General features: G+C 56.1%; 56 protein-coding genes and 1 other RNA gene (2 of these 57 only partly in view). 30 read left to right on the forward strand and 27 right to left on the reverse strand.

Going from position 1 to position 57,212, the window contains the following annotated elements; translation table 11 throughout:
• The 5 genes from EH206_RS16680 to EH206_RS16700 all read left to right on the forward strand — a co-directional run.
• Positions 1-1,740 carry the 3' portion of an efflux RND transporter permease subunit gene (locus EH206_RS16680; RefSeq protein WP_009113996.1) on the forward strand. The gene continues 1,410 nt to the left of window position 1, outside the view, so the window shows 1,740 of its 3,150 coding nt (coding positions 1,411-3,150); its start codon lies off the left edge, out of view; it ends in the stop codon at positions 1,738-1,740.
• A 180-nt stretch (positions 1,741-1,920) separates the two neighbouring features.
• Positions 1,921-2,169 carry a type B 50S ribosomal protein L31 gene (locus EH206_RS16685; protein WP_009113997.1) on the forward strand — a complete coding sequence of 83 codons (249 nt, stop codon included), beginning with the start codon at positions 1,921-1,923 and terminating at the stop codon, positions 2,167-2,169.
• A gap of 18 nt (positions 2,170-2,187) precedes the next feature.
• Entirely contained in the window at positions 2,188-2,331 is a 144-nt protein-coding gene (ykgO, locus tag EH206_RS16690; protein WP_009113998.1) for a type B 50S ribosomal protein L36, read from the forward strand.
• Between the two features lie 510 nt (positions 2,332-2,841).
• Positions 2,842-3,210 (forward strand): Hha toxicity modulator TomB, encoded by a 369-nt coding sequence (gene tomB / locus EH206_RS16695; RefSeq protein ID WP_009113999.1) that lies wholly within the window; start codon positions 2,842-2,844, stop codon positions 3,208-3,210.
• A 56-nt stretch (positions 3,211-3,266) separates the two neighbouring features.
• Positions 3,267-3,470, forward strand: a complete 204-nt coding sequence (locus EH206_RS16700) for an HHA domain-containing protein (protein ID WP_009114000.1) — start codon at positions 3,267-3,269, stop codon at positions 3,468-3,470.
• 275 nt (positions 3,471-3,745) lie between these two features.
• On the opposite strand, the gene ffs is transcribed toward EH206_RS16700, so the two are convergent.
• Positions 3,746-3,842, reverse strand: an RNA gene (gene ffs, locus EH206_RS16705) — signal recognition particle sRNA small type.
• Positions 3,843-4,009: 167 nt separating this feature from the next.
• Here ffs and EH206_RS16710 point away from each other — a divergent pair.
• Positions 4,010-4,330: an MGMT family protein gene (locus EH206_RS16710; protein ID WP_009114001.1), complete on the forward strand. Its 321-nt coding sequence runs from the start codon at positions 4,010-4,012 to the stop codon at positions 4,328-4,330.
• Positions 4,331-4,357: 27 nt separating this feature from the next.
• On the opposite strand, the gene EH206_RS16715 is transcribed toward EH206_RS16710, so the two are convergent.
• A complete protein-coding gene (locus tag EH206_RS16715; protein WP_009114002.1) occupies positions 4,358-4,909 on the reverse strand; it encodes a YbaY family lipoprotein in 552 nt (183 codons plus the stop codon).
• A gap of 317 nt (positions 4,910-5,226) precedes the next feature.
• Between EH206_RS16715 and tesB the strand changes: the two genes are divergently transcribed.
• Positions 5,227-6,096 (forward strand): acyl-CoA thioesterase II, encoded by an 870-nt coding sequence (gene tesB, locus EH206_RS16720; RefSeq protein ID WP_009114003.1) that lies wholly within the window; start codon positions 5,227-5,229, stop codon positions 6,094-6,096.
• Between the two features lie 217 nt (positions 6,097-6,313).
• On the opposite strand, the gene amtB is transcribed toward tesB, so the two are convergent.
• The 5 genes from amtB to EH206_RS16745 all read right to left on the reverse strand — a co-directional run bounded on the left by amtB (position 6,314) and on the right by EH206_RS16745 (position 12,396).
• Positions 6,314-7,600, reverse strand: a complete 1,287-nt coding sequence (gene amtB / locus EH206_RS16725) for an ammonium transporter AmtB (RefSeq protein ID WP_009114004.1) — start codon at positions 7,598-7,600, stop codon at positions 6,314-6,316.
• Positions 7,601-7,636: 36 nt separating this feature from the next.
• Positions 7,637-7,975, reverse strand: a complete 339-nt coding sequence (glnK, locus tag EH206_RS16730) for a P-II family nitrogen regulator (protein WP_009114005.1) — start codon at positions 7,973-7,975, stop codon at positions 7,637-7,639.
• 339 nt (positions 7,976-8,314) lie between these two features.
• Positions 8,315-10,096 (reverse strand): SmdB family multidrug efflux ABC transporter permease/ATP-binding protein, encoded by a 1,782-nt coding sequence (locus tag EH206_RS16735; RefSeq protein WP_009114006.1) that lies wholly within the window; start codon positions 10,094-10,096, stop codon positions 8,315-8,317.
• The gene (locus EH206_RS16740) at positions 10,089-11,858 is read right to left on the reverse strand and encodes a SmdA family multidrug ABC transporter permease/ATP-binding protein (RefSeq protein ID WP_009114007.1); all 1,770 of its coding nucleotides are present in this window, start codon (positions 11,856-11,858) and stop codon (positions 10,089-10,091) included. The genes EH206_RS16735 and EH206_RS16740 overlap by 8 nt, the downstream gene beginning before the upstream one ends.
• A gap of 76 nt (positions 11,859-11,934) precedes the next feature.
• Entirely contained in the window at positions 11,935-12,396 is a 462-nt protein-coding gene (locus tag EH206_RS16745) for an Lrp/AsnC family transcriptional regulator (protein WP_009114008.1), read from the reverse strand.
• 117 nt (positions 12,397-12,513) lie between these two features.
• On the opposite strand from EH206_RS16745, the gene EH206_RS16750 reads away from it, so the two are divergent.
• Positions 12,514-13,590, forward strand: a complete 1,077-nt coding sequence (locus EH206_RS16750; RefSeq protein ID WP_009114009.1) for a PLP-dependent cysteine synthase family protein — start codon at positions 12,514-12,516, stop codon at positions 13,588-13,590.
• 107 nt (positions 13,591-13,697) lie between these two features.
• Positions 13,698-14,393 (forward strand): 7-cyano-7-deazaguanine synthase QueC, encoded by a 696-nt coding sequence (gene queC / locus EH206_RS16755; protein ID WP_009114010.1) that lies wholly within the window; start codon positions 13,698-13,700, stop codon positions 14,391-14,393.
• 29 nt (positions 14,394-14,422) lie between these two features.
• Here queC and EH206_RS16760 read toward each other — a convergent pair whose 3' ends face one another.
• From EH206_RS16760 to bolA, 9 genes are all read right to left on the reverse strand, one after another.
• On the reverse strand, positions 14,423-14,824 hold the full coding sequence (locus EH206_RS16760) for an acyl-CoA thioesterase (RefSeq protein ID WP_009114011.1): 402 nt from the start codon (positions 14,822-14,824) through the stop codon (positions 14,423-14,425).
• 110 nt (positions 14,825-14,934) lie between these two features.
• The gene (locus tag EH206_RS16765; RefSeq protein ID WP_009114012.1) at positions 14,935-15,297 is read right to left on the reverse strand and encodes a ComEA family DNA-binding protein; all 363 of its coding nucleotides are present in this window, start codon (positions 15,295-15,297) and stop codon (positions 14,935-14,937) included.
• A gap of 138 nt (positions 15,298-15,435) precedes the next feature.
• Positions 15,436-17,319, reverse strand: coding sequence for a peptidylprolyl isomerase (gene ppiD, locus EH206_RS16770; protein WP_009114013.1), 1,884 nt, complete (start codon positions 17,317-17,319; stop codon positions 15,436-15,438).
• Between the two features lie 254 nt (positions 17,320-17,573).
• On the reverse strand, positions 17,574-17,846 hold the full coding sequence (hupB, locus tag EH206_RS16775) for a nucleoid-associated protein HU-beta (protein ID WP_005976031.1): 273 nt from the start codon (positions 17,844-17,846) through the stop codon (positions 17,574-17,576).
• Between the two features lie 198 nt (positions 17,847-18,044).
• Positions 18,045-20,411, reverse strand: coding sequence for an endopeptidase La (lon, locus tag EH206_RS16780; protein ID WP_009114014.1), 2,367 nt, complete (start codon positions 20,409-20,411; stop codon positions 18,045-18,047).
• Positions 20,412-20,602: 191 nt separating this feature from the next.
• On the reverse strand, positions 20,603-21,880 hold the full coding sequence (gene clpX, locus EH206_RS16785) for an ATP-dependent protease ATP-binding subunit ClpX (protein WP_009114015.1): 1,278 nt from the start codon (positions 21,878-21,880) through the stop codon (positions 20,603-20,605).
• A gap of 162 nt (positions 21,881-22,042) precedes the next feature.
• Positions 22,043-22,666: an ATP-dependent Clp endopeptidase proteolytic subunit ClpP gene (gene clpP / locus EH206_RS16790; protein WP_009114016.1), complete on the reverse strand. Its 624-nt coding sequence runs from the start codon at positions 22,664-22,666 to the stop codon at positions 22,043-22,045.
• A gap of 392 nt (positions 22,667-23,058) precedes the next feature.
• A complete protein-coding gene (tig, locus tag EH206_RS16795) occupies positions 23,059-24,369 on the reverse strand; it encodes a trigger factor (protein ID WP_009114017.1) in 1,311 nt (436 codons plus the stop codon).
• A gap of 301 nt (positions 24,370-24,670) precedes the next feature.
• Complete coding sequence (gene bolA / locus EH206_RS16805; RefSeq protein WP_009114018.1) at positions 24,671-24,985, reverse strand: transcriptional regulator BolA; 315 nt, start codon at positions 24,983-24,985, stop codon at positions 24,671-24,673.
• A 327-nt stretch (positions 24,986-25,312) separates the two neighbouring features.
• Between bolA and EH206_RS16810 the strand changes: the two genes are divergently transcribed.
• From EH206_RS16810 to EH206_RS16845, 8 genes are all read left to right on the forward strand, one after another.
• Positions 25,313-25,891, forward strand: coding sequence for a lipoprotein (locus EH206_RS16810; protein ID WP_009114019.1), 579 nt, complete (start codon positions 25,313-25,315; stop codon positions 25,889-25,891).
• Positions 25,892-25,941: 50 nt separating this feature from the next.
• Positions 25,942-27,417: a muropeptide MFS transporter AmpG gene (ampG, locus tag EH206_RS16815; RefSeq protein ID WP_009114020.1), complete on the forward strand. Its 1,476-nt coding sequence runs from the start codon at positions 25,942-25,944 to the stop codon at positions 27,415-27,417.
• Positions 27,418-27,834: 417 nt separating this feature from the next.
• Entirely contained in the window at positions 27,835-28,797 is a 963-nt protein-coding gene (gene cyoA / locus EH206_RS16820; protein ID WP_009114021.1) for a cytochrome o ubiquinol oxidase subunit II, read from the forward strand.
• A gap of 4 nt (positions 28,798-28,801) precedes the next feature.
• Positions 28,802-30,793, forward strand: a complete 1,992-nt coding sequence (cyoB, locus tag EH206_RS16825) for a cytochrome o ubiquinol oxidase subunit I (RefSeq protein ID WP_009114022.1) — start codon at positions 28,802-28,804, stop codon at positions 30,791-30,793.
• Complete coding sequence (locus tag EH206_RS16830) at positions 30,783-31,397, forward strand: cytochrome o ubiquinol oxidase subunit III (protein WP_009114023.1); 615 nt, start codon at positions 30,783-30,785, stop codon at positions 31,395-31,397. Before cyoB ends, EH206_RS16830 begins: the two co-directional genes overlap by 11 nt.
• On the forward strand, positions 31,397-31,729 hold the full coding sequence (locus EH206_RS16835; RefSeq protein WP_009114024.1) for a cytochrome o ubiquinol oxidase subunit IV: 333 nt from the start codon (positions 31,397-31,399) through the stop codon (positions 31,727-31,729). Before EH206_RS16830 ends, EH206_RS16835 begins: the two co-directional genes overlap by 1 nt.
• 14 nt (positions 31,730-31,743) lie before the next feature.
• Positions 31,744-32,631 carry a heme o synthase gene (gene cyoE / locus EH206_RS16840; protein WP_009114025.1) on the forward strand — a complete coding sequence of 296 codons (888 nt, stop codon included), beginning with the start codon at positions 31,744-31,746 and terminating at the stop codon, positions 32,629-32,631.
• A 198-nt stretch (positions 32,632-32,829) separates the two neighbouring features.
• Complete coding sequence (locus EH206_RS16845) at positions 32,830-34,194, forward strand: MFS transporter (RefSeq protein ID WP_009114026.1); 1,365 nt, start codon at positions 32,830-32,832, stop codon at positions 34,192-34,194.
• A 27-nt stretch (positions 34,195-34,221) separates the two neighbouring features.
• On the opposite strand, the gene EH206_RS16850 is transcribed toward EH206_RS16845, so the two are convergent.
• Complete coding sequence (locus tag EH206_RS16850) at positions 34,222-35,157, reverse strand: LysR substrate-binding domain-containing protein (protein WP_009114027.1); 936 nt, start codon at positions 35,155-35,157, stop codon at positions 34,222-34,224.
• A 168-nt stretch (positions 35,158-35,325) separates the two neighbouring features.
• Here EH206_RS16850 and EH206_RS16855 point away from each other — a divergent pair, with 168 nt between their 5' ends.
• The 7 genes from EH206_RS16855 to EH206_RS16885 are packed head-to-tail and all read left to right on the forward strand — an operon-like array spanning position 35,326 to position 41,825.
• Complete coding sequence (locus EH206_RS16855; protein WP_040344036.1) at positions 35,326-36,276, forward strand: branched-chain amino acid ABC transporter permease; 951 nt, start codon at positions 35,326-35,328, stop codon at positions 36,274-36,276.
• Positions 36,277-36,284: 8 nt separating this feature from the next.
• Positions 36,285-37,406 carry an ABC transporter permease subunit gene (locus tag EH206_RS16860; RefSeq protein WP_009114029.1) on the forward strand — a complete coding sequence of 374 codons (1,122 nt, stop codon included), beginning with the start codon at positions 36,285-36,287 and terminating at the stop codon, positions 37,404-37,406.
• Entirely contained in the window at positions 37,403-38,170 is a 768-nt protein-coding gene (locus EH206_RS16865; RefSeq protein WP_009114030.1) for an ABC transporter ATP-binding protein, read from the forward strand. Before EH206_RS16860 ends, EH206_RS16865 begins: the two co-directional genes overlap by 4 nt.
• Positions 38,163-38,882, forward strand: a complete 720-nt coding sequence (locus tag EH206_RS16870; RefSeq protein ID WP_009114031.1) for an ABC transporter ATP-binding protein — start codon at positions 38,163-38,165, stop codon at positions 38,880-38,882. Before EH206_RS16865 ends, EH206_RS16870 begins: the two co-directional genes overlap by 8 nt.
• Positions 38,883-38,914: 32 nt before the next feature.
• Complete coding sequence (locus EH206_RS16875) at positions 38,915-40,069, forward strand: branched-chain amino acid ABC transporter substrate-binding protein (RefSeq protein ID WP_009114032.1); 1,155 nt, start codon at positions 38,915-38,917, stop codon at positions 40,067-40,069.
• 35 nt (positions 40,070-40,104) lie between these two features.
• Positions 40,105-40,596, forward strand: coding sequence for an L-2-amino-thiazoline-4-carboxylic acid hydrolase (locus EH206_RS16880; protein ID WP_009114033.1), 492 nt, complete (start codon positions 40,105-40,107; stop codon positions 40,594-40,596).
• Positions 40,593-41,825, forward strand: coding sequence for a Zn-dependent hydrolase (locus EH206_RS16885; RefSeq protein ID WP_009114034.1), 1,233 nt, complete (start codon positions 40,593-40,595; stop codon positions 41,823-41,825). Before EH206_RS16880 ends, EH206_RS16885 begins: the two co-directional genes overlap by 4 nt.
• 80 nt (positions 41,826-41,905) lie before the next feature.
• On the opposite strand, the gene EH206_RS16890 is transcribed toward EH206_RS16885, so the two are convergent.
• Positions 41,906-42,397, reverse strand: coding sequence for a YajQ family cyclic di-GMP-binding protein (locus EH206_RS16890; protein ID WP_009114035.1), 492 nt, complete (start codon positions 42,395-42,397; stop codon positions 41,906-41,908).
• Between the two features lie 323 nt (positions 42,398-42,720).
• Between EH206_RS16890 and panE the strand changes: the two genes are divergently transcribed.
• Together panE and yajL are read left to right on the forward strand one after the other, a co-directional pair.
• On the forward strand, positions 42,721-43,632 hold the full coding sequence (panE, locus tag EH206_RS16895; RefSeq protein ID WP_009114036.1) for a 2-dehydropantoate 2-reductase: 912 nt from the start codon (positions 42,721-42,723) through the stop codon (positions 43,630-43,632).
• Positions 43,595-44,185, forward strand: coding sequence for a protein deglycase YajL (gene yajL, locus EH206_RS16900; RefSeq protein ID WP_009114037.1), 591 nt, complete (start codon positions 43,595-43,597; stop codon positions 44,183-44,185). Before panE ends, yajL begins: the two co-directional genes overlap by 38 nt.
• Here yajL and EH206_RS16905 read toward each other — a convergent pair.
• The 5 genes from EH206_RS16905 to EH206_RS16925 are packed head-to-tail and all read right to left on the reverse strand — an operon-like array spanning position 44,176 to position 49,330.
• Positions 44,176-45,312 (reverse strand): DmpA family aminopeptidase, encoded by a 1,137-nt coding sequence (locus EH206_RS16905; protein ID WP_009114038.1) that lies wholly within the window; start codon positions 45,310-45,312, stop codon positions 44,176-44,178. The genes yajL and EH206_RS16905 overlap by 10 nt on opposite strands.
• Before the next feature lie 12 nt (positions 45,313-45,324).
• Positions 45,325-46,167 carry an ABC transporter permease gene (locus EH206_RS16910; RefSeq protein ID WP_009114039.1) on the reverse strand — a complete coding sequence of 281 codons (843 nt, stop codon included), beginning with the start codon at positions 46,165-46,167 and terminating at the stop codon, positions 45,325-45,327.
• A gap of 8 nt (positions 46,168-46,175) precedes the next feature.
• Positions 46,176-47,084, reverse strand: coding sequence for an ABC transporter permease (locus tag EH206_RS16915; RefSeq protein ID WP_009114040.1), 909 nt, complete (start codon positions 47,082-47,084; stop codon positions 46,176-46,178).
• The gene (locus EH206_RS16920) at positions 47,078-48,223 is read right to left on the reverse strand and encodes an ABC transporter ATP-binding protein (protein ID WP_009114041.1); all 1,146 of its coding nucleotides are present in this window, start codon (positions 48,221-48,223) and stop codon (positions 47,078-47,080) included. The genes EH206_RS16915 and EH206_RS16920 overlap by 7 nt, the downstream gene beginning before the upstream one ends.
• A 54-nt stretch (positions 48,224-48,277) precedes the next feature.
• A complete protein-coding gene (locus EH206_RS16925; RefSeq protein ID WP_009114042.1) occupies positions 48,278-49,330 on the reverse strand; it encodes a polyamine ABC transporter substrate-binding protein in 1,053 nt (350 codons plus the stop codon).
• A 246-nt stretch (positions 49,331-49,576) separates the two neighbouring features.
• On the opposite strand from EH206_RS16925, the gene EH206_RS16930 reads away from it, so the two are divergent.
• On the forward strand, positions 49,577-50,410 hold the full coding sequence (locus EH206_RS16930) for a MurR/RpiR family transcriptional regulator (protein WP_040344042.1): 834 nt from the start codon (positions 49,577-49,579) through the stop codon (positions 50,408-50,410).
• 45 nt (positions 50,411-50,455) lie between these two features.
• On the opposite strand, the gene thiI is transcribed toward EH206_RS16930, so the two are convergent.
• A complete protein-coding gene (thiI, locus tag EH206_RS16935; protein WP_009114044.1) occupies positions 50,456-51,904 on the reverse strand; it encodes a tRNA uracil 4-sulfurtransferase ThiI in 1,449 nt (482 codons plus the stop codon).
• 294 nt (positions 51,905-52,198) lie between these two features.
• Between thiI and xseB the strand changes: the two genes are divergently transcribed.
• Genes xseB through dxs form a run of 3 tightly spaced genes read left to right on the forward strand, consistent with a single transcriptional unit; the run spans position 52,199 to position 55,241 of the window.
• Complete coding sequence (gene xseB / locus EH206_RS16940; RefSeq protein ID WP_009114045.1) at positions 52,199-52,441, forward strand: exodeoxyribonuclease VII small subunit; 243 nt, start codon at positions 52,199-52,201, stop codon at positions 52,439-52,441.
• Positions 52,442-52,443: 2 nt separating this feature from the next.
• The gene (gene ispA, locus EH206_RS16945; protein WP_009114046.1) at positions 52,444-53,355 is read left to right on the forward strand and encodes a (2E,6E)-farnesyl diphosphate synthase; all 912 of its coding nucleotides are present in this window, start codon (positions 52,444-52,446) and stop codon (positions 53,353-53,355) included.
• Positions 53,356-53,375: 20 nt separating this feature from the next.
• Positions 53,376-55,241: a 1-deoxy-D-xylulose-5-phosphate synthase gene (gene dxs, locus EH206_RS16950; RefSeq protein WP_009114047.1), complete on the forward strand. Its 1,866-nt coding sequence runs from the start codon at positions 53,376-53,378 to the stop codon at positions 55,239-55,241.
• Between the two features lie 49 nt (positions 55,242-55,290).
• On the opposite strand, the gene pgpA is transcribed toward dxs, so the two are convergent.
• The 3 genes in view from pgpA to nusB are tightly spaced (at most 60 nt apart) and all read right to left on the reverse strand, a layout consistent with a single transcriptional unit that may run on beyond the window.
• On the reverse strand, positions 55,291-55,809 hold the full coding sequence (pgpA, locus tag EH206_RS16955) for a phosphatidylglycerophosphatase A (protein ID WP_009114048.1): 519 nt from the start codon (positions 55,807-55,809) through the stop codon (positions 55,291-55,293).
• The gene (gene thiL, locus EH206_RS16960) at positions 55,790-56,764 is read right to left on the reverse strand and encodes a thiamine-phosphate kinase (protein ID WP_009114049.1); all 975 of its coding nucleotides are present in this window, start codon (positions 56,762-56,764) and stop codon (positions 55,790-55,792) included. The genes pgpA and thiL overlap by 20 nt, the downstream gene beginning before the upstream one ends.
• A gap of 60 nt (positions 56,765-56,824) precedes the next feature.
• Positions 56,825-57,212: the 3' portion of a transcription antitermination factor NusB gene (gene nusB, locus EH206_RS16965; RefSeq protein ID WP_009114050.1), read on the reverse strand. 32 nt of this gene lie beyond the right edge of the window; the window shows 388 of its 420 coding nt (coding positions 33-420); its start codon lies beyond the right edge, outside the window — the gene reads right to left on this strand; it ends in the stop codon at positions 56,825-56,827.

Consider the following 57,212-nt stretch of genomic DNA (forward strand, 5'->3'; position numbering starts at 1 on the left):
TCCATCACCATTGTTTCCGCGATGGTGCTGTCGGTGCTGGTGGCGTTGATTTTAACGCCGGCGCTCTGCGCCACGCTGCTAAAACCAATCGCCAAAGGCGATCACGGCGCCAAAACCGGATTCTTTGGCTGGTTTAACAACCTGTTCGAGAAAAGTACGCACCACTATACCGACAGCATCGGCAACATTCTGCGCAGTACCGGTCGCTATCTGTTGCTCTATCTGCTGATTGTCGTCGGCCTGGCGTTCCTGTTTATGCGTCTGCCCAGCTCCTTCCTGCCGGATGAAGATCAGGGCGTTTTGCTCAACATCGTGCAATTGCCGGCTGGAGGGACGCAGGAAAATACCCAGAAAGTGCTGGATAGGATAACCAGGCACTATCTGGATAATGAGAAAGAGACGGTTCAATCGGTGTTTTCCGTCAATGGCTTCGGTTTTGCCGGACGCGGTCAGAACTCTGGCCTGGCGTTCGTCAGTCTGAAAGATTGGGGCGAGCGTAGCGGCTCGGAGAATAAGGTTGCCGCTATTGCGGCCCGGGCCAACGCCGCCTTCAGCCAGATCAAGGAAAGTATCGTTATTGCCGCCAACATCCCGGCGATTGTCGAGCTGGGCACGGCGACAGGCTTTGACTTCCAGCTTATCGACCAGGCCAACCTGGGGCATGAAAAACTTACCGAGGCGCGTAACCAACTGCTGGGCATGGCCGCTCAGCGGCCGGATACGCTGGTGCAGGTACGTCCCAACGGCATGGAAGATACCCCGCAGTTCCGGCTCGATGTCGATAAGGAAAAAGCCGAGGCGCTTGGCGTTGCCCTGTCGGATATCAACGCTACGCTGGCGACGGCGCTGGGTGGTACCTATGTGAATGACTTTATCGACCGCGGCCGGGTGAAAAAAGTCTACGTACAGGGCGACGCGCCATTCCGTATGTTACCCGACGATATCAAAAACTGGTATGTACGCGGCAGCAACGGCCAGATGGTGCCGTTCTCCTCGTTCTCGCAAAGCCACTGGGAATACGGCTCGCCGCGTCTGGAACGCTATAACGGCCAGCCATCCATGCAGATTCAAGGGGAACCCACGCCGGGTAAAAGTACCGGTGAAGCCATGGCGCTGATGGAAGAGTTTGTCACCAAGCTGCCGCAGGGCATTGGCTATGAATGGACCGGCATGTCCTATCAGGAACGGCTGTCCGGTAACCAGGCTCCGGCGCTGTATACCATCTCGCTGATTGTGGTGTTCCTGTGTCTGGCCGCGCTGTATGAAAGCTGGTCGATTCCCTTCTCGGTCATGCTGGTCGTGCCGCTGGGGATTCTGGGCGCAGTGGTTGCCGCCTCCATGCGCGGGCTGGAAAACGACGTCTACTTTAAGGTGGGCATGCTGACAACCATTGGGTTATCGGCGAAGAACGCCATACTGATCGTCGAATTCGCCAAGGACCTGATGGAGAAAGAAGGAAAAGGCCTGATCGAGGCGACGCTGGATGCGGTGCGCATGCGTTTGCGTCCCATCCTGATGACCTCCCTGGCCTTTATCCTCGGGGTTGTGCCGCTGGTTATCAGCTCTGGCGCAGGTTCCGGCGCGCAGAACGCCGTTGGTACCGGCGTAATGGGCGGGATGATTACCGCAACCGTGCTGGCTATCTTCTTCGTTCCGGTATTCTTCGTGGTGGTCCGCCGCCGCTTCGGCAAGAAAAACGAAGATGCGGAACAACCTGATCAGCATATAGAGCATCGCTAATCCGTTCTCTATTTGAAAAGGCCGCAACCGCGGCCTTTTCCTCCCCTTCCCCCTATTGCATACCTCGCGCAGCCCATGCTCTGCCCCTCCCCCCCCCCCGATCCTATAAATATCATGGTTGATCTTCACAATAAAAAAGCGCAACATTAGGATATGTTATAACATAACAAATGAGGCGATATGAAAACAGGCATTCATCCTGACTACAGGAGCGTGGTATTTCATGATACCAGCGCCGATACCTATTACAGGATCGGTTCAACCATTAAAACCGAGCGCACGATCGAATTGGAAGGCGTGAGTTATCCCTACGTCACCATTGATGTTTCTTCTGCTTCCCATCCTTACTACACCGGGAAACAGAAAGAGTATGCTAAAGAGGGCAGCACCGCGCGCTTTCAGCAGCGTTTTGGCCATTTCTTCAAATAAACAAGCGAGGAGATTCAAATGCAGGTGCTTAGTTCGTTGCGCTCGGCGAAAAACCGCCATAAAGACTGCATCGTGGTACGTCGCCGCGGACGTATCTACGTAATATGTAAAACCAACCCGCGCTTTAACGCCGTACAGGGCAGGAAAAAGAAAAAAGGCTAATCCATTCGAGTTGCAGGACAAAACGTTATCGTTTTGAACAGCGCAGAGCGTTGGCCCTTTACGGGCGAGGCCCAGGGAGGGGCCGAGTAATGCAGCCAACGCACCTGCAGCTTGAAGTATGACGGGTATAATACAATATTACTCATTCACTATTCCCTTACCGAAAAGTTTTGTGATTTAATCATCACAAATAGCGCGAAAAACCTCCTCTAATGTTCGCGAACCTTAGCGGCTCTTTTGCTATAGTTATATACAGTGCGGCGTAACCTGCATCGGTGCGCCATGCCATAGGCGTTACTTGTTTTGATTAAAACCAAAAGATATTCTGTGATATCGGGAGGTGCAAAAACCATTGCAGGCTAAATTGTGGTTGTCGAAATCCCAGACGTTGAAATCTTGCTTGTAGACACCATGATTGTAGAAGCATGGTCAAGACTATTCTCTTATGAGTTTTGTCAGTCTGCCTGTCTGCCAGGCGTTACTGAATAACGGCTTAACGGAGGGATTGATATGGATGAGTACACACCCAAACATTATGATATTGCCCAACTCAGATTCTTATGTGAAAATCTATGCGATGAAAGCGTTGCAACGTTAGGCGATAGCAGTCACTGCTGGGTCAATGACCCAACATCTGCGATCAACCTCCAGTTAAATGAACTTATTGAGCATATAGCTACATTTATTCTCACATTTAAAATAAAGTATCCTAATGAAAGCGAGCTTTCTCAGCAGGTTGAACAGTATTTAGATGATACCTACGTACTATTTAGCAACTACGGTATCAATGATGCCGAGCTGCGCGGATGGCAGAAATCTAAAAAAAGATTATTCGGAATGTTCTCAGAAGGGAACATCTGTACGCCTGCTAAAACTTAAGCAATAATTTATCTTATATTTATTAACCACCAGGTACTGTTCGCATAAAGGCCAACATGAAAAAAATCGATTATTTGATGCGTTTGCGTAAATGCACAACCATTGACACGCTGGAACGCGTTATAGAGAAAAATAAGTATGAGCTCTCTAACGATGAACTGGAGATGTTCTATTCCGCAGCGGATCATCGTCTGGCAGAACTGACGATGAACAAACTTTATGATAAAGTCCCTACCGCTGTATGGAAATACGTCCGTTAATTTTTGACGTAAAGCACATAACCACTGGTATAAAAAATACATTGCGCCGATAACATTATCGGCCTTTGTTTTTATTGTCTTTTTAACGATTGAATAAAGCAAATTTGTAACAAACTGTATTTCTGATAAAAGAAATAATTAGAATACTGTTTTTTTATAAAGATTATTAAATCGATATATCTTATCCCCAATCAGCAATAAAACAGATATACCCCAAATAAATCGAGTTGCAGGAATGGCTTGCAGAGTGAATCGCGGGTAGAAATTGGTGGAGGCCCTGCCAGCTACATCCCGGCACACACGTCTCCTGCTGCGGCTGCTTCCTTCCGGACCTGACCGAGTCCACAGGGTAGTGTTGCGGGAGAACCGACAGGGCCCCCATTGACAGTGCCCCGCCAAACATTCGTTACAACGAAGCGACGGGCATTATGGGTGATGGACAGGCCAATTGCAAGCTAACGCCGTCTGAACGTTGTTTTCTTGCTCAGCCCGCTATGCCACTATAGGTTTTTACATCAATTGAATACAGGAATCCTTGGATGACAGGGGAAAATGACGCTTTTCGCCAACGCGTTTTTCAAATCGTGGCCGCTATTCCTTACGGGAAAGTGGCGACCTATGGCGATGTGGCGCTGCTGACCGGCTCTCCTCGGGCATCGAGACAGGTCGGCGGAGTACTAAAACGTTTGCCCGAGGACAGTAAACTCCCCTGGCACCGGGTGATAAACCGCAAAGGCGAGATATCGCTGGTCGGCGGCGACCATCAGCGCCAGAAATCAGCGTTACGGGCTGAAGGAGTGAGCTTTACCCGAGAGGGGAGAATCGATCTTGACAGGTTCCGTTGGCGGTACGCGCCGTAAAATCGCGGTGCGTACCGTTTGGATAAATCACCAGGAGGATTGAACCGGTTGTGATGGCGTTATCGACGGCGGTTCCGACGACAATGGCGCCGAGTTGTGCGCAGGTAAAGGCACGGAAGGTACCGGTACCAGGACCAGATCGGCATTATTCACGCCATTGGTGATAACCGGTAAAACATTCTCCGTCACCAGCACTACTCGGTTATCTATCGCCACGGCCGCGCTGAGTAAAATACGCGCTTTAGGTTGGATATCGGCCGGATTATACGGCAACACAAACTGGAAAGGCGCCTGTTTCCCCTCGGTACGAGTTACTCGCTGGGCAATCACTTTTGAAGGCGCATCCGCCAGCGACGCATCGGACACCGTCACCGTTACCACCGCATTAGCCGGTAAGGCGATGCGCTGACGAATATTCACCGTCCCGGTAACGGCCGGCTGAGATATGGTTGTATGCTGAGCGGAAGTGGAGGTTACCGGTGCGCCGGTATGAGGAGAAACGCCATAATCACTCTTCTCCGCACAGGCGGTCAACGCCATCGATACCATGATTCCACCTGCGATATGCCATAATTTCATGCGATCAGTCTCCTTTTATTATTGTCGGAATGCCGGTATCAAAGAAACCGACTTCGCTATACCCAATATACCCGTCATACTTCAGGGTGCGGGAAGACAGCAATCAAATACCCCCCCAGTGACCGGGAACACACCTGCAACCTGAAAAATAAAGGGTATAAGTAGTATGGGTTACTTAATAGAATAATGATGGTACAAAATTCTGATATTTTCCTGGTTTATGATTTAAATTACTTATATCAACCCGTTAGCCCCCATTTAAAATGCGTAATGGGTTTTCACTTTCTAAATAACGTGTAACCAATGAGGCCGACAGTATGAGCCAGGCATTAAAAAACCTTCTCGACCTCCTTAATCTGGAAAAAATCGAGGAAGGATTATTCCGGGGACAAAGCGATGATTTAGGACTGCGCCAGGTCTTTGGCGGACAAGTGGTGAGCCAGTCGCTGTCAGCGGCCAAACAGACCGTGCCGACGGAGCGCGGCATCCATTCATTTCACAGCTACTTTCTGTTACCGGGCGATAGCCGCAAACCCATTATTTATGATGTGGAAAATCTGCGCGACGGCAATAGTTTCAGCGCGCGCCGGGTCAACGCCATCCAGAATGGCAAGCCGATTTTCTATATGACGGCCTCATTCCAGAGCCATGAAGAGGGCTTAGAACATCAAAATGTGATGCCGGTGGTTACCCCGCCGGAAGAGCTCAGATCGGAGCAGGATATTGCTCAAAGCATGGCGCACCTGCTGCCGCCGCAGTTTCGTGATAAGTTCACCCAGCCGAGAGCCATTGAGATGCGCCCGGTAAAATTTCATAACCCGCTGCAAGGAAAAGTGGAAGAACCGATACGACATGTCTGGTGCCGCGCCAACGGCCCGTTGCCGGACGATGAACGCGTGCATCAATATCTGCTTGGCTATACATCCGACTGCAATTTTCTGTTAACCGCATTACAGCCGCACGGCATCGCCTTTCTCGAACCGGGTATTCAGGTTGCCACCATCGATCACTCGATGTGGTTTCATCGCCCATGCCGTCTCGATGACTGGCTGCTGTATAGCGTGGAAAGCACTTCCGCCTCGGGAGCCCGGGGGTTTGTGCGCGGACAGTTTTATACCCGTGAAGGCGTACTGGTCGCTTCCAGCGTACAGGAAGGCGTTATGCGCCGCCTCTCCGCGGGCAAATAGGACAGCCCGTCATAAAAAATCGCCGGGAGCGATTTTCAACGTCGTTTGCGACGGCCCGTAGGGTGACGGGCAGGACAGCCCGTCATAAAAAATCGCCGGGAGCGATTTTCAACGTCGTTTGCGACGGCCCGTAGGGTGACGGGCAGGACAGCCCGTCATAAAAAACAGGGCGCGGAGATTATCCTGCGCCCTGCCGATCAATATATATTCACACTACTTACTGGTTGTAAGCATTCTCGCCATGGCTGTTGACGTCCAGACCTTCGCGCTCCTGCTCTTCCGGTACGCGCAGTCCAACAACCAGATCGGCCACTTTGAAAGCGATGAAAGCCGCCACGCCGGACCATACGAAGCAGACAATAACGCTGAACAGCTGTACCCAAACCTGGTGAGCCATGGTCACGCCTTCCGCATACCCCGTCCCCCCCAGAGAAGCGGAGCTGAATACGCCGGTCAGAATACAACCTACGATACCGCAGACGCCGTGAACGCCGAACACATCGCAGGGGTCATCAACGCGCAGCCATCTTTTCAGTACGGTTACGCCCCACAGGCCGGCAAAACCACCGGCCAGGCCAATAATCAACGCCCCGCCGACGCCCACCGTCCCTGCGGCAGGAGTAATGGCGACCAGGCCGGCGATACAGCCCGAACAGGCACCCAGCAGCGAAGGCTTACCGCGAACCAGCCACTCGCCGGCAACCCATGCCAGGATCGCCGCGGCGGTCGCCACCACCGTATTCAGGAAAGCCAGACCGGCAATCTCATTTGCCGCACCGGCGGAACCGGCGTTAAAGCCGAACCAACCGATATACAGGATCGCCGTACCGATAAACACCATCGGCAGATTGTGCGGCTTCAGCGCTTCTTTACCGAAACCGGCACGTTTGCCCAACAGGTAGGCGCCGACCAGACCGGCAACCGCGGCGTTGATATGCACCACCGTACCGCCGGCGAAGTCCAGCGCGCCGTCAGCGGCCAGATAGCCGCCGCCCCACACCATATGGGTCATCGGCAGGTAAGAGAACGTCAGCCACAGCGCGACGAAGATCAGCACCGCGGAAAAACGGATACGCTCGGCGATGGCTCCCACAATCAGCGCCACGGTGATGCAGGCGAAAGAAGCCTGATAAGCCACATGCACGTACTGATAAAATGTACCGGTAATCGAATCAACGGCAATTCCCTTCAGCAGGAAGTTGGCAAAACCGCCGAAGAAAGCGTTACCTTCGCTAAAGGCCAGGCTATAGCCGTAGACGACCCATAAAATACACACCAGTGCAAAAGAAATTATTACCTGTGACAGCATGGAAAGGACGTTCTTGGCGCGAATCAAACCGCCATAAAACAGCGCGATTCCAGGTATAGTCATAAAAAGTACCAGCGCGGTACAAATCATAATAAAAGCATTATCCGCTTTATCGATCGTTGGTGCCGCGGCCATCGCCCAAGACGGGAGCAAAGCAGCCACACCAAGACCCAATGAGGAGACAAGTTTTTTCATTTTCATCCATCCCTATTTACGCATCTAAGCCAGGTGTTAAAGTGCGGCTTCGTCAGTTTCGCCAGTACGAATACGAATAACCCTTTGTAACTCAGCAACAAAAATCTTACCGTCACCAATTTTTCCGGTATAGGCCGCTTTGCTGATGACATCAATGACTTCGTCCAGTTGATCATCGGCAATCGCAATATCGATTTTCACTTTCGGCAAAAAATTAACGCTGTATTCCGCACCGCGATACAGCTCGGCATGCCCTTTCTGACGTCCAAACCCCTTCACTTCAGTGACGGTAAGTCCCTGAATGCCAATGGAAGACAAGGCCTCACGCACATCCTCCAGCTTGAATGGTTTTATCACCACAGTAACCAGTTTCATTCATCATCCCCCTAACCGTTAAGTTCAGGCTTTCGCCCGCCGCTATCTCGGATTACTCTCATTTCGGATTATCTTCACGCGCTAAATAAAGCAAAGGGTGTGCCATAAATGATTTATCCCATGGATATCAGCGCAAAGAACGCGGTTCAGGTCGGTTAACCGGGTGAAAAATCATCTATGGGGAAAAAAAACCAAAAAAGCGGGGCGCGCAACGCACCAATATAGTGCATTGCGCGTAATTTCAGTGCATGAAGACGAAAAACCGCATGAATATGCTTGGTGATGGTGCGAAGCAACCGGCTGCCTCTGCTTTTCGCTTGTGCTTATGAGTGCATCCGGTCACGGTACAACCACGGACTCATTAGTCAGCGTAACCGCCAGTTCTTCTCCCGCCAGCTGCAGCTGATACATCTGATAATAACGCCCCTGCCGACGCAGCAACTGCTCATGGGTGCCCCGTTCGACGATCTGTCCGTGGTGGAGCACCATAATGGCGTCGGCCTCAACGATCGTCGATAGCCGGTGAGCGATGACGATCAGCGTCGTTTGGTCGCGGATAATGCTCAGCGCTTTCTGCACCGCCTGTTCCGTACCGGAATCAATATTCGCCGTGGCTTCATCCAATATCAGGATCCTGGGGGTTTGCACCAGCACTCTGGCGATCGCCAGTAGCTGCTTCTGCCCGGCGGACAAAGTGTTTCCCTGCTCCCCAATGCGGGTATGCAGCCCCTCGGGGAACGAACGCACCAATTCGGATAGCTGCACAATATCAAGCACCCGCCATACTTCCTCTTCGCCGATATCGCGGCCCAGTGTGACGTTGGTATACATGGATTCGGCCAGCACCACCGGATCCTGCTGCACCATGGCGACATTCTGGCGCAATACCTGATGCGACAAGGTTTGCAGCGGACGTCCATCCAGACGAATTTCGCCTTTATCCGGCGAATAATACCCCATCAGCAGATTGGCCAGGGTGCTTTTGCCGCTGCCGGTATGCCCTACCAGCGCCACGAACCCCCGCGCGGGGATAGTCAGGGAAATATGTTGCAAGACGTTTTTGCCGCTACCATAAGAGAAGGAGACGTCGTCGATCTCCACGCCCCCCTGAGTAAGCATACGCCCATCGCCGCCGTAGCCTTGCTTCACGCCGTCCATCAGCTCAAAGATGCGCTCGCCGGCCACCACCGCCTGCTGCAGCATGGACTGCTGAGTGGTCAGTTCAATTAGCGGTTCATTTAGACGCCCCAGGTAATTGATAAACGCATACAGCACGCCGACGCCGACCGATCCCACGGCGCTAAAACCAAATTGCAGTAACAGACCGCATAGCACCATGGCGGAAAACAGGCTGAGCAACGGGCGTAACAGGAACCCGTCAAGGCGCAGCGTCTGCATGCGCGCCCGATAATGCTCCCGGCTGGCGCCGCCCAGCCGTTCGCCAAATCGGGCCTGCTGGCGAAATTGCTGAATCACGCCCATGCCGTTGATAACTTCATTGAAGCCGTCGTTGATATCCGCCAGATGGCTGCGTACCCGACGCACAATCGGCGTACTGTAACGCTGATAGATCAGCATAACGATCAGCACCGCCGGGAAAATAGTCAGGGCCACCAGCGCCATCCGCCAATCCAGGCTGAACATCGCCACCAGCATGGCGCTAATCAGCGCCGCGCTGCGCAAGGCCGTCGACACCACCATGACGTAAAGATCCTTCACCACCTCGGTGTCGTTGGTGACGCGCGATATCAGCTGACCTACCGGCTGGGTATCAAAAGTACTGAGCGGCTGACGCAACGCCGCATCCATAACGTCGATACGCAGCTGCTGCACCACCCCGACCGCCACCCGGTTAAACAATAGCCGCTGGAAATAGTGCAGCGCCGCCGCCAAAATCTGCAACAGCAGATAAGCCGAGGCCAGTCCCGCCGCCAACGCCAGCGGAAACTCCCCCTGCGCCACCAGATGGTCGATGAAGTAACTCACCAAAACCGGGCCGGAAACCTCGGCGGCGGCGGCCACCCAGAGCATCACGACGCCCTGCGCCAACGGCTTGCGCCACGGTGAGCCATAGGCCAGCAGCCGTTTTAACGTCGGCCAGAGCTTGCGCGGGCTATTCATCCTTTTCCCCTTCGGCCGGCGACGCGTCATCCAGCGCGGCTTCCAACTGTTGATAACGGTACATATCCCGATACCAGCCGGATTGCGCCACCAGCTCGCGATGGCCGCCGCGCTGGATGGCATGTCCGTGCTGCAGGACCAGGATCTCGTCCGCCTCCGTTAACGCGGAGAGCCGATGGGCGCTGATAATCAACGTTCGCTGTCCGCCCCACTGCTTAAGATTGCGCAGAATGCGATGCTCCGTTCGCCCGTCAACGGCGGACAAGGCGTCATCCAGAATCAGAATTTCCGCGTCAAGCAACAGCGCCCGGGCGATGGCGATACGCTGCTTCTGACCGCCGGACAGCATAACGCCGCGCTCCCCCACTTCGGTGTCATATCCCTGCGGCAAGCGCAGAATATCCTCGTGCACGCTGGCAAGCCGGGCGGCCTGCTCTATCTGCTGCCGGGTAGCGTCGGGCCGTCCCAGGGCGATATTGCGGGCGGCGGTATCGGAAAACAGGAAAGGGGTTTGCCCCACGACGGCAAAACGGTGACGCAGTTCATCCAGCTGAATGTGCGACAAGGGGAGGTTGTGATAGCGAATATCCCCCGACTCAATATCGAAGTGGCGAAGAATAAGCGCCAGCAGCGTACTTTTGCCGGAACCGGTAGGCCCGCACAGCCCCAGCACCTTCCCCGGCTTGAGCGTAAAGCGCAGATCTTTCAGTACCCCGCGCGGACTCTCAGGGTAATGAAACGCATCAATATTAACCTCTAGCGCGCCACGCTCGGCCGGCAAAGATTGCGTGCCGTCCCTCACGACTGGCTCCTCCGCCAACAGTTGGCGAATACGGCCATACGCGGCGCTTCCGCGCTCGACGATATTGAACATCCAGGCCAACGCCAGCATCGGCCATATCATCAACCCAAGGTACATAACAAAACTGGTCAATGTCCCCAACGTCAACGAACCGTTGATCACCATCCAACTGCCGCCGCCGATGGCCAGCATATGCGACAACCCGATGGCGATGTAAATGGTGGGGTCAAAACGCGCATCAACCCGGGCGACGTACATATTTTTGGCGCCCGCATCCGCCGCAACCTGCGCAAAACGCGCCGACTGATAGTCTTCCAGACCAAACGATTTAATCATTCGAATGCTGGTCAGTCCTTCCTGGGCCTGATCGTTCAGCGAGGAAAATGCCGCCTGAGCCAATCTAAAACGCTGGTGCAGCTGCGTACCATAATGTTTGATAATCAGCGCCATAACCGGCATCGGCAGCAGCGCCAGCAACGTCAGTTGCCAGCTTATCTGGGTACACATGACCACCAGCACGGCGCACCCCATCACCAGTGAATCGACCAGCGTCAGCACCCCTTCGCCGGCGGCGAACACCACGCGGTCCACATCATTGGTGGCGCGGGCCATCAAATCGCCGGTACGGTGGCGTAAATAGAAAGCGGGATGCTGACGGCTGAGCTGACGATAAAAATCTTCGCGCAGTTCGACCGCCAATTGATAGGCCGCGCCAAACAGCAACACCCGCCAGACGCACCGCAGCAGATAAACCATCACCGCGGTCAGCAGCATAACGCCGATCCACTGCATCATCTCGGCCGTGGGCATATTGCGTTGCGTGACGCCATCGACCACCACGCCAACCAGTCTGGGAGGGAGCAGTTGCAAAACAGCAATCACGATTAGCAATGCCACCGCGCCGATATAGCGCCGCCATTCACGACGAAAAAACCAGCCTAGTTGAGCAAACAGTCTCACGCAGTTTTGATTCCAATATTCAGAGGGGTGAATGAACCCGGAAAAATGATTATACAGAAAGCCGATGGTTGATGAATTACAATGATAACGGCAGCGCGGTGGTGTACTTGATGCGCTCCATGGCGAAGCTGGACGTCACGTCCACCAACCCGGGAATGCCGTTTACCAGCCGCTTATAAAAATCATCATAGCTTTTCATATCAGCGACCTGCACCTGCATCAGATAATCATACTCTCCGGCCATGCGATAGAAAGACAATACTTCGGGCATTTCCGACACCACGCTGGTAAAGGTTTGATACCAGACGCTGTTGTGCTGCTGAGTTTTCAGTAGCACAAAGGCGGTCAGCCCCAATCCCAGACGCTCGTTATCCAGCAGCGCCACCCGACCGCGGATATAGCCCTCTTCTTCCAGCCTCTTCAGCCTTTTCCAGCAGGGCGTCGAGGTCAGATTCACCGACTCGGCCAGCGTTTGCAGGGAAAGCGTACAGTCCTGTTGCAGTAACCCCAATAGCGTGCGATCTATTTTATCTATCATAGCGCCATACCATAGAAAACTTTTCTCCAATTTCCCCCATTTGGAGATAAAAAAGCAATCTTTTTTCCCGAAAAACTCGCTAAGCTAACCGTCATTATCGTCAAAACGGAACGAATCATGACCAACACCTGGGTAAAAAATGCTATCCGCGCCATAGAAGCCGATTTTCAACGTTCGGCCGATACGCACCTTATTCGGCTGACCTTGGCGGAGTATCCAGGGATTTACTGCTATTTAAAAGACGAAAGCACCCACCCCAGCGGCAGCCTGAAACACCGCCTGGCCCGCTCTCTATTCCTCTACGGCCTATGCAACGGCTGGATAAAAGAAGGGACGCCGATCGTCGAGGCTTCATCCGGCAGCACCGCGGTATCAGAGGCTTATTTCGCCCGCCTGCTGGGATTACCCTTTATCGCCGTTATGCCCGCCTGCACCGCCAGACGAAAAATAGAACAAATCGCTTTTTATGGCGGCAGTTGTCATTTCGTCGAACAGGCCGGGCAGATCTATGCGGCATCCGAGCAGTTGGCCAAGAAGCTTAACGGCCATTATATGGATCAGTTCACCTATGCCGAACGGGCAACCGACTGGCGCGGCAACAATAATATCGCCGACAGTATTTATCGCCAGATGTCGCGGGAACCCTATGCCGTTCCAGACTACATTGTGATGGGCGCGGGAACCGGCGGCACCTCCGCCACCCTGGGGCGCTATATCCGCTATCAGGGACTGAATACCCAACTGGTGGTGGTCGATCCGGAAAACTCCGTTTTCTACGACTGCTATCAACGGCGCGATCGCGCCATTACCGGCAAATGCGCCAGTCGTATTGAAGGTATCGGCCGCCCGCGGGCGGAACCCTCATTTATTCCCGACGTCATTGACGGCATGATGCGCGTTCCCGATGCGGCCAGCATCGCCACCCTCTACTGGCTGGAAGGCATTCTGGGTCGCAAAGTCGGCGCATCCACCGGCACCAACGTCTGGGGCATGCTGCAACTGGCGAAACAGATGAAGGCCCAGGGTAAACAGGGCGCCATTGTTACGCTGCTGTGCGACAGCGGCGAACGTTATCTGGATACTTATTACCACAGCGACTGGGTGGCAAATAACATCGGCGATCTCACCCCTTATCTGGACATTTTGCATAGCGGAGCAGCATGCCGTCCCGCCGCGCAATCCAGGACGGCGTGAGCGACATTACCCGCTGAACGGCGACGGTTTTTCAGGTAACATAGCGGCTTTACGCCTCGGGGCATCCTGTCCGCATTGAGGCCCGAATGCGTCAAGGTGAATGAAAAATGAAGCGTGCTGTCGTCGTTTTTAGCGGTGGACAAGACTCCACAACCTGCCTGATCCAGGCCCTGAAACAGTATGATGACGTTCACTGTATTACCTTCGATTACGGTCAACGTCACCGCGCGGAAATCGATATCGCCAGAGCGCTGGCGCGGCGACTTGGCGCCACCGCGCATAAGGTGCTGGACGCCGGCCTGCTGAATGAACTGGCCGCCAGCAGCCTGACGCGTGAAAACATTCCCGTCCCTGACTATGATAGCGAGTCGCAAGGGCTGCCCAGCACCTTTGTACCGGGGAGGAATATCCTGTTCCTGACGCTGGCCGCCATCTATGCCTATCAGGTTGGCGCGCAGGCGGTGATCACCGGCGTGTGCGAAACGGATTTTTCCGGCTACCCCGACTGTCGCGATGAATTTATCAAGGCATTGAATCATGCCGTGGTACTGGGCACTGCGCGCGATATCCGTTTCGTTACGCCGCTGATGTGGCTCAACAAGGCGGAAACCTGGGCGCTGGCGGACTATTACCAGCAGTTGGAAACCGTTCGCGACCACACGTTGACCTGCTACAACGGGATTAAAGGCGAGGGTTGCGGCCAGTGCGCCGCCTGTCGTCTGCGCGCCAACGGACTCGAACAGTACCGCCGCGATCCCGCGGGCGTTATGGCGGCGCTCAAACAGAAAAGCGGCCTGCAATAGCAGCACGCCACACCGCCAGACCACCCGGCCTACGCCTGACGGATAGCGTCCAGGTGCTCCAGCAGCGGCCCTTCCAGCGGCAAGGCCCGTTGACTGACAAGATCGATGCAGACAAACGTCAGCGTCGCATCCGCGATAATAGCGTTATCGGCGACGCGAGTAACGGTCTGGCTGATGGTCCCGCTTCTGGCGCCGATCTTCAGCAATATGCCGTCAATACGCAGTTCATCCCCCAACACCGCCGGTTGGCGATAGTTGATATTGATATTCACCACCACAAAAGCGATACGGTGGCTCGTCATCCAGTCGAAAAGCGCCGACTTCTGCAGCCATTGCCAACGCGCCTCTTCCAGAAACTCGAGATAACGAGCGTTATTAACGTGCTGGTAAACATCGATGTGGTAACCACGCACGGTGATGAAAGTCTGCATAAATCCCTACTCCTGCGACGGAAGACTCGAACAGCCTATAGGTTCTGAGATCCAGCCTAGCTGAAGGTTCGCAACCGGTAGCTTGTTTCACCACCCGGTTGCGAAAAGCATCACAATTTCAAGCGCGACAGATTACGCTCCAGTAAAGCCGCGCCAATCCCCGGCACTTCCTGCAACTGCTCTATCTGGGTGAAAGGACCGTTTTGTTGACGATAATTGACGATTGCCTCAGCTTTTTTAATGCCGACGCCGTTCATCGCCTCCGCCAACTCCTGCGCGGTCGCCAAATTAATGCTTACTTCATCTTCATCCGCCGCGGGAAGCAGCGCTTTTTCCGTCTTTTGCGCCACCGGCGCCGACTGCGCCGCTCCCCCGGCGTTTTCCGTTGGCGCAGCCGCCTGAACCAACGGCGACAGCCCGACCAGACTCAACCCAACGATCACGCAAAGCGCCTTCACTCCTGACTTTCTCATGCTGTTTCCTCCATGTGTTTGACAGCATGGCTACCTTGCCGCAGGCGGGACGGCATCGCAAATGGCTTTGGCGGAATGTGGAAAAGGCCGCGAAAGCGGCCTTTTCCCGTTGCAGCAATTTGCAAATTTATGCGTAACTCATTGCTGTTCCTGAGCCGCGCCGCCCATCTTGATTTTGGCTTCGCTACGCAAACTGCTTAGCAAGGCGTCAAACAGCGAACCAACGGAACTTTGCTGGATCTGATTGGCAAACTGCGTTTGCTGTTGCTCGGTCAGTTGATGCGGCGTAACGCTGTCCAGCGCCACCAAAACCACGTTGCCGACCTGGTCCTGAGAAATGCCGTAAGACGGCTTATCTTTGTCCTGGGGATGCGGCAGGGCGAAAATGGACTCCGCCATGGCATCGCCCTGAGATACGGATGAGAGGGTTTTTGGCTCGCCGAAGCTCAGATTGGCGGCTTTCAACGCCTCATCCTTACCTTGTTTCAGTGCAGCCAGAATCTTTTCCGCCTCTACCCGCGCCTGCTGTTCCGCTTTCTGACGTTTCACCGTCTCTATCACCTGGTCGCGTACCTGATCCAGCGGTCGGGTGCTTTCCGCCTTATGATCGGTGATGCGAATCACGAAAGCGCGATCGCCATCGACGTTGATCACATCGGAGTTACTTCCCGGCTCACCGTTCTCACCCGCCAATCCGCCATCAAAAATGGCCTGTGTGGCCGGCTGGAAATTCAATACCGCGGGAACCTGCTCACGGGTAAACCAGTCGGTCTGCGTTGCTTTCACACCGGCGGCCTCTTCGGCGGAAGCCAGAGACTCGTTGTCGTTGCTGGCGGCTTCGCTGACTTTTTGCTGCAGCGCGTAATAGTCGTCCTGCGCTTTTTCATGCTTCACTTTGGCGGCAATATCATCGCGGACTTCACTCAGCGGCTTAACCTGCTGCGGTTGAATATCGTCAAGGCGCACGATCAAATATCCCACGGAGGATTTTATCGCCGCGGATAGCTGCCCTTTTTCCGTCAGCCCGGCCTGCTTAAGCTCGTCAATGGTGGAATTTTCATCCATCCAGCCCAAATCACCGCCATTGCGGCGCGAGATGACATCCGTCGACTTTTCCTGCGCCAGCGCGGCAAAATCCGCGCCCTGTTTCAGGGCATCCAGCACCGACTGCGCATCGGCTTCGGTTTTCACCTGAATAACGCTGAATTTTTTGCGCTCGGGCTGAGTGTAATCATTTTTATTTTTTTCATAAAAATCGTCGATGTCCGCATCGGTGACGGTGACTTTATCCATTATGGCCGCCGCGTCGAGGGTGATATAGCTGACCTTGAACGCTTCCGGCGCCAGGAAACGCGCCTGATTCTGCTCGTAATAGCTGCGGACTTCGTCATCGGAAACGTTTTGCGCCCCGGCTCTGGCGGAAATATCAATCGTCGCCAGGCGGACGACCCGATCCTGCGCCGCCAGTTTCACCAGATTGTCGATCTCCTGCGGCAAAAGGAACTCGGTATTGCCAAACCCGCGAATAAGCTGCTGTGAGGTCAGTTGCTTGCGCAACAGCTGCGCGTACGCATCCGGCGTCAGCCCCAGGCGACGAACCTGAGCCAGGTATTTTTCATTATCGAAACGATTGTCGGTTTGAAATGCCGGGACGGCAAAAATCGCCTGCTTGACTTGCTCATCGCTGATATTCAGTCCCAGTTTGTCGGCATACTGATCCAGCAGGGCTTCATCAATCAGCTGCGCGAGAGACTGTCTGCGCAGCTGCTGCATATAGCCGTCATTGCTCGCCAGCAGAGAAAAATTCTCACCCAGCGCCTCCTGCTGGCGACTGCGCTCGTTCTGTACGGCCTGCTCAAGCTGAGCCCGGGTAATTTCCTGCCCGTTAACCTTTGCCGCATAGTCTCCGGAACCGCCGATAAGATAGTCGCCGACGCCGGTTAAAACGAATGATGCGATAATCAAGGCTAGAATAATTTTCAGCACGACGTTATTAGCGGCCGCGCGTAAATTGTCCATCATAATGTGACAACACTCCGCTGTAGAATGGGTGACACTCCCCGCGCCGGCCTAAGCCAAGCTTCCCTTGATTGTAAAGCCCACAAACAAGGTCAGGGCGCGTTTAAACTTGGTCTGACAATAGTAACCTGAATTGCCCCCGATAAAAAAAGGCACATCATAAAATGATGCGCCCCGTATCTTACCTTACCAATATCGTTGCGTCAGGTAATGTTTGGCAACACGGCGTGTTGCCCGCAAAACCGGTGACGGAATAATCAGTTAACGGCGTCTTTCAGTGTCTTACCAGCACGGAAACCGGGTACTTTAGCTGCCGGAATGCTGATTTCTTTACCCGTTTGCGGGTTGCGGCCGGTACGCGCAGCGCGTTCACGCACTGAGAAAGTACCAAAACCAACCAAAGCAACATCGTCCCCTTCTTTCAGAGACTCGGTAACGGAACCAATAATCGCATCTAACACACGCCCTGCCGCCGCTTTGGAAATGTCAGCATCTGCGGCAATTTTGTCGATCAATTGTGACTTGTTCACTCTCTCATCCCCTCTGGAATTCTACGGTCGCGCTGAAATTTCCCAAAACACGACACCCAACTTTATATCAATCCTGTCAGACCTTAGCAAATTACCGCTAAAACCAACAGTGCTCTAACTTAGCGGTACAAAAAAAGGCTGGCAAGCACGATTTAACTTACCAGCGCTGATTTTCTCAAGGGTTTATGCGATAGGTCACTATTTTGCCTTGGCGGTGGCGCTAACCACCTGCATGCCATAGGGCGCATTCACCAACGCTAACGCCAGAACTTCCTCAATGCGCTTCACCGGATGGATATCCAGATCGGCAATCACATTTTGCGGGATCTCTTCCAGATCGCGCTTGTTGTCATCCGGTATCAATACCGTTTTGATGCCGCCGCGATGCGCCGCCAGCAGCTTCTCTTTCAGGCCGCCGATGGGCAGCACCAACCCCCGCAAGGTGATTTCGCCTGTCATCGCCACGTCGGCGCGTACCGGATTCCCCGTCAAACAGGAGACCAGCGCGGTACACATCGCAATCCCCGCGCTGGGACCGTCTTTCGGCGTCGCCCCTTCAGGAACGTGAACGTGAATATCGCGTTTTTCATAGAAATCCGCATTGATACCCAGCTTCTCGGCTCTGGCGCGCACCACGGTAAGCGCCGCCTGAATCGATTCCTGCATCACTTCACCCAGCGAACCGGTGTAGGTCAGTTTGCCTTTACCCGGTACGCAGGCCGTTTCGATGGTCAGCAGGTCGCCGCCCACTTCCGTCCACGCCAGGCCGGTGACCTGGCCGACGCGGTTTTCTTCGTCCGCCCGGCCGTAGTCGAAACGCTGTACCCCAAGGAAATCCTTAAGGTTATCGCCCGTTATCCGGATGTGTTTGACGGATTTATCCATCAACAGCGTTTTTACCGCTTTGCGGCACAGCTTGGAGATTTCGCGCTCCAGATTACGCACCCCGGCTTCACGGGTGTAATAGCGGATAATGCCGACAATCGCGCTGTCCTCCACCGACAGCTCGCTTTTCTTCAACGCGTTGCGTTCAATCTGTTTCGGCAACAGGTGCTGCTTGGCGATGTTCAGCTTTTCGTCTTCGGTATAGCCGGAAAGACGGATCACCTCCATACGGTCGAGCAGCGGAGCCGGAATATTCATCGAGTTGGAGGTGGCGACAAACATCACGTCCGACAGGTCGTAATCCACTTCCAGATAGTGATCGTTAAACGCCACGTTCTGTTCCGGATCGAGCACCTCCAGCAACGCCGACGCGGGATCGCCGCGCATATCGGAGGACATCTTGTCGATTTCGTCCAACAGGAACAGCGGGTTTTTCACCCCGACCTTCGCCATCTTCTGGATCAGCTTGCCCGGCATGGAACCGATATAGGTGCGGCGGTGACCGCGGATTTCCGCCTCGTCGCGCACCCCGCCCAACGCCATACGCACGTACTGGCGTCCGGTGGCTTTGGCGATGGACTGCCCCAGCGAGGTTTTCCCCACCCCCGGCGGCCCCACCAGACACAGGATAGGCCCTTTGATCTTGCTGACCCGGCTCTGCACCGCCAGATACTCCAGAATGCGTTCCTTCACGCGCTCAAGGCCGTAATGATCGGTATCCAGCATTTCCTGCGCCTTGAGCAGGTCTTTCTTCACTTTGCTGCGGGCATTCCAGGGAACCTGCACCATCCAGTCAATATAGCTGCGCACCACGGTGGCCTCAGCGGACATCGGCGACATCATCTTCAGCTTTTGCAGTTCCGCTTCGGTTTTTTCGCGCGCTTCCTTGGGCATTTTTGCCGCTTCAATCTTGCGCTTCAGCGCTTCATGTTCATCCGGCGCATCATCCATTTCGCCGAGTTCTTTCTGAATCGCCTTCATTTGCTCATTCAGATAGTACTCGCGCTGGCTTTTTTCCATCTGCTTCTTGACGCGACCGCGGATCCGCTTCTCAACCTGCAACAGGTCAATTTCGGATTCCATCATCGCCATCAGATACTCTAACCGCTCGGTAATATCGGACATTTCGAGTACGGACTGCTTATCCGTCAATTTCAGCGGCATATGCGCGGCGATGGTATCCGCCAGGCGCGCGGCGTCTTCAATGCTGTTGAGCGACGTCAGGACTTCAGGCGGGATCTTTTTGTTCAGCTTGATATATCCCTCGAACTGATTGATCGCCGTGCGCATCAATACTTCCTGCTCACGCTCGTCAATGGCCGGGGAATCCAGATACTCCGCCTGCGCGGCGAAATGTTCGCCGCTGTCGGACAATGTGGTAATACGCGCGCGCTGCAAACCTTCGACCAGCACTTTCACCGTGCCGTCCGGCAGTTTCAGCATTTGAAGAATCGAGGCTACCGTCCCTACCGAGAAAAGATCGTTAATGCTTGGCTCATCCGTTGAGGCCTCTTTCTGCGCCACCAGCATGATCTTTTTATCATGATCCATCGCGGCTTCAAGGCACCGAATTGACTTCTCCCGACCAACAAACAACGGAATCACCATGTGCGGATAAACCACCACATCGCGCAGCGGCAATACGGGGATTTCAATGCGTTCGGAACGCTCAGGGTTCATAGAGCTCTCTCTTAGTTTCGTTTCCGCCAGGTTAAGGGAATCTCGTGAAACGCGATCTTCACGGGTTTCACCAAATAGGTATTCGAGTATATGGGGATAAATATCTTACATTCAACGACCAGTACCCGCGTAAAAGCGAATGGGGGATAAAATCCCCCATTTTTGTCTTGCATGACGGTTTGTTTGGCTAATTATTCGCCGGAGGCCTGCTGCGCTTCCGGCTTGCCGTAGATCAGCAGAGGCTCAGACTGGCCGGCAATCACCGACTCATCAATAACGACCTTATCAACGCTCTCCAGCGACGGCAGATCGTACATGGTTTCCAGCAATGCGGCTTCCACGATTGAGCGCAGACCGCGGGCGCCGGTTTTACGCGCCATCGCTTTTTTGGCGATAGCGGTCAGGGCCTCGTCACGAAACTCCAGATCGACGCCTTCCAGGTTGAACAACGCCTGATACTGCTTGGTCAGCGCGTTTTTCGGCTCGCGCAGAATCTGGATCAGCGCGTCTTCGCTCAGTTCCCTCAAGGTTGCCACCACCGGCAAACGACCGATAAATTCAGGGATCAGACCGAATTTAATCAGATCGCCCGGCTCAACCTGGCCCAGCAGCTCGCCTTCCGTCGCTTTTTCAGCGCTGCCTTTTACCGTCGCTCCAAAACCGATGCCGCGCCCGGTGTCGGTGCGCTGCTCGATGACCTTATCCAGACCGGCAAAAGCGCCGCCGCAAATAAAGAGGATCTTGGAGGTGTCCACCTGCAAAAACTCCTGCTGCGGATGCTTGCGTCCGCCCTGCGGCGGAACGGCGGCGATGGTGCCTTCGATCAGCTTCAGCAGCGCCTGCTGGACGCCTTCGCCGGACACGTCGCGGGTGATAGACGGGTTGTCGGACTTGCGTGAAATTTTGTCGATTTCATCGATATAAACAATCCCGCGCTGCGCTTTCTGCACGTCGTAATCACACTTCTGCAGCAGTTTCTGGATGATGTTCTCGACGTCCTCGCCCACATAACCCGCTTCGGTCAGGGTGGTGGCATCCGCCATGGTGAACGGCACGTCCAGAAAACGCGCCAGGGTTTCAGCCAGCAGGGTTTTACCGCTGCCGGTCGGGCCGATGAGCAGAATGTTGCTTTTGCCCAGTTCAATGCCGTTGCTGGCGACGTCGCCGTTGCGTAAGCGCTTATAGTGGTTGTATACCGCGACGGCCAGCACTTTCTTGGCCTGTTCCTGGCCGATGACATAGTCGTCGAGATGGCGACGGATCTCATGCGGCGTCGGCAACGCGCTGCGCTCGCGATGCGGAGACACTTCTTTAATTTCTTCGCGAATAATGTCGTTACACAAGTCAACACATTCATCGCAGATATACACTGACGGCCCGGCAATCAGCTTGCGTACTTCATGCTGGCTTTTGCCGCAGAAAGAACAGTACAGCAACTTCCCTGAACCGTCTTTGCGCTTATCTGTCATGAGTCAAACCTCTTCTTAGTCTTTTGCCCGCAGGCCAGCCACAGCAATATCGCTACAGCAAACGCCGATATTATAGCCAATACGCGCAAAAAAAATCGCACCGCAGACCATCGGTCGAACACTGCTTTTCCAGCCACTATTAACCGCCAACATAGCGGAGCGTCATGCACGATTAGTGAATACGGAATCCACCAGGCCGTAGTCTACCGCCTCGTTGGCGGAGAGGAAACGGTCGCGCTCCGTGTCTCTTTCTATCACTTCAAGAGGCTGACCCGTATGTTTCGCCAGCAATTCATTCATTCTGGCTTTTACTTTCAATATCTCTTTGGCGTGAATTTCAATATCCGTCGCCTGCCCCTGGAATCCCCCCAGCGGCTGGTGAATCATTACCCGTGAGTTGGGCAGGCAGATACGTTTGCCTTTCGCGCCCGCCGCCAGCAGGAACGACCCCATGGAGCAAGCCTGTCCCATACAGATGGTGCTGACGTCCGGCTTGATAAACTGCATGGTGTCGTAGATGGACATCCCGGCGGTAATCACGCCCCCCGGAGAGTTAATGTAAAGGAAAATGTCTTTTTCCGGATTTTCGGCTTCCAGAAACAGCATCTGCGCCACAATCAGGTTCGCCATATAATCTTCCACCTGGCCGGTCAGGAAGATTATCCGTTCTTTCAGCAGACGGGAATAGATATCGTAAGAACGCTCCCCACGCGAGGTTTGCTCAACCACCATCGGCACCAGGGCCATGTGGGGTGCTTGTGTTTCTTGTTCGCCACTGTATGACATTCACGTCTCCTAGATAAAATACGTCCGCACCGTTATTACCCGATTCTACTTGAGATAAATGACGATGACCATGCTCATGCATTGGTTCGCTCATCTGTGGGACAACAGGATTCACCAGAGTTCCCTGGATGACGGACTTCTCTGTTCACTTACTGGGGGTAGCCGTTCCGCTTTTCAAGCTTACACTATCGATTGTTTTATATTAAAGCGTTATCAGCAGCCGGCTTTTACCCGCTCTTTTATAGTAGTGCAGTTTAAGCCATCGCGTTTTACCGCCAACTGGCCAACTGATGGTTACCGATACCAGGCAAATATAAAAAAGCCCGAGCCGGAAGGCCACGGGCTTTGTTGACCGGGAAACGACGCTCCCGGATACGGCAGCGGAACGCTGCTTATGCCGCTGTTGTCTGCGTCTGATTCATCAATTCATTGAAACTGACGGATTTCTCAACCACTTTGGCATTGGCGAGCAGCGCTTCAACCGCCTGTTCTTCCAAGGCGACGTTACGCATATTATTCAGCAGCTCTTTGTTCTTGCTGTAGAATTCGATGACTTCCTGCGGATCTTCATACGCGGAAGCCATCTCTTCGATCAACGCTTTAACCCGTTCTTCGTCAGCTTTCAGCTCGTTGGTGCTGATCACTTCGCCCAGCAACAGGCCGACAACCACGCGACGCCTGGCCTGTTCTTCGAACAGTTCGCGCGGCAGTTCCAGCGCCTGCTTTTCGTTGCCGCCGAAACGCTGCGCGGCCTGACGGCGCAGAACGTCAATTTCGCCGTCGATCAGCGCGGCGGGAACGTCGATTTCATTTGCCTTGACCAGGCCGTCGAGAACCTGGGTTTTTACCCGGTTACGCACCGCGCCTTTCAGCTCGCGCTCCATATTCTTGCGAACTTCGGCGCGCAGGCCTTCCTGAGTCCCGTCTTCCACGCCGAAACGCTTGATAAACTCTTCGGTCAGCTCAGGCAGCTCGCGCTCTTCCACTTTCTTCAGGACGATGGCGAATTTGGCCGCTTTACCTTTCAGGTTTTCCGCGTGGTAGTCTTCCGGGAAGTTGACGTCGATGGTGAATTCTTCACCGGCCTTGTGGCCGACGACGCCGTCCTCAAAACCCGGGATCATGCGGCTCTGGCCCATCGCCAGCACGAAATCGGACGCTTTACCGCCTTCGAACTCTTCACCGTCGATGGAACCGGTGAAATCGATGGTCACGCGATCTTCCGCCGCGGCGGCGCGATCGGTTTCTTTCCAGGTAGCCTGTTGCTTACGCAGCGTTTCCAGCATGCCGTCGACATCGGCTTCGGTGACTTCAACCACCGGCTTTTCGACTTCGATGGCGTCCAGCGCTTTCAGTTCCACTTCCGGATAGACTTCAAACTCAACGGAGTAAGTGAAGTCTTCGCCCAGTTTGTATTCGCCCGGAACGTAGTTCGGCGCGCCGACCGGGTTAATCTTTTCCTTGATGATGGCATCAACGAAATTACGCTGCATCAAATCGCCCAGCACATCCTGACGCACGGAGGCACCATAACGCTGAGCAACAATATTCATCGGCACTTTGCCTTTGCGAAAACCGTCAATACGTACTTTTTTGGCCACGTTGACCAGCTCGCTCTTAACCGCACTCTCAATGCTGTCGGCAGCCACGGTAATCGTTACACGGCGCCCAAGGCCTTGAGTGGTTTCAACAGAAACTTGCATCTTGTTACCTCAAAAAATCACAGTGCTCGGTCAACCCCAAAACTATTCTCACAACAGCAAAGCCCTTTCGACCCGTGCCGGGAGGCGCCTGGTTGAAAAAAGCCTCACAGAACCGGGACGGCCGTCATGTTGTTGCCAGCCCTGTTCCCTGTAGTCAGAAGCGTCCCGAATACATTCCGGAAAAATAGACGCGGCATTATAGCGATATAGATAGGATGAGTCGAGGACGGCGGGCGGACTATTCAACGGGGCATACGCACTTTATATCAATAACCCGTTGCGCAACGGGTTATAGCGATGATTACGAGGTGATGCCGGCGCCGCCGCAGGGCGGGGAGGATGGCACGCTATTATGCAAACTCCCCCACTCCTTTACCGTGTAGGTATGCAGCGCCAGGGCGTGCACCGTACTCGCCAATTCCGCGGCCAGTATGGCGTAAATGGCCCGGTGGCGCCCCAACACCCGCTCCCCCGCAAACCGCTCGCTGACGATCACCACCTTGAAATGGCTTTCCGAGCCCGCGGGCACATTGTGACGATAGCTCTCATCTATTACCTCCAGGTGGAGCGGTTCGAATTCCACACGCAATTTTTCTTCTATCGTTTTACGCATCATACGGCTACCCTTTCGGCTTTGGAAAAGTTCGCTATCAGCTCGGCATCGCAGGCGGCTTGACATGCCCCTGCACCCTTCAATCTTAGCTGTTTTTCAAACTGTTATAGCCCTGCGACGCGGCTGCCGATAGCTAATAAACAGCAATGCAATGTCAAATTTTCGGCGGCGCGGAAGTGATGAAAAGCGATTTCTGCCCGCGCAATGACATGAAAAAGACAAATTTCAGAACAATTTACCGCCACTCGCTCTTTCCCCGGACCGCGGCGATGATATGATATCAGCAAATTTTATCAGCTCACCACCCTAATCATTACCGAGAAAATACCCATGTTGAAAAAACTATTTTTCCCGCTTCTGGCCGTATTGTTGCTTGCAGGTTGCGCAACCAAGAGTAATACCCTCAATATTACGCCGCAGATCGGCCTGCCCGCGCAGGATCCGACGCTGATGGGCATCACCATCAGCATCAACGGCGCCGACCAGCGCGCCGACCAGGCGCTGGCGAAGGTTAACCGCGACGGACAGCTGATTACCCTGACGCCATCACGCGACCTGCGTTTCCTGTTGCAGGAGGCGCTGGAAAAACAGATGACCGCCCGTGGCTATATGATCGGCACCGGCGGCCCGGTGGCTTTACAGATCGTGGTCAACAACCTGTATGCTGACGTATCCGAAGGCAACCTGCGCTACAGCATCACCACCAAGGCCGATATCTCTATTCTCGCGCAGGCCAACAACGGCAATAAACAGGTGAAAAACTATCGGGCGACCTACAGCGTCCAGGGCGCTTTCACCGCGAATAATCAGAATATTACCAACGCCGTCAACACGGTGCTGGCCGATGTGATCAACGAGATGGCGCAAGACACCAGCGTCAGTACCTTTATTAAAGAAAACGCCCGTTAATCTTTTTATTCCGCTTCCTTTGCTCTTCGGAGCAAGGGAAAGGACCTTTCATGCTTAGTCGTATCGTAAATCTGTTCAGCCAGCGTAATTCACTGTTCCTGCTGTTGCTGGGTTTTGCCTCCGGTTTACCGCTGGCGTTAACCTCCGGCACGCTGCAAGCCTGGATGACGGTGGAAAATGTCGACCTGAAAACCATCGGATTTTTCTCTTTGGTCGGTCAGGCGTACGTATTCAAATTTCTGTGGTCGCCGCTGATGGATCGCTATACCCCGCCTTTTCTCGGCCGGCGCCGGGGATGGCTGCTGCTCAGCCAGCTCTCGCTGGGTGGAGCGATTATCGCCATGGGGTTTATGAATCCGGCGGACCACCTGTGGTGGCTGGCCGCGCTGGCGGTGCTGGTGGCTTTCTGCTCGGCCTCGCAGGATATCGTTTTTGATGCCTACAAAACCGACCTGCTCCCCCCCAAAGAGCGCGGAACCGGGGCCGCGGTTTCGGTATTGGGCTATCGGCTGGCCATGCTGGTCTCGGGCGGCCTTGCCCTGTGGATGGCCGACCGGTTATTGGGCTGGCAGGCGACGTACTGGCTGATGGCGGGATTAATGCTCATCGGCGTGTTTTCCACCCTGCTGGCGCCGGAGCCGCATAACAGCCATCCCGCTCCCCGCACCATGGAACAGGCCATCGTTGCGCCCTTACGCGACTTTTTCGGCCGCAACAACGCCTGGCTGATTTTACTGTTGATCGTGCTGTACAAATTAGGCGACGCTTTCGCCGTCAGTTTGACCACCACCTTCCTTATTCGCGGCGTCGGCTTTAACGCCGGCGACGTTGGCCTGGTCAACAAAACGCTGGGGTTGTTCGCCACCATTGTCGGCGCGGTTTATGGCGGATTGCTGATGCAGCGGCTGACCTTGTTCAGGGCGTTGATGCTGTTCGGCATTCTGCAGGCGGTTTCCAACGCCGGCTACTGGCTGTTGGCCATCACCGATAAAAATATGTTCACCATGGCCGGCGCCGTTTTTCTGGAAAACCTGTGCGGCGGGATGGGAACTGCGGCGTTCGTGGCGCTATTAATGACGCTGTGCCACAAATCTTTTTCCGCGACGCAGTTTGCCTTGCTTTCGGCCCTTTCCGCGGTGGGACGGGTGTATGTCGGCCCCATCGCCGGCTGGTTTGTCGAAGCGCACGGCTGGGCGTGGTTTTATCTGTTCTCCATCGCCGCCGCCTTGCCGGGCCTGTTTCTTCTAGCGGTCTGCCGCGGGACGCTGGAATACACGCAAAAAACCGACGCGTTTCTGTTGCGCAACACCTTTCCCCGCTATTACGCCGCGGCGTTGCGCACGCTCGCCGTCGGTTCGTGCCTGCTGGGGCTGTGGCTGGCGCTGCTGGCAACCAATGCCATGGAGTGGACGGCCCTGCCGCTGCTGGCCGATTACCTGCTGATGGCGGGGGGCGGACTGGCGCTGCTGGGCATTGTGCTGGGCAGCCTGCTGGATTATCTCTCGCTGCGCCCCCCCGCCAACTGAGCGACGGCCAAGGGGATAACAGCGCCTTATTATGCGCTGTTATCCCCTTATTAAATTATTTTTTTCTTAATAGTCTGGTAAGGAAATGATTTATTTCACAGCGCAAACATTTGGTACGAAATAATTTTGTTTTTTGAGCCAAGTGTGCTCTGTAGCAAAAATTTCTGCTCGCTGGAAAATAAAAGTCGTTAAGGGTTGTAATTTTTTATTATCAATCCATACTTTTGCCTGGGTAAAACGATAATTACCTGTTTTTAAATGTCATTTTTTATTTACCGCTGTCTTTGTGACATTCAATGCCAAAAGCAGCAACAACCGACTGACATAGCCTTAATCATGTTTACAGTACAGTAACCTTCCCGTAAAATGCCCGCTCGCGTAAAATGACAATAGAGCCCTTGTAATTGAGGTCGCTAGATGAGACTCAGGAAATACAATAGAATTTTTGGGATGTTGTCTTTATTTGCAGCTACAGCATTGCTCAGCGGCTGCGATATGGCATTGATGAATCCCAAAGGACAGGTCGGGTTGGAGCAACGATCGTTAATACTGACGGCCATCGGCCTGATGCTGATCGTTGTTGTTCCCGTCATTATCATGGCCATCGCTTTCGCCTGGAAGTTCAGAGCTTCCAATGAGAAGGCAAAGTACACTCCCAATTGGTCCCACTCCAACAAGATCGAAGCCGTTGTCTGGACAGTGCCAATAATCATAATCGTTATTCTTGCCGCGATTACCTGGAAGACGACCCATTCGCTTGATCCTTACAAGCCTTTGGAATCAGACGTTAAACCCGTCAATGTCGAAGTGATTTCCCTTGACTGGAAATGGCTGTTCGTCTACCCGGACCTGGGCATCGCCAGCGTTAACGAGCTTGCTTTCCCGGCAAACGTGCCGGTTGCATTCAAGATCACCTCCGATTCCGTGATGAACTCGTTTTTCATCCCTCGTCTCGGCGGGCAAATCTATGCTATGGCCGGTATGCAGACCAAGCTGCATCTGATTGCCAATGAAGCGGGAAAATATGACGGTATATCCGGCGCCTACAGCGGAAAAGGCTTTTCCGGCATGAAGTTTACCGCCATCGCCACGCCAAGCCAGCAGGAGTTCGACCAGTGGGTGGCGAACGTTCGCGCCTCGTCCAAAACGCTCAACAGCATGGATGAGTTCAATAAGCTGGCTCAGCCGAGTGAATACCATCCAGTGGAATATTTCTCTAGCGTTCAACCGGATTTGTTTAGAAAAATCATTCTCAAATTCACAGGCCACGACATGAACATGCAGCATCATGGTGAAGGCATAAAACACGATGAAAACATGCGGCACGATGAGGGTATGAACATGGGCGAGCATAGCTCGCACCAAGGAGCCGAGGGATAATACGATGTTCGGAAAACTTACACTCGATGCAATTCCGTATCATGAACCCATTATCATGGTTACCGTGGCGGGGATCATCGTCGGCGGCCTGGCGCTGCTGGCGGCAATAACCTATTTCGGTAAATGGAAATGGTTATGGACGGAATGGTTCACCTCCGTAGACCATAAAAAGATCGGCATTATGTATGTCATCGTCGCTCTGGTGATGATGCTGCGCGGTTTTGCCGATGCCATCATGATGCGTGGTCAACAGGTTCTGGCCTCCGCCGGCGAAGCCGGCTTCCTCAACGCCCACCACTACGATCAGATCTTTACCGCGCACGGCGTGATCATGATTTTCTTCGTGGCGACGCCGTTTGTGGTGGGGTTGATGAACCTGGCGGTTCCTTTGCAAATCGGCGCCCGCGACGTCGCCTTCCCTTTCCTGAACTCGTTGAGTTTCTGGCTGTTCGTGGCCGGGGTGATTCTGATCAACATCTCTCTCGGCGTAGGCGAATTCGCCCAGACGGGCTGGGTGGCTTATCCGCCGCTCTCCGGCAAGGAGTACAGCCCCGGCGTCGGGGTCGATTACTGGATATGGAGTTTGCAGATATCCGGTCTGGGCACCACGCTGACCGGCGTCAATTTCTTCGCCACCATTATGAAAATGCGCGCGCCGGGCATGTCGCTGATGAAAATGCCGGTCTTTACCTGGACGGCGCTGTGCACCAACGTACTGATTATCGCCGCATTCCCGATACTGACCGTAACCATCGCGCTGCTGACGCTGGACCGTTACCTCGGCACCCATTTCTTTACCAACGATATGGGCGGCAACATGATGATGTACATCAACCTGATCTGGGCCTGGGGTCATCCTGAGGTTTATATTCTGGTACTGCCGGTATTCGGTATCTATTCGGAAGTGGTCGCCACATTCTGTAAAAAACGCCTGTTTGGCTACACCTCGCTGGTGTGGGCGACTATCGCCATTACCATACTGTCGTTCGTCGTTTGGTTGCACCATTTCTTTACCATGGGCTCGGGCGCCAACGTCAACGCATTCTTCGGTATCGCCACGATGATTATTTCCATCCCCACCGGGGTGAAAATATTCAACTGGCTGTTCACCATGTATCAGGGCCGCATTCAGTCTCACTCCACCATGCTGTGGTCAATCGGCTTTATCGTCACCTTCTCCATCGGCGGGATGACGGGGGTGTTGCTGGCGGTGCCGGGCGCCAACTTCGTGTTGCATAACAGCCTGTTCCTGATCGCCCATTTCCATAATGTGATCATCGGCGGCGTAGTGTTCGGCTGCTTTGCCGGCATCACTTACTGGTTCCCGAAAGCCTTCGGCTTCACCCTGAACGAAACCTGGGGTAAACGCGCGTTCTGGTTCTGGATCATCGGCTTCTTCGTTGCCTTTATGCCGCTCTACGTGCTGGGCTTTATGGGTATGACCCGTCGCTTAGGTCAGCAGATCAACCCGGAGTTCCATTCACTGCTGGTGGTGGCTTCCGTCGGTGCGCTGCTGATCGGTATCGGCGTGCTGTGCCAGGTGATGCAGTTCTACGTCAGTATCCGCGATCGCCACCAGAACCGCGACCTGACGGGCGACCCGTGGGACGGCCGTACGCTGGAATGGTCCACCTCGTCTCCGGCGCCGTTCTATAACTTCGCCACCGTGCCGCTCGTTGACGATCGCGATGCATTCTGGGATGCCAAGGAGAAAGGCGAGGCCTACCGGAAACCTGCTGGCTATGAAGAGATTCATATGCCGAAAAATACCGGTGCGGGCGTCATTATTTCCGCCTTCAGTCTGGTATTCGGCTTTGCCATGATTTGGCATATCTGGTGGCTGGCGATTATCGGCTTTGCCGGAATGGTCGTGACCTGGATCGTGCACAGTTTTAATCAGGACGTTGACTACTACGTTCCGGTTAAAGAAATCGAAAAAATCGAGAATCAGAATTTTGATCAAATCAGCAAAGCAGGTCTGAAACATGTCAACTGAAACTCTGACTAACCATAGCGCAGCCCATGCCGAGCATGGGCACCACGATGCGGGAGCCACCAAGGTATTCGGTTTCTGGATCTACCTGATGAGCGACTGCATACTCTTTGCGTCTCTGTTCGCAACCTATGCCGTGCTGGTTAATGGTACCGCGGGCGGTCCGACGGGGAAGGACATTTTCGAATTGCCCTTCGTGTTGGTGGAAACCTTCGTCCTGCTGTTCAGCAGTATTACCTACGGCATGGCGATGATCGCCATGAACAAGGGCGACAAGTCGCAGGTTAACCTCTGGCTGGGGCTGACCTTCCTGTTCGGTCTGGCGTTTATCACCATGGAAATCTATGAATTCCATCACCTGATTGCCGAAGGTTTCGGCCCGGATCGCAGCGCTTTCCTGTCGGCGTTCTTTGCGCTGGTCGGCACGCACGGCGTCCACGTTACCGCCGGCCTGATCTGGCTTGTCATTATGATGGTGCAGGTCGCCGGTCGCGGACTGACCGCCGTCAATAAAACCCGTCTGATGTGCCTGAGCCTGTTCTGGCACTTCCTGGACGTGGTATGGATTTGTGTCTTCACCGTTGTTTATCTGCTGGGGGCGATGTAATGAGTCATTCAACAACCGATCATGCAGGCGCCAGCCACGGTAGCGTCAAATCCTACCTGACAGGTTTTGTTCTGTCCGTTATCCTGACCGTGATCCCTTTTGCGATGGTAATGGCCGGTTCAGCCTCGCATAACGTCATCATACTGACCGTCGTGGGATGTGCGGTTATCCAGATTCTGGTTCATCTGGTGTACTTCCTGCATCTGAGCACCGCCTCGGAAGAGCGCTGGAACGTGGTGGCCCTTGTGTTTACCGTCCTGATTATCGCCATTGTCGTTGCCGGTTCCATATGGATTATGTGGAACACGCACGCCAACATGATGATCCAGTAACCGAGCCGTAAAAGATGATTAAATACCTGCAAGTCACCAAACCGGGAATTATTTTCGGTAATCTGATTTCTGTTATCGGCGGATTTCTCCTCGCCGCGCAAGGCAGCATTGATTACCCGCTGTTTCTTTCCACGCTGTTTGGGGTATCGCTGGTGGTTGCGTCGGGTTGCGTATTCAACAACGTTATCGACCGCGATATCGACAAAAAAATGGAGAGAACCAAGAATCGGGTTCTGGTAAGGGGACTGATCTCACTGAAGGTAACCCTTGTTTACGCTTCTCTGCTGGGTATTGCCGGCTTCGCGCTGCTGTATATCGCCGCCAATCCGCTGGCCATGTGGCTGGCGGTGATGGGCTTCGTGGTTTACGTCGGCGTTTACAGCCTGTATATGAAGCGTCATTCGGTTTACGGCACGCTGATCGGCAGCCTGTCCGGCGCCGCGCCGCCGGTTATCGGCTACTGCGCCGTCAGCAATCAGTTTGATGCGGGAGCATTGATTTTGCTGCTGATTTTCAGCCTGTGGCAGATGCCCCACTCTTACGCGATCGCCATTTTCCGCTTTAAGGATTACCAGGCCGCCAATATTCCGGTGCTGCCGGTGGTAAAAGGCATTTCCGTGGCGAAGAACCATATCACGCTATATATTCTGGCGTTTATGGTCGCCACCCTGATGCTGTCTCTCGGCGGCTACGCCGGTTACAAATATCTGGTGGTCGCCGCGGCGGTCAGCGTGTGGTGGCTGGGGATGGCGTTGTCAGGCTATAAAAACGCCAATGACGACCGGGTATGGGCGAAAAAGCTGTTTATGTTTTCCATTGTCGCCATTACCTCGCTGAGCGTGATGATGTCCGTCGACTCCATCGCGCCGGCGCGGGAAGCCCTGCTGACCTATTTGCGTTAATCACGGCGCGCCGAGCAACCAAACCTTCCGGCTTTTACCCCACTCCAACCCTCCCCTTCACAGGGGAGGGAGCCAATCCAGCATACTTTCGGTGACTGTGACTCCTCGGGCATCAATGGCAAATCACGCAATAACCTGTCGTTTACGCAACGGCGAATAACGCACTAGAATAGCGCCGACGGTTTTCCAGAGGTATTAATGAACGACAACAAAATGACCCCCGGCGAGCTGCGGGCGACATGGGGCCTGGGTACGGTATTTTCGCTGCGCATGCTCGGCATGTTTATGGTGCTGCCGGTGCTGACCACCTACGGCATGGCATTGCAGGGCGCCAGCGAATCGCTTATCGGCATCGCTATCGGCATTTACGGCCTGATGCAGGCGGTTTTTCAGATCCCCTTCGGACTCATGTCGGATCGCATCGGCAGAAAACCGTTAATCGTCGGCGGATTGCTGATTTTTGCCGCGGGCAGCGTTATCGCCGCGCTCAGCGACTCCATCTGGGGCATTATTCTCGGCCGGGCGCTACAGGGTTCGGGCGCTATTTCCGCCGCGGTGATGGCCTTGCTCTCCGATCTCACCCGCGAACAAAACCGTACCAAAGCGATGGCGTTTATCGGCGTCAGCTTCGGCGTCACCTTTGCCATCGCCATGGTGGCAGGCCCCATCGTTACCCATGCTTTTGGTTTACAGGCGCTGTTCTGGGGCATTACCGTTCTGTCGTTGATGGGGATCGTAATTACCCTGACCATGATCCCGGCGGCTCCGGCGCATGTGCTAAATCGGGAATCGGCCATCGTGCGCGGCGGTTTGCGCAAGGTTTTAGCCAATAGCCGCCTGCTGAAGCTGAATTTCGGCATTATGAGTCTGCATATTCTGCTGATGTCGAGCTTCGTGGCGCTGCCGCGCGTAATGGAACAGGCAGGGCTGGCGCCGCAGGATCACTGGAAAGTCTATCTTGTCACCATGCTGGTTTCCTTCGCCGGCGTGGTGCCGTTCATTATCTTCGCCGAGTTGAAACGGCGCATGAAGCAGGTGTTCGTCGGCTGCATCCTGGTGCTTATCGCCGCCGAGCTGACGCTGTGGGCGGCGGGCAATCAGCTCTGGCAGATTATTGCCGGCGTGCAGCTGTTCTTTCTGGCGTTTAACGTGATGGAAGCCCTGCTGCCATCGCTGATCAGCAAAGAATCCCCCGCCGGATACAAGGGAACCGCGCTGGGCGTTTACTCCACCACCCAGTTTCTCGGCGTGGCTATCGGCGGCAGTCTGGGAGGCGCGCTGTTCGAACATTACGGCCCGGCAACGGTATTCGCGGCGGGCGCAGGCATCGCCGCGCTGTGGCTGCTGGTCGGCTTCACCATGCGCGAGCCGCCCTACCTCAGCAGCCTGAGAATCACACTCTCCGATTCCGCATTAAATAACCGCGACCTCGAAGAGAAAATACACGCCCAGCCCGGCGTGGCGGAGGTGATTATCGTTCCCGACGAGCACAGCGCCTACGTCAAAATCGATAATAAGAAAATCAGCAGACGGCAGTTGGAAGAGCTGGTCGCCCGGCCATAGCCACTGCGGCCCGCTCGGTGCGACCGGCTATCCGCTAACGCCCGCCTGCTCTTGCAACCAGCGTTGCAGCAATTTGCCGTCCGCCGACATCTCGATGTCCTGCCGGACGCACAGGTGGTAATCTCGTCCGTCTTCAATCGGCAGATCGAACAGTTTCACCAGTTCGCCGCCGTGCAGAAAGCGCTCAATCAGCGGTTCGCGCATCAACGCGCATCCCAGTCCGGCCTGAAGCCCCGCCAGCGTCAGCAGGCCGTCTTCAAATAGCGGCCCGGTGCTGCGCGGCGGACGCCTGACGTTCTGCGCCTGAAACCACTGCATCCAGGTTGAGCGCTCCTCATCGTGCAGCAGCGGCAACTGCAACAGCTGTTCCGGTTCGTCGATATGGCCGTGGATGCGCAGAAATTCGCGGCTGCAAACCGGCACCATCCTGCCGGACACCAGCTTCTCGCTGCGATATCCCCCCCACTGCCCGCCGCCGAAGCGGATCGACATATCGGAGGCATCGCTCAGGTAATTGCGATGGTTGGCGTAGACCACGTTGATATCGGTTTGCGGATTGGCGCGCAGAAAGTCCGGCAGCCGCGGGATAAACCAGCCCATGCCGAACAGCGGGATCAGGCTGATGGTCACCTGGCGGGACTGGGCGTGCTCCAGCACATGTTCGGTAGCCTGGCGCAGCACGGTAAACGCGGAACGAATCGAGCGATAGTATTCGCGTCCTTCATTCCTCAGCATCAGCCGCCGCCCCTGACGCTCCGTCAACGGCATTTGCAGAAAGGTCTCCAGCGTCTTCAACTGGTGGCTGACCGCCGAGGGAGAAATGTTCAGCTCCCGCGCCGCCGCGGTAATGCTTCCCAGCCGGGCGATAGCTTCAAAAACCCGCACCGCCCGCAGCGGCGGATCGTTGGGCAGGCGGCCGTCCTCGCCTAATCCGCCCTGCGGCAATTGTTCTATTTTATTCATCTGTTGAATTTTTCATCGGTGAAATAATCACACCATAGATTATTAATCATTAATTTTCAATTAGTTATTTGTCCACACTTTTATTATAAGAAATGTTTTTTGCGTATTTCACAGTTTAATTCAGATATTGGATGGTAAGCGGGCGATGTGAACCTGGCGGATAACCATGTGGATACTCTACTGCAACAACTGATTAATGGCGTGATGCTCGGCAGTATCTACGCGCTTGTCGCGCTGGGCTACACCATGGTGTACGGCATTCTACGCATTATCAATTTCGCCCACGGCGATATTCTGATGGTCGGCGCGCTGACCACGCTCTCCGGCCTGCGCCTGCTGGAACAGTACGCGCCGGCCATGCCGCCGCTGCTGGCGCTGGCGCTCTCCCTGCTGGCGGCGATGACGGTCTGCGCGCTGGTCGCCGCGGCGATAGAACGCTTCGCCTATCGCCGCTTGCGGCATGCCCCGCGCCTGGCGCCGTTGATCAGCGGGATTGGCGTGTCGCTGCTGCTGCAAACCTTCGCCATGCTGATCTGGTCACGCAATCCGTTGATGTTTCCGCAGATTCTCCCCATGGACCCGATTGCGGTGACGGCTGGCGACGCGCTACACCCGCCGGCGGTGATTACCGTCACCGGGCTGGTTACCGTCGCCCTGGCGCTGGCGGTCATGGTCGCGCTGTTGCTGCTGGTGGAACACAGCCGTCTGGGGCGCGCCATGCGCGCCACGGCGGAAAATCCGCAGGTCGCCAGCCTGATGGGCGTTAACCCCAACCGCGTCATTACCCTCACCTTCGCCATCGGCGGCGTGTTCGCCGCGCTGGCGGGCGTGATGATGGCCAGCAACTACGGCAACGCCGGCTTTTCGATGGGTTTTCTCCCCGGCATCAAAGCCTTTACCGCCGCCATCCTGGGCGGCATCGGCAACCTGCGCGGGGCGATGCTCGGCGGACTATTGCTTGGCATCATCGAATCCCTGGGCGCCGGTTATCTCGGTGAACTCACCAACGGCGCGTTCGGCAGCAACTATCAGGACGTCTTTGCCTTTATGGTGCTGATCCTGGTGCTGGTATTCCGCCCGTCCGGCCTGCTCGGCGAGCGGCTGGCCAACCGCGTATAGGAGCGACGATGAGCGAAACAACCTTTAATGGCGGCCGCCCTGCCCGCGCCACGGCGCGACGCCGGCTGCATCTCGGCCTGGCGCTGTTTATCGCCGCGCTGCTCGTCGCACCCTGGGTGGCCGGCGGCCTGGGCGGCAACTACTGGGTGCGGGTGATCGACTTCACCCTGCTGTATATCATGCTGGCGCTGGGGCTGAATATCGTGGTGGGCTTTACCGGTCTGCTGGATATGGGCTTTATCGCCTTCTACGCCGTGGGCGCCTATCTGGCCGCGCTGCTGGCGTCGCCTCATCTCGTCGGCGCGTTTCCGCTGCTGTTGCACTATTTCCCGCACGGGCTGCACTTTTCCATCCTCCTGCTGCTGCCGCTCTCCGCCGCGCTGGCGGCGCTGTGCGGCATAGCGCTGGGGGCGCCCACGCTGCGCCTGCGCGGCGATTATCTGGCCATCGTCACCCTCGGTTTCGGCGAAATTATCCGCATCCTGATGCGCAATCTCGATCGTCCGATCAATATCACCAACGGACCGAAAGGGATTTCCGGCATCGATACCCTGTCGCTGTTCGGCGTCAAATTCAGCGGCGTCCACCAGCTGTTCGGCGTCAACATTCCGGCGCTGTACCTGTGGTACTACCTGCTCGCGGCGATAGTCATCGCCATTATTTTTATCTCCCTACGCCTGCAGCATTCCCGCGTGGGGCTTGCCTGGGCCGCCATCCGGGAAGATGAGGACGCCGCGCGCGCCATGGGCATCAACGCGCGTAATTACAAGCTGCTCGCCTTTGCCATCGGCGCCGCTTTCGGCGGCGTGGCGGGTACGCTGTTCGCCTCCTTTCAGGGCTTCGTCTCCCCGGAGTCCTTCACGCTGCACGAGTCCATCGCCGTACTGGCGATGGTGGTGCTCGGCGGGATGGGACATATTCCGGGGGTGATTGTCGGCGCCATCCTGCTCTCGGCGCTGCCGGAGTTCCTGCGCAGCCATGCCGCGCCGCTGCAACAGTCGCTGTTCGGCGCGGTAGTCATCGACCCGGAAATCCTGCGCCAGCTGTTTTACGGTCTGGCGCTGGTGCTGGTGATGCTGTTCCGCCCGGCGGGACTGTGGCCCGCCCGTCATGGGGAGGGGAAAGCATGACGCTGTTGTCCATTCGTCACCTCAGCAAACGCTTCGGCGGGCTGGTGGCGGTAAACGACGTTTCTCTAAGCGTCGAACGGCATGAGATCTACGGTTTGATCGGTCCCAACGGCGCCGGAAAAACCACCTGTTTCAACCTAATCACCGGCTTGTATCAGGCCGACGGCGGCAGCTTTATGCTGGAAGAGAAGCCCTACAACCCGCGGTCCATCGAAAAGGTCACCCGGGCCGGCATCGCCCGCACCTTCCAGAACCTGCGGCTGTTCAATGAGATGAGCGCGCTGGAAAACGTGATGGTGGGACGCCATGCGCGCACCCGCAACGGCGTATGGGCGGCCGTCAGCCGCCACCGCCGCGCCCGCGCCGAAGAGCGGGAAACCCGCGAACTGGCCCATTACTGGATGGACTATGTCGGCATCGCCCAATTCGCCCACTACCGCGCCCGCGATCTGGCCTACGGTCATCAGCGCCGCCTGGAAATCGCCCGCGCCCTGGCCACCGACCCCAAACTGCTGGCGCTCGACGAGCCCGCCGCCGGTATGAACGCCGGCGAAAAAGTGGCGCTACAGGCGCTGCTGGCGCGCATCCGCGACGACGGAAAAACCATTCTGCTCATCGAGCACGACGTCAAGCTGGTGATGGGACTGTGCGACCGCATCAGCGTACTGGATTACGGCAGCGTCATCGCCGAGGGCGATCCGCAGACGGTGCGCCGCCATCCGGCGGTGATCAAAGCCTACCTCGGAGGCCATGCCCATGTCTGACGTTTTGTTGCAGGTAGAACGGCTTGGCGTGAATTACGGCGGTATTCAGGCGGTGAAACAGATTGATTTCACCATCCGCGCAGGCGAACAGGTGACGCTTATCGGTGCCAACGGCGCGGGTAAAAGCTCCATCGTGCGGGCGCTGGCCGGACTGCAGCCTTACACCGGTTCCGTCATTTACCGCGGGCAGGATGCCCGCCATCAGAAATGTCCGCCGGAGCAGTTGCTGCGCCAGGGGTTGGTGATGGTGCCGGAAGGACGCGGCATCTTTCAGCGCCTGACGGTGCTGGAAAACCTGCATATGGGCGCCTGGCTACGGCGCGATAACGCGCGGGTCGGCCATGAAATCGAAAAAGTTTTTGCGCGTTTCCCACGGCTTGGCGAGCGCCGACACCAGCCCGGCGGCCTGCTTTCCGGCGGCGAACAGCAGATGCTGGCGCTGGCCCGCGCGCTGCTCAGCCGCCCCCGCCTGCTGATCCTCGACGAGCCGTCCATGGGGCTGGCGCCGCTGATGGTGGAAAACATCTTTGAGGTGATCCGTTCGCTGCGGGCGGATGGCGTGACGCTGTTGCTGATCGAGCAGAACGCCCGGCTGGCGCTGGAGGCGACCGATCGCGCCTGGGTGCTGGACAGCGGAGTTATCGCCCACAGCGGCAACTCCGCCGACCTGCTCAACGACCCGACGATCCAACAGATTTACCTGGGCGAATAGCCCGTTTCTACGACCAACATCAAGGACTACCTATGAAAACAGCAACCTTAAGCATGATTCCGGCGGCGCTGATGCTGCTTGGACTGTCGGCCGCCGCGCCCGCTGCGGCGGCGGACGAAACCGTGGTCATCGGCCTTGCCGGACCGCTTACCGGACCGTCGGCGCGCATCGGCAAGGATCTGGAAAACGGCGCCCAGTTGGCCATCGATGACGTTAACCGGCAAAAACCGCGTATCGGCGGCAAGGCCGTCACCTTCAAGCTGCAGTCGGAGGACGATCAATCCGATCCGCGTACCGCCGTGGCGGTGGCGCAGCGGCTGGTGGACAGCGGCGTAGCGGGCGTGGTCGGCCACTGGAACACCGGCACCAGCATTCCGGCGGCGCGTATTTATCACGATGCCGGCATCGCCCAGGTGGCGCCGGTCGCCACCGGACATGCCTACACCCGGCAAGGTTTCGACACCAGTTTCCGGGTGATGGGGCATGACGACGACGGCGGCAACTATGCCGGGCAGTACGCGGTGCAGGTATTGAAAGCAAGCCGCGTCGCGGTTATCGACGATCGCACCGCCTTCGGGCAGGGACTGGCGGACGAGTTCGTCAAATCGCTGGAGTCTCAGGGGGTAAAGATCGTCGATCGCCAGTATGTGGATGATAAAACGGTCGATTTCAGCGCCGTACTGACGGCGATCCGCAGTAAAAACGTCGATCTTATCTTCTTTGGCGGCGTAGACAGCCAGGCCGCGCCGCTGGCCAGGCGCATCAAACAGCTGGGCATCAACGCTACGCTGATGGGCGCGGGCGGTTTCGTCAGCCAGACCTTCCTGCAACTGGCGCAGAAGGAAGGCGAAGGGGTGGTGGCGCTGGAGCCGGGCCTACCGGTGGAGCAGATGCCGGGCGGGAAAGCCTTTGAACAGGCTTACCGCGACCGCTATCACACCCATATCGAACTGCACGCCCCGTTCGCCTATGACGCCACCCAGACGTTGATCGCCGCCATCCGCCAGGCCGACTCCGCCGACGCCGCCGATTATCTGCCCAAACTGCGCGCGATCTCGCATCAGGGCGTCACCGGCGTCATCGCTTTTGACGGCGAAGGCAATCTGCAAAACCCGTCGTTCACGGTCTATAAAGTCGTGGACGGCAAATGGCAGCCGCAAACGGTATTGGGCGGCAGCCGGCAATAAGTTGACGTAAAGCGGTAACGAAATGAGGCAATGCGATGAGCTGTAAGCAAAACGAGCCGGGTATTCTGGCCCGCCGCCGCATCGAGGCGGAAATCATCAAACCGATCTATCAGGTTCTGGTGCGGGAAGTGGGCAAGGCCCGCGCCCAGGCGATCATCGGCGAGGCCATCGAACAGGCCGCCATTGACGCCGGACGCGAGTTCGCCAGCCGGGAGCCGGAGGGCGCGGATTTGCAAAGCTTTATCGCATTGCAGTATCTGTGGGAAAAAGACGACGCGCTGGAGGTCCGGGTGATCGACAGCGACGAGCAACGCTACGACTACGATGTCACCCGCTGTCGCTACGCCGAGATGTATCACCAGATGGGACTGGGAGAGATCGGCCACCTGCTCTCCTGCGCGCGCGATGAGAAATTTATCGTCGGCTACGCGCCGGAGGTGGAACTGCGACGCACCACCACCATCATGTGCGGCGCGGCGCGCTGCGACTTCCGTTATCGGGTGAAAAAAAAGGAAGAAAAACAATGAGCACGCTGCAAATCAACGCTCAGCGCCTGTGGCATACGCTGGAAACCATGGCGCGCTACGGCGCCACCGCCAACGGCGGCGTCACCCGCCTGGCGCTGAGCGAAGAGGATAAACAGGCGCGCGACCTGCTGCGCGGCTGGGCGGAAGAGGCCGGTTTTTCCTGCCGGGTGGACCGGCTCGGCAATATGTTTATGCGTCGTCCGGGACGCAATCCGGCCCTGGCTCCGGTATTGACCGGTTCTCACGTCGATTCCCAGCCGCTTGGCGGCCGCTTTGACGGTATCTACGGGGTGCTCGCCGGCCTTGAGGCACTGCGCACCCTTAACGACCACGGCATCGAAACCGAACGCGCCATTGAGCTGGTGAACTGGACCAACGAAGAGGGCGCCCGCTTCGCGCCGGCGATGCTCGCCTCCGGCGTCTGGGCCGGGGTTTTCACGCCGGAATTCGCCCTGGCGCGCAGCGACAGCGACGGCGTGACGGTAACGCAGGCGCTGCGGGCCATCGGCTACGCCGGCACGCAACCGGCCGAGGCGTTTCCGCTGCACGCCTGTTACGAACTGCATATTGAACAAGGGCCGATCCTGGAAGCCGAGGGGCTGGACATCGGCGTGGTTTACGGCGCGCAGGGACAGCGCTGGTACGAGGTCGCCATTGACGGATTCGCCGCCCACGCGGGAACCACGCCGATGGCGCGCCGGCGCGACGCGCTGTGCGGTTTCGCCGAACTGGTGAGCGCCGTCGAGCGCATCGGTCATGATTTCTCGCCCGACGGCCGCGCCACCGTCGGCATGGCGCAAATCACCCCCAATTCGCGCAATGTGGTGCCGGCGCGGGTGTTTTGCAGCGTGGAGTTCCGCCACCCTGAGCAGGCGGCGCTGCTAGCCATGGAACAGGAACTGCAGCGGGCGATGGAAAAGCTGGCCGATCGCCAACTGACCGCCGATCTGCGCCGCATTTTCGACTATGCGCCGATAAGCTTTGATGCGCACTGCGTCGCGCAGGTGCGTCAGGCGGCGGACAGGCTGAATTACGCCAGCCGGGAGATGGTGTCCGGCGCCGGACATGACGCTTGCTATATCAACCGGGCGGCGCCCACCGCGATGATTTTTATCCCCTGCGTGGCGGGCGTCAGCCATAACGAAGCGGAGAATATCTTGCCCGGGTGGAGTGAAAAAGGCGCCAACGTGTTGCTGCACGCGGTACTGGCGTCGGCGCAGGAGCGGTAGCGCGCGGCACGGCTGCAACCGGAGATCGCCATGCGTCCCGGCGCTCTGCGGCGCGGTTATGCGACGCCGCGCCCTGGGGATTAATCGCGGAAGTTGGTGAACTGGAAAGGCTGCCCCAGGTCCGCGCCGCGCACCAGGGCCATGGCCCCTTGCAGGTCATCGCGGGATTTCCCGGTCACCCGCACCTGCTCGCCCTGAATCTGCGCCTGCACTTTCAGTTTGCTGTCTTTAATCAGCTTGACGATTTTTTTCGCCAGCGCGGTTTCAATGCCCTGCTTCAGTTTAGCGTCAACGCTGTAGGTTTTGCCGCTGTGATCCATCTCTTCCGGGATCTCCAGCGCGCCCCCTTCAATGCCGCGCTTCAACAGTTTTTCACGCAGGATATCGATCAGTTGCTGAACCTGAAAATCCGACTCGCTGGCGGCTTTGATGCTTTGTGATTTTTCATTCAGTTCAAAACTAGCCGGCACATTGCGAAAATCCCAACGGGTGCCCAGCTCACGGGTGGCGTTTTCCACCGCATTGCGCACTTCCTGCATATCAATTTCCGAAACAATATCGAAAGATGGCATAATCGGTCTCCTGACAAATTTGGCTGACGAGCATAATAACCGCTCCTTTACGATAAATAAAAAAACTTCCGGGAGAAAAAACGCCTGAAGCGTTTTTTAACGCCGCTTGCGGCGGCCCGTCAGGGCGGAGGGCCGGACGCCCTCCGTAAGTTTTTGTCGTCGCCCCGCGACGGCCCGCCAGGTATGGCAGGTCACAAAATGCGCCTCGACGCCAGCGTTATTGCGCTCTGAAGTGACTCCGTTACAATTAATTAGTCTGCTATATGGATACGCATCCCGTGGTGCAAAAGCAGCCATTCCCGAGCCAATAAAGGGAGAATCCTATGAAAATAACCGTTCTCGGTTGCGGCGCTATCGGGCAGCTGTGGCTCGCCGCCCTGCACCGGCAAGGCCACGACGTTCAGGGGTGGTTACGTATTCCGCAACCTTTTTGCCCGGTCAATGTCACCCGGTTGGACGGGCGGCACAGCAACCTCAATTTGACCGCCAACGACCCCGACCATCTGGCGCATAGCGAGTTATTGCTGGTCACCCTAAAGGCCTGGCAGGTTTCCGATACCGTGCGCAACCTGCTGCCGAAGTTGAACCCCGCCTGCACTATTTTGCTGCTGCATAACGGCATGGGCGCGCGCGAGGAGTTGCCGCCGCTGCGGCAACCGCTGATTTTGGGCATCACCACCCACGCGGCGCGGCGCGATGCCACCACCGTGGTGCATACCGCCGCCGGGACCACCCATATCGGCGCGATCGGCAATAACCATGACGCGCCAAGCCATTTTGCCGAAATACTGCATCAGGCACTGCCCGACGTGGCCTGGCATAACGATATCTCCGCCACCTGCTGGCTGAAGCTGGCGGCCAACTGCGTGATTAATCCCTTAACGGTTATCCATCAATGCACCAACGGAGAATTGCTCACTTACCCGCAGCAGCTTATCTCCCTTTGTCAGGAAATCGCCGCGGTGATGGAACGGGAAGGTTTCCACACCTCGGCGGACAGCCTGCTGATCTACGTTAATCAAATCATTCACAACACCGCGGCCAATACCTCTTCCATGCTGCAGGACGTTATGGCGCAACGTCATACCGAGATTGACTATATCACCGGTTACCTGCTGCGGCGGGCGCGTATCCACGGCTTGGCCGTCCCCGAAAACAGCCGTCTGTTTGAGGCCATCAAGCATAAGGAAAACGAGTATGAGCGCATCAGTGCTGGTATGTCTGGCTCCTGGTAGCGAGGAAACCGAAGCGGTCACCACCATCGACCTGCTGGTCAGAGCGGGCATTCAGGTTACCCTTGCCAGCGTCGCCGGTGACGGCGACCTTGAAATCACCTGCTCCCGCGGCGTCAGGCTGCTGGCCGACGCCCCGCTGGTGGCGGTGGCGGATCGCCATTTCGACGCCCTGGTGCTGCCCGGCGGATTACAGGGCGCCGAATGCTTCCGCGACAGCCCGGTGCTGGTGGAGTGTATCCGCCAGGCGCATCAGGAAGGGAAAATCGTCGCGGCGATGTGCGCCACCCCGGCGCTGGTGCTGGAATATCACCAGCTTTTCCCCATCGGCAATATGACCGGCTATCCCGCGCTGCGCGATAAGATCGCGCCGGAAAAATGGCTGGAAAAACGCGTGGTGTACGATCCGCGCGTCAGCCTGCTGACCACCCAGGGACCGGGCACCAGTATGGATTTCGCCCTGAAGCTGATTGACCTGCTGCTGGGCAAGGCGAAAGCGGCGGAGGTGGCGGCGCAGTTGATTCTGCCGCCCGGCATCTACAATTATCAGGACTGATTGCCGCCCTGCGGGGACGCCGACGCCTGGCGGACCGCCAGCGGATTCGCCGCTTGCAGCAGGGTATAGAGCGCCTGCGGGTCGATGGCCTTGCAGATCCCCTGCGGTTTTTGCATGGCGGCGTCTTCCGCCGCCAGCATGGCGTTAATCACCGCCTCATGGGTGCTTGCCACCGCCGCCAAATAGATCGGGTCGAAACACTCGTCGTTCAGGTAGCGAAAAGATTGATGCGCCGGCGCCACCTGCGGCAGCGGAGCGGCGTTGGCGGTGCTGAACGCCAGAAAGATATCCCCGGAGTTATTGCCGCCGGGGCTGCCGGACTGCGATATGCCCAGCCCGGCGCGCCGGGCCAAACGCTGTAGCTGATGGGGCATCATCGGCGCATCGGTCGCCAGGATAACGATAATTGAACCGCGCTCCTGCCGCAGCGCCTCCGGCAGTTCGGCATCCAGCATGGTCCCCAGCGGAACGCCAAACAGAGAAAACCACGAACGCTGCCCGTAATTCGCCTGCACCAGCGCGCCCAGGGTGTATTCTTCACCGTCGATACAAAAGCGGCGCGACGAGGTCCCGGTGCCGCCTTTAAAGCCGTAGCAAATCATCCCGTTCCCGCCGCCCACGTTGCCTTCGGCCAGGGGGCCGCTATGGGCGGAGTTCAGTGCCGCCAGGGCATCGTCGACCGTAACATGCAAGCCGTTGATATCGTTAATCACGCCATCATAGGTTTCGGCGACCACCGGCATCGCCCAGATATGGTGCCGTTCCCAGATTTCACGGTATTGCTCAATCATCCAGCGCACCGCGGCCTGATGCACGGTGCCGGTTGAGTGCGTATTGGTCAGGCAGATAGGCCCAACGAAATAGCCTCCGTCCTTAATCCAGTGCGTTCCCGTCATCTCGCCATTGCCGTTAAGGGCATGACAGCCCGCCCACACCGGCTGCGGCTCGCGTTGATAACCGCGCGGCAACAGCGCGGTAACGCCGGTTTTAATCTGTTTTCCGTCGCTGCTGACGCCATTGATGGTCCGGTAGCCGACCATCACCCCCGGCACGTCGGTAATCGCGTTATGGTCGCCCGTTGGACCGTCGAAGCGTAATCCTAACTGACGCGCTCTTGTTTTTGACATAAATGACTTCCTTTAATCATCTACACGCCGGCTTCTTATATACAGCCCGACGGCCGCTATCGCTAAGGAGCCAAGAATTAATAACGTGGCAATCGCATTGATCTCCGGTTTGATGCCGCGTCTTATCATGCCGTATATCTGTACCGGCAGCGTCGTGGCGTCAACGCCGGAAATAAAATAGGTGATCACCAGATCGTCCAGGGAAATAATAAAGGCCAGCAACGCCCCGCCGATAACGCCGGGCAGGATCATCGGCAGGGTAATACGCCTGAAGGTGATCCACGGCGTGGCGCCCAAATCCGCCGAGGCTTCTTCCAGCCGGGAATCCATACCCGCCAGCCGGGCGCTGACGATAAGAAATACGTAGCTGCAGAGAAAAGTACAGTGGCCGATAATAATCGACAGCTTTCCCAGGGGAATGCCGACATAAACAAAAAAGATTAATAACGCAATGCCCAGCACGATATCCGGCATCATCATCGGGATATAGAGCATCAGCCGATAAAACCCCTGCAGCCTGAAGCGATATCGCGCCAGCGCCAGTGCCGTTACCGTCCCGATTAACGTTGAGATGACGGTGGTGCTCAGCGAGACAATCAGGCTGTTTTTCAGCGCCTGCAGTAACTGGCCGGTGGAATCGATATAGAGCGCGCTTTCGTTTAACCGGTTATCCAAGCCAAACAATGAGCGATACCAGTCAAAACTGAACCCCTGCCAGATCATCATATTAATCGGATTGGCGTTAAACGAATAAATTACGATCAATAACACCGGACAATAAAGAAAGATAAAAAACCCCAGGCCGTAGAGATCCAATGACCACTGCGCCAGGCGAGATAAAAAGCGTTTTTTCATATTTTATCCTATGTCATCCGACTCGCTGAATCAGCCGCGGCGCGACGCTGGGAAAGATAAAAATTAACCAGCAGTACGCATAACACCATCAGCATCAACAGCATGGAGATCGCCGCGCCGAAAGGCCAGTTGCGGGCGGAGAGGAATTGCTGTTCGACCAGGCCGCCCACCATAATTACCCTGGCGCCGCCCAGCAATGAAGGAATGATAAAGTTGCCCAGCACCGGGATAAAAACCATCACCGAACCGGCAATAATTCCCGGCAGCGTTAACGGGAAGGTAATACGCCAGAATGTTTTCCACTGGTTGGCGCCTAAGTCATAGGATGCGTAAATCAGACTGCGATCGATCTTTTCCACGCTGGCGTAAACCGGCAAAAACATAAAAGGGATATAAACGTAAACCATGCCGATTAATACCGCCGTCTCGGTATAGATCAGATTAAGCGGCTGCTGAATAAGCCCCAGACTCTGCAAAATATAATTCAGGAAGCCGGTGGGCCGCAGAATCAGTACCCAGGCATACAGGCGCACCACCAGGCTGGCGAAAAAAGGCAGCGTAATCAGGAATAATAAAAAATTACGCACTTTTAGCGATTTGCCGCTCACCCAAAAGGCAATCGGATAGCAGACCAGCAGTGATATCACCACGCTGATTAGCGCAATGCGGATGGAGGTGGCAATGATTTTCAGATACAGAATATCGAAATCCTCAAATACCCCATCGGCCCAGCCCAGGATGCGGCCATAATTATCCGGATACAGGCTCCATTCGACGCCGCCATATAATCCCGGCGTTAAAAAACTGAACGTCACCATAATGGCCAACGGCACCAGAAAGAACAGGCTCAACAGCAGCGTGATCGGCGATAATAATCCGATTAACCTTAACTTTTTCGCGGCCGCCAATGTCAACATGCGCACGCTTCCCGATAAGGTAATAAGTGACAGGACGCGATGTCATACCACAGCGTAATAGCATCTCCCGGTTTGAATAAATGCGGCGTGGTCAGGGAACGATTGCCAATCGAAACCTTGAGCGATTCATGTTGCCCCGCCTTGAAAATAATCTCGATATCCTTACCCATAAAAATGACCTGCCGCACTATGCCGTCAATTCTGGCGTATTGCGTCTCCACATCGTCGTTCTTTTGCAACACAAAGTGCTGCGGGCGCAATAATAGCTGCCAGCACTGCCCCAGTTGATAGCCGGCGCCGGCCTGTTTTACGGCGCTAAACAGATCGCCGTCGGGCGTGGTCAATACCAGATGATGGGCGGCGATATCCGTAATAGATACGTCGATAAGGTTGCTTTCGCCAATAAAACCGGCGACGAAATGGTTAGCCGGCTGGTCGTAAATGGCGCTCGGATCGCCATTTTGCTGTATTTTCCCGCCGTTGAGCACGATGATGCGATCCGACATGGTCAACGCTTCTTCCTGATCGTGGGTGACGAAAATAAAAGCGATTTTCAGCTCGCTTTGCAGGCGTTTTAACTCAAGTTGCATGCTTTGGCGCAAATTACGATCCAGCGCGGAGAGCGGCTCGTCCAGCAGCAACAGGGTCGGCCGATTGACGATGGCTCTGGCCAGGGCCACGCGCTGCTGCTGCCCCCCCGAAAGCTGCGCGGGCCTGCGTTTTTCCATCCCCTGCATGCCCACCAGTTCAAGGGTTTCCGCCACCCGGCGATTGCGCTCGCTGCGCAGCACCCCCTGCACGTCCAGTCCGTAGCCCACGTTATCGGCGACGTTCAGATGCGGAAATAGCGCATAGCTCTGAAATACGGTATTGACCGGCCGCTGATGGGCCGGCGTTTCATTGGCGGTTTTCCCCAGAATCCGCAACTCGCCGCTGTCCAGCGATTCAAAGCCGCTGATAATTCTCAGCAAGGTGGTTTTGCCGCAGCCGGACGGTCCCAGCAGGGTGACGAATTCATTATCCCGCACCTGCAAATTAATGCCATCCAGCGCTTTTACCCTCCCCCCTTTCGGAGTCCGGTAATATTTGACCGCGTTGTTTAAAGCAACAACCGAACGGAAGTTATGACTCTCATTCATAATAACTCCGGCAAGCGTCAGTAAAAAAATCGCCAGGATAAATAATCAGCCGCATTAATTCGCGCTGCGGAAGCGCGTCCACACCCGGTCGTATTGGCGCAGATATTGTCCCAGATCCTCAAATATCTGCAGCCGGGCGCGAACGTCGGCGGGCGGATTGGCGGCGGGATTGTTTTTTAAGCTCGCCGGCAATAAATCAATCGCTTTACGATTGGGGGTGCCGTTCATTTGCTGCGCGGTATTCATCGCCGCAATATCCGGCTTAAGAAAAAACTCCATAAACTTTTTGGCGTTCTCTTTATTCGGGGCGCTGTGCAGTACGCACATATTTTCCTGATACATGGTGGCCCCCTCTTCAGGGATCACATAGGCGAGATTATCCGGGTCCTGCGAGACATACATCAGCGCGCCGACGAAATAATGCGCGGCGGCCACATCCCCGGACTGCACCAGCGGAATACTTTCGTAGGTGAAGGCCGACACCAGGGGTTTTTTCGCCGTCAGCCAGTCGGCCGCCTGCTTTAAATCCTCGCCGCTATGGGTATTGACCGATTTATTATTGACGATAAGCCCGACGCTGAGCGTTTCACGCATATCGTCCAGCATGATCACTTTTTTGCCCCGCTCGGCTTCGGCAAAAAAATCGCGCCAGGAGGTGATGGGTTTATCCACCTTATTTTTATTGTAAAAAATGCCGACGGTGCCCCAGGCGTACGGCAGGCAGTATTCCCCTTTGGGATCGGTTTTGGCGCGCAAAAACTGCGGGTCGATATTGCCGAAGTCCGCCGCCTGATTGATATCGGTTTTTTCCAGCAGCTTGAGCGTCGCCATCACGTCCTGCATATGGACGGAGGGAAAAACGATATCGTAACCGCTGGCGCCCGCCTGAATTTTGGCCAGCATCTCTTCATTATTGCCATAGGTATCCAGCTTTACGCTGATGCCGGTTTCTTTGGTAAACGCCGTCAATACCGCCGGGTTAATATAATCGCCCCAGTTATACAGCCGTAATTCACCCGCAGCCCGCGCCGGCAGGCTGGTCAGCATGGCTGAGGCCAGCAGAGATAAACAGACGCCCTTGGCGGCTTTTGCAACGCGAATAGACATGTTGACTCTCCGTCGAGTGGCGCCTGCCGGAAAGCATCCCCGATAAGACGGGCGCCTGATTGCACGGCTGATAGCATCAGGATGGAATTACCGGTTCATTCTTGCTATCAGCGGGATTTATGACATATTTATGTCTTCAGATATACGTTTGCAATCTTTATGCCATTGGCGCTCAACAAATGGTATTTAATTACCTAAAATTAAATAAATGGTATTTTAATGTCAAAAAATCAATCGGGTAAGCGCATGATTACAGAAAGAATTGAGAGTCTGGACGGCAGGTTGACGCCGGCGGAACGCACCCTGTGGGCCTATATCCAGGCCAATCTGGAAGGGATTGCGTTTGAAAATGGTGCAACCCTTGCCCAAAAAAGCGGCGTCAGCCCTAATACCGTCAGCCGCTTTCTGCGCCGCCTGGGCTATAAAGGATTACAGGGACTGAAAGAGGACCTGCGCGACGACGTGCGGGTGCAGTCGCTGCTGAATACCACGCTGCTGGAGCGGGTTGAGCAATCGGATGACCTGACCATCCACCTCAATAAAGAGATCGACGCGCTGGTTAAATTCTGGGAACAGCTTGGCAGCCAGCACTGGCGGGATATCGTCGAGCGCGTATGCAACGCGGAGAAAGTATTTATCTGCGGCTTTCAGACCATCCGCGGCATGGCGGAGGACTTCTCAAATCGCCTGTCGCTGGTGCGCTCCGACGTTGAATTCCTCGACTTATACAGCGGCGTGCTGGGCCAGTGGCTGGATAGCTATGAAAAACATTGCTGCGTCATTTTAATCGACATTGCGCCCTACGCCGAGGCCGGCGTCTCTTTCGCCAATGAATGCATCAAGGAAAACGCCGATCTGGTGGTGTTTACCGATGAGTACGGCATCGCCAAGTATATGAATACACCCTATATCGTGACCATGACCACCAAAACCGGATTGATCCTGGAGTCCACCGGCGGTTTGGCCAGCGCGCTTAATGTGCTGCTGCACTGCGTCGCCGCCAAAAATAAAGGGCAGCTTAAGCAGCGACTTGAAGCCTATGAAAATCGGGTGAAATGCCTGAAGCTCTATCGTTCATAAAAGAAGAGAAAGCCCCGCTCGCCAGGCCGGGGCCGATTACCGCGACTACGGGCGGTACACTTTCACATTGCTGAAGCCCTGCTCGCGCAGGTAGAGCGCCTGCAAACGGCTCATCACGCCGCGTTCGCAGTAGAGCAGATAGGTTTTGTTCTGATCCAGGTCGCCAAACTGGGTGCTCAATTTGTAGAAGGGCAAGGATTTGATTTCGGCCTGCGCCAGCGTCAGCGGTTTTTCTTCCTGCTCGTCCGGCGCGCGGATATCCAGCAGGATATCCGTCGGCGCAAACGCCGCCACCGTTTCCACTTCCGCCACTTCCTGGCGGGTTTGCTCGGCGATCTCGCGAATATCGATATTGCGCGCTTCGCCGACCACGCGATCGAGAATAGTGAAATCGAACCGGCTCTCTTCGTGCTCGATTTTGGCTTTCACCGCTTTGACCGTCGGGCTTTTGGAAATTACCCCGCAGTATTCCGGCATCGTCTTGGCGAAATCTTCCGTTCCCAGCTCACGCGCCAGCTTGATGATGTGCTCTTTGTCATGAGAAATCAGCGGACGCAGAATCAGCGTGTCGGAGGCGTTATCAATCAGGCGCAGGTTGGTCAGCGTCTGGCTGGAAACCTGCCCCAGCGCTTCGCCGGTGACCAGCGCCTGCACGCCGTAGCGCTCGGCCATTTGGGAAGCCGCGCGCACCATCATACGTTTGAGCACCACGCCCATTTGCCCGTCATCGATTTTTTCCAGGATCTCGCCCACCACCGGCTCAAAATCAATGGCGATAAAACGCACCCGGTGCGAGCTGCCGAAGCGGTTCCACAGATAATACGCCACCTGCTTGACGCCGATTTCATGCGCCGCGCCGCCCAGATTGAAGAAGCAGTAATGCACCCGGCAGCCGCGGCGCATCAGCATATAGCTGGAGACGCCGGAGTCAAAGCCGCCGGAGATCAGCGACAGCACGTCTTCCTGCGTACCGATGGGGAAACCGCCAATCCCTTCGTAGCGGCCGTTAATCAGCAGCAGCCGATTCTGGTCGATCTCCAGATGAACGGTAACCTGCGGCGAGGTAAGTTTTACCCGTGCGCCGGCGATATGCTGATTCAAACCGCCGCCGACATAGCGTTCTACGTCCTGCGAGCTAAACTCATGCTTACCGCGGCGCTTTACGCGCACGCAGAATGTTTTGCCTTGCAGCTGTTCGCGGTACAGCGCCAGCGTTTGCTCGAAGATGTCATGAACATCGGCGTAGCCACGATCTTCAACATCAAGAATATGGTGGATGCCGGGGATGCGCGTCAGCGCGTCGCGAATAGTCTCGCGCTGGTTCTCGTCTTTGGCGCGGACTTCGATGTGATCCCAGTGACGGACAACCGCCAGCGTTTCATCATGGTGTTTTAATACGTTGCGAATGTTGCCGGTCAGAATCTTGATAAAGCGCAATCGCACGGATTGGCTCTTGATGGTGATTTCCGGGAACAGTTTAATGATAAACTTCATGGTGGCTGTCGTTACTTGGTCAGAAAGGCGTAAATAAATTTACCCTGAGCGCTAAAATCACGTTATCGGTAAAATCGGCCGCACAGGGATGATTTTACCGATAGCATCCAGGGCGCGGAGTATATCATCATCCATCCCCAAAGTAATTGGCGTTGCGGCAACGGTCAGGCAACGAAGGGATGAAGATTTACCCTGCGCTTTAACCGTATAATTGCGGCGGCATTCATTGGCGCGCCGCCGCAAATAGCGCCATGCCGTGATAAAGCAACGGCGTATCAACCAGGATTCTGAATTATGCCCAAAAAAACCGAACCGCCGGTGAGTTTTGAAAGCTCTCTGAGCGAACTGGAAAAAATCGTTGCCCGTCTTGAATCCGGCGAACTGCCGTTGGAAGAGGCGCTGAATGAATTCGAACATGGCGTACGGCTTGCGCGTCAGGGCCAGCAAAAGCTGCAGCAGGCGGAGCAGCGGGTACAGATTCTGCTGAGCGACGAACCCGATGCGCCGTTGTCGCCTTTTACCCCGGACAGTGAATAGCCATGACGGATTTCTCTGCACAATTGCACGCCCGCCATCAGCGCGCCAATCGCGTATTAAGCCAGTTTATCTCCGCGCTGCCCTTTCAGAGTAGTCCACTGGTCAACGCCATGGGTTATGGGTCACTGTTGGGCGGCAAGCGGCTGCGTCCGTTCCTGGTTTATACTACGGGCGAACTGTTCGGCATGCCGCTGGAAAGTCTGGATGCGCCCGCCGCCGCGGTGGAATGCATTCATGCCTATTCGTTAATCCACGACGATCTCCCGGCGATGGACAATGACGACCTGCGCCGCGGCCAGCCGACCTGCCATATCAAGTTTGGCGAAGCCAGCGCCATTCTGGCCGGAGACGCCCTGCAAACCCTGGCGTTCTCCATTTTGTCCGACGCGCCGATGCCCTTGGTAACGGAGCGCTCCCGACTGGCGATGCTATCCGAACTGGCGCAGGCCAGCGGCGTGGCCGGCATGTGCGGCGGTCAGGCGCTGGATCTGGCGGCCGAAGGCCATCAGGTCGATCTGGCGGCGCTGGAGCAAATTCACCGCCATAAAACCGGCGCGTTGATCCGCGCGGCGATCAGGCTGGGGGCGCTGGCTGCCGGTGAACCGGGCCGGGCCGGGCTGCCCTATCTCGATCGCTATGCCGACGCCATCGGTCTGGCCTTCCAGGTGCAGGACGATATTCTGGATGTGGTCGGCGACAGCGCCACCACGGGTAAACGTCAGGGCGCCGATCAGCAGTTGGGAAAAAGCACCTACCCCGGTTTACTGGGGTTAGAGCGCGCCCGGGAAAAAACCTGGGATCTTTACCGGCAGTCGCTGGCGGCGCTGGATGATTTAGCCACATCCAGCCGGGAACCACTTAATATTGCGCCATTACAAGCGCTGGCGAGTTTTATCGTCGAGCGTAATAAATAAAATCTCAGAATGAGTCTCTCATGAGTTTTGATACCGCGAAATACCCTACATTGTCGTTAGTGGAAACCCCGGAAGAATTACGTCTGCTACCGAAAGAAACCCTGCCGAAGCTGTGTGACGAACTTCGTCAATATCTGCTGGACAGCGTAAGCCGCTCAAGCGGGCACTTTGCCTCCGGGCTCGGCACCGTCGAGCTGACGGTCGCGCTGCACTATGTCTACAACACCCCGTTCGATCATCTGGTGTGGGACGTCGGCCATCAGGCCTATCCGCACAAGATCCTTACCGGCCGCCGCGACCGCATTGCCACCATCCGCCAGAAGGGCGGCCTGCACCCTTTCCCATGGCGGGATGAAAGCGAATATGACGTATTGAGCGTCGGCCACTCCTCCACCTCCATCAGCGCCGGGCTGGGCATGGCGGTGGCCGCCGAACGCGAAGGGAAAGGCCGCCGCACCGTATGCGTAATCGGCGACGGCGCCATCACCGCGGGCATGGCGTTTGAAGCCATGAACCACGCCGGCGATATCAAATCCGACCTGCTGGTGGTGCTGAACGACAATGAGATGTCGATATCGGAAAACGTCGGCGCACTGAATAACCATCTCGCCCAGTTGCTGTCGGGCAAACTTTACGCCAGCCTGCGCGAAGGGGGCAAAAAGGTGTTGTCCGGCCTGCCGCCGATCAAGGAGCTGGTCAGACGCACCGAAGAACACCTGAAAGGGATGGTGGTTCCCGGCACCATGTTCGAAGAGCTGGGCTTCAACTATATCGGCCCGGTCGACGGCCATGACGTGCAGGCGCTGGCGCAGACGCTGAAAAATATGCGCAGCCTGAAAGGCCCGCAGCTGCTGCATATCATGACCAAAAAAGGGAAAGGCTATGCGCCGGCGGAGCTGGACCCGATAAGCTGGCACGCGGTGCCCAAATTCGACCCCGCCAGCGGCACGCTGCCGAAAAGCAAAGACGGCGCGCTGCCCACCTACTCCAAGATTTTCGGCCAGTGGCTACGGGAAACCGCCGCCAAAGACAGCAAGCTGATGGCCATCACCCCCGCCATGCGCGAAGGGTCCGGCATGGTGCAGTTTTCGCGCGAATACCCGCAGCAATATTTTGACGTGGCGATTGCCGAACAGCATGCGGTGACCTTCGCCGCCGGCCTGGCCGTCGGCGGTTACCGCCCCGTCGTCGCTATCTACTCCACCTTTTTGCAGCGCGCCTACGATCAGGTGATCCACGACGTCGCCATTCAAAACCTGCCCGTGCTGTTCGCCATCGATCGCGGCGGCATAGTCGGCGCCGACGGGCAGACGCATCAGGGCGCGTTCGACCTGTCGTTTTTACGCTGCATTCCCAATATGGTGATTATGACGCCAAGCGACGAAAACGAGTGCCGCCAGATGCTGCACACCGGCTACCTCTATCAGAAAGGGCCGGCGGCGGTGCGCTATCCGCGCGGTAACGGCAGCGGCGCCGATTTGGCGCCGCTGGCCGAACTGCCGATCGGCAAAGGCGTGGTGCGGCGTCAGGGCGACGATATCGCCATCCTCAACTTCGGCACGCTACTGCCGGAAGCGCAAAAGGCGGCGGATAAGCTCAATGCCACGCTGGTGGATATGCGTTTCGTCAAACCGCTGGATGAGGCGCTGATTCTGGAACTGGCGAGCAGTCACCACGCGCTGGTGACGCTGGAAGAGAACGCGGTGATGGGCGGCGCCGGCAGCGGCGTGAACGAACTGCTGATGGCAAAACGAATCGCGATTTCGGTGCTCAATCTCGGCCTGCCGGATAAATTTATTCCCCAGGGCGGTCAGGAAGAGATACGCAGCGATATCGGCCTGGACGCGGCGGGCATTGAAAGCAGCATTGCGCGGTGGCTGGCGTGAATTGGGTTATGACCGGGGCGCAAGGCCCCGGTATTTTATGTCGTTCAGATCAGAATAGCGGCCAATGGTGCCCAATCAGGTAAATAATCCCCGCGGAAATCACACCCGCCGCGATATCGTCAATCATAATCCCCATGCCGCCATACACATTGCGATCGAACCAGCGGATCGGCCAGGGTTTCCAGATATCCAGGCAGCGAAATACCACAAATCCGGCGGCGACCCACGGCCACTCGTTCACCGGTAATGCCATCAGGGTAATCCACATGCCGACGAATTCGTCCCAGACGATGCTGCCGTGGTCGTGGACTCCCATATCTTTCGCCGTCTGATGGCACAGATAGACGCCGATGCAGATGCTGAACATCACCAGCAGCGAATAGAGCTCCAGGGGAAGAAACGACATCGCATACCACAGCGGGATCGCCGCCAGCGACCCCGCCGTGCCGGGCATCCAGGGCGACAGACCGCTGCCGAACCCCGTCGCCAGCAGGTGCCATGGGTTGCGTAACCGCAGTCGGCTTTTCGCCGTTTGCGCCACCTGAGTCTTACCCGCCAAAATGGTCATATCCCTTCCAGTTCAGTTCAACCTCTTTTGCGCCGCGCAAGAAACGCAACCCTTCCGACGCGGGTCCGACCTGCCCGATACAGGTATAGGCGGCGCCCAGATGCCCTAAGGCGATATCCAAAGCGCCGCGGTTGATTTCAGGTACGGTAAAGCACAGTTCATAATCTTCCCCGCCCGACAGCGCCCAGCGCAGCGCCTGTTCTTCGTCCACGCGATCGCGCAGCCAGTGAGAATAAGGAATGGCGTCCAGATTGAGGCGCGCGCCGCATTCGCTGGCCTTGAGTACGTGTTGCAGATCGGAAATCAGGCCGTCGGAAAGATCAATCGCCGAACTGGCCAAATCACGCAGCGCCTGCCCCTGCAAGATCCGCGGCTGCGGACGCAGATGCCGCTGCGCCAACGCCCGGCGGGCGTCGTCATCGTCAATGCGCAGCGTATTCTGCAAGATCGCCAGGCCGGCGGCGCTGTCGCCCAGCGAGCCGGTGACATAAATCCAGTCGCCGATTTTGGCGCCGCCGCGGGTCAAGGCGCGCCCGGCGGGAACCAGGCCGTAAATGGTCAGCGTGAGGCTGAGGGGACCGCGGGTGGTATCGCCGCCGATTAACTGCATGCCGTAATAATCCAGCAACGCGAACAGGCTATCGCTATAGGCCGACAGCCAGTCGGCGTTATTTTCGGGTAGGGTAATCGCCAGGGAGAGCCAGGCGGGATCGGCGCCCATGGCCGCCAAATCGCTCAAGTTGACCGCCAGTGATTTGTAACCCAGATCGGCGGGATGGATGTCGGGCAGAAAATGCACGCCGGACACCAGCGTATCGGTGCTCACCGCCAGTAATTGTTTCTCCGCGACCGCCAGCAGCGCGCAATCGTCGCCGATACCCAACGCAACATCCCGGCGTGAACTTCCAACCCGATTGAAATAGCGGGCAATAAGGTCAAACTCACCTTTAACCATAACCTTTCCAGCCAGCGTTTAATTCAAAAGATCAGGGCCGGATATCCGGCCCTGACTGATTTATTTCTTACCCTTGCGCACCGAAGGCGCGGCTTTGTCGAGTACGCCATTGACAAACTTATGGCTATCTTCGGCGCCAAATACCTTGGCCAGTTCGATGGCTTCGTTAATGGCTACCTTGTAGGGAACATCATCGCGTTTGCTCAGCTCAAATATCGCCAAGCGCAGAATGGCTCTTTCAACCTGCCCCAGTTCATCAAGCTGACGGGACAGGAAAGGCGCCATCAGCCGATCCAGCGTCTCTGCCTGAGTGGCGACACCGGCCAGCAGCTCGCGAAAATAGGTGATGTCGACATCTTTGACATCCTGCTCGCTCAGGAATTGGTGTTCAATATCGGCAATATCATTGTTAGACAACTGCCAGGAATATAGCGCTTGAACCGCACAT

Origin of the sequence: Brenneria nigrifluens DSM 30175 = ATCC 13028, from assembly GCF_005484965.1 — a bacterium.
Taxonomy (GTDB): Bacteria; Pseudomonadota; Gammaproteobacteria; order Enterobacterales; family Enterobacteriaceae; genus Brenneria; species Brenneria nigrifluens.

Coding starts and splice junctions, on each gene's coding strand:
- EH206_RS16685 (WP_009113997.1), top strand. CDS start 1,921: ATGAAAACAGGCATTCATCCTGACTACAGGAGCGTGGTATTTCATGAT.
- ykgO (WP_009113998.1), top strand. CDS start 2,188: ATGCAGGTGCTTAGTTCGTTGCGCTCGGCGAAAAACCGCCATAAAGAC.
- tomB (WP_009113999.1), top strand. CDS start 2,842: ATGGATGAGTACACACCCAAACATTATGATATTGCCCAACTCAGATTC.
- EH206_RS16700 (WP_009114000.1), top strand. CDS start 3,267: ATGAAAAAAATCGATTATTTGATGCGTTTGCGTAAATGCACAACCATT.
- EH206_RS16710 (WP_009114001.1), top strand. CDS start 4,010: ATGACAGGGGAAAATGACGCTTTTCGCCAACGCGTTTTTCAAATCGTG.
- EH206_RS16715 (WP_009114002.1), bottom strand. CDS start 4,909: ATGAAATTATGGCATATCGCAGGTGGAATCATGGTATCGATGGCGTTG.
- tesB (WP_009114003.1), top strand. CDS start 5,227: ATGAGCCAGGCATTAAAAAACCTTCTCGACCTCCTTAATCTGGAAAAA.
- amtB (WP_009114004.1), bottom strand. CDS start 7,600: ATGAAAAAACTTGTCTCCTCATTGGGTCTTGGTGTGGCTGCTTTGCTC.
- glnK (WP_009114005.1), bottom strand. CDS start 7,975: ATGAAACTGGTTACTGTGGTGATAAAACCATTCAAGCTGGAGGATGTG.
- EH206_RS16735 (WP_009114006.1), bottom strand. CDS start 10,096: ATGAATAGCCCGCGCAAGCTCTGGCCGACGTTAAAACGGCTGCTGGCC.
- EH206_RS16745 (WP_009114008.1), bottom strand. CDS start 12,396: ATGATAGATAAAATAGATCGCACGCTATTGGGGTTACTGCAACAGGAC.
- EH206_RS16750 (WP_009114009.1), top strand. CDS start 12,514: ATGACCAACACCTGGGTAAAAAATGCTATCCGCGCCATAGAAGCCGAT.
- queC (WP_009114010.1), top strand. CDS start 13,698: ATGAAGCGTGCTGTCGTCGTTTTTAGCGGTGGACAAGACTCCACAACC.
- EH206_RS16760 (WP_009114011.1), bottom strand. CDS start 14,824: ATGCAGACTTTCATCACCGTGCGTGGTTACCACATCGATGTTTACCAG.
- EH206_RS16765 (WP_009114012.1), bottom strand. CDS start 15,297: ATGAGAAAGTCAGGAGTGAAGGCGCTTTGCGTGATCGTTGGGTTGAGT.
- ppiD (WP_009114013.1), bottom strand. CDS start 17,319: ATGATGGACAATTTACGCGCGGCCGCTAATAACGTCGTGCTGAAAATT.
- lon (WP_009114014.1), bottom strand. CDS start 20,411: ATGAACCCTGAGCGTTCCGAACGCATTGAAATCCCCGTATTGCCGCTG.
- clpX (WP_009114015.1), bottom strand. CDS start 21,880: ATGACAGATAAGCGCAAAGACGGTTCAGGGAAGTTGCTGTACTGTTCT.
- clpP (WP_009114016.1), bottom strand. CDS start 22,666: ATGTCATACAGTGGCGAACAAGAAACACAAGCACCCCACATGGCCCTG.
- tig (WP_009114017.1), bottom strand. CDS start 24,369: ATGCAAGTTTCTGTTGAAACCACTCAAGGCCTTGGGCGCCGTGTAACG.
- bolA (WP_009114018.1), bottom strand. CDS start 24,985: ATGATGCGTAAAACGATAGAAGAAAAATTGCGTGTGGAATTCGAACCG.
- EH206_RS16810 (WP_009114019.1), top strand. CDS start 25,313: ATGTTGAAAAAACTATTTTTCCCGCTTCTGGCCGTATTGTTGCTTGCA.
- ampG (WP_009114020.1), top strand. CDS start 25,942: ATGCTTAGTCGTATCGTAAATCTGTTCAGCCAGCGTAATTCACTGTTC.
- cyoA (WP_009114021.1), top strand. CDS start 27,835: ATGAGACTCAGGAAATACAATAGAATTTTTGGGATGTTGTCTTTATTT.
- cyoB (WP_009114022.1), top strand. CDS start 28,802: ATGTTCGGAAAACTTACACTCGATGCAATTCCGTATCATGAACCCATT.
- EH206_RS16830 (WP_009114023.1), top strand. CDS start 30,783: ATGTCAACTGAAACTCTGACTAACCATAGCGCAGCCCATGCCGAGCAT.
- EH206_RS16835 (WP_009114024.1), top strand. CDS start 31,397: ATGAGTCATTCAACAACCGATCATGCAGGCGCCAGCCACGGTAGCGTC.
- cyoE (WP_009114025.1), top strand. CDS start 31,744: ATGATTAAATACCTGCAAGTCACCAAACCGGGAATTATTTTCGGTAAT.
- EH206_RS16845 (WP_009114026.1), top strand. CDS start 32,830: ATGAACGACAACAAAATGACCCCCGGCGAGCTGCGGGCGACATGGGGC.
- EH206_RS16850 (WP_009114027.1), bottom strand. CDS start 35,157: ATGAATAAAATAGAACAATTGCCGCAGGGCGGATTAGGCGAGGACGGC.
- EH206_RS16860 (WP_009114029.1), top strand. CDS start 36,285: ATGAGCGAAACAACCTTTAATGGCGGCCGCCCTGCCCGCGCCACGGCG.
- EH206_RS16865 (WP_009114030.1), top strand. CDS start 37,403: ATGACGCTGTTGTCCATTCGTCACCTCAGCAAACGCTTCGGCGGGCTG.
- EH206_RS16870 (WP_009114031.1), top strand. CDS start 38,163: ATGTCTGACGTTTTGTTGCAGGTAGAACGGCTTGGCGTGAATTACGGC.
- EH206_RS16875 (WP_009114032.1), top strand. CDS start 38,915: ATGAAAACAGCAACCTTAAGCATGATTCCGGCGGCGCTGATGCTGCTT.
- EH206_RS16880 (WP_009114033.1), top strand. CDS start 40,105: ATGAGCTGTAAGCAAAACGAGCCGGGTATTCTGGCCCGCCGCCGCATC.
- EH206_RS16885 (WP_009114034.1), top strand. CDS start 40,593: ATGAGCACGCTGCAAATCAACGCTCAGCGCCTGTGGCATACGCTGGAA.
- EH206_RS16890 (WP_009114035.1), bottom strand. CDS start 42,397: ATGCCATCTTTCGATATTGTTTCGGAAATTGATATGCAGGAAGTGCGC.
- panE (WP_009114036.1), top strand. CDS start 42,721: ATGAAAATAACCGTTCTCGGTTGCGGCGCTATCGGGCAGCTGTGGCTC.
- yajL (WP_009114037.1), top strand. CDS start 43,595: ATGAGCGCATCAGTGCTGGTATGTCTGGCTCCTGGTAGCGAGGAAACC.
- EH206_RS16905 (WP_009114038.1), bottom strand. CDS start 45,312: ATGTCAAAAACAAGAGCGCGTCAGTTAGGATTACGCTTCGACGGTCCA.
- EH206_RS16910 (WP_009114039.1), bottom strand. CDS start 46,167: ATGAAAAAACGCTTTTTATCTCGCCTGGCGCAGTGGTCATTGGATCTC.
- EH206_RS16915 (WP_009114040.1), bottom strand. CDS start 47,084: ATGTTGACATTGGCGGCCGCGAAAAAGTTAAGGTTAATCGGATTATTA.
- EH206_RS16920 (WP_009114041.1), bottom strand. CDS start 48,223: ATGAATGAGAGTCATAACTTCCGTTCGGTTGTTGCTTTAAACAACGCG.
- EH206_RS16925 (WP_009114042.1), bottom strand. CDS start 49,330: ATGTCTATTCGCGTTGCAAAAGCCGCCAAGGGCGTCTGTTTATCTCTG.
- EH206_RS16930 (WP_040344042.1), top strand. CDS start 49,577: ATGATTACAGAAAGAATTGAGAGTCTGGACGGCAGGTTGACGCCGGCG.
- thiI (WP_009114044.1), bottom strand. CDS start 51,904: ATGAAGTTTATCATTAAACTGTTCCCGGAAATCACCATCAAGAGCCAA.
- xseB (WP_009114045.1), top strand. CDS start 52,199: ATGCCCAAAAAAACCGAACCGCCGGTGAGTTTTGAAAGCTCTCTGAGC.
- ispA (WP_009114046.1), top strand. CDS start 52,444: ATGACGGATTTCTCTGCACAATTGCACGCCCGCCATCAGCGCGCCAAT.
- dxs (WP_009114047.1), top strand. CDS start 53,376: ATGAGTTTTGATACCGCGAAATACCCTACATTGTCGTTAGTGGAAACC.
- pgpA (WP_009114048.1), bottom strand. CDS start 55,809: ATGACCATTTTGGCGGGTAAGACTCAGGTGGCGCAAACGGCGAAAAGC.
- thiL (WP_009114049.1), bottom strand. CDS start 56,764: ATGGTTAAAGGTGAGTTTGACCTTATTGCCCGCTATTTCAATCGGGTT.